General features: G+C 63.1%; 59 protein-coding genes and 2 pseudogenes (1 of these 61 only partly in view). 38 read left to right on the top strand and 23 right to left on the bottom strand.

Annotated elements, in window-relative coordinates:
- The 8 genes from CK230_RS29010 to CK230_RS32855 all read right to left on the bottom strand — a co-directional run.
- Nucleotides 1-49, bottom strand: the 5' portion of a protein-coding gene (locus CK230_RS29010) for a phage holin family protein (RefSeq protein WP_095820230.1). 344 nt of this gene lie to the left of the window's left edge; only the first 49 of its 393 coding nucleotides appear in the window; it begins with the start codon at nucleotides 47-49; its stop codon lies off the left edge, out of view.
- A complete protein-coding gene (locus CK230_RS29005; RefSeq protein WP_176480265.1) occupies nucleotides 46-660 on the bottom strand; it encodes a hypothetical protein in 615 nt (204 codons plus the stop codon). The genes CK230_RS29010 and CK230_RS29005 overlap by 4 nt, the downstream gene beginning before the upstream one ends.
- A 162-nt stretch (nucleotides 661-822) precedes the next feature.
- Nucleotides 823-1,152, bottom strand: coding sequence for a hypothetical protein (locus CK230_RS29000; protein WP_095820229.1), 330 nt, complete (start codon nucleotides 1,150-1,152; stop codon nucleotides 823-825).
- 1 nt (nucleotide 1,153) lies between these two features.
- Entirely contained in the window at nucleotides 1,154-1,513 is a 360-nt protein-coding gene (locus CK230_RS28995; RefSeq protein ID WP_095820255.1) for a hypothetical protein, read from the bottom strand.
- Nucleotides 1,513-2,733, bottom strand: a complete 1,221-nt coding sequence (locus CK230_RS28990) for a divalent metal cation transporter (protein WP_095820228.1) — start codon at nucleotides 2,731-2,733, stop codon at nucleotides 1,513-1,515. Before CK230_RS28990 ends, CK230_RS28995 begins: the two co-directional genes overlap by 1 nt.
- Complete coding sequence (locus CK230_RS28985) at nucleotides 2,730-3,164, bottom strand: hypothetical protein (RefSeq protein ID WP_095820227.1); 435 nt, start codon at nucleotides 3,162-3,164, stop codon at nucleotides 2,730-2,732. The genes CK230_RS28990 and CK230_RS28985 overlap by 4 nt, the downstream gene beginning before the upstream one ends.
- A 61-nt stretch (nucleotides 3,165-3,225) precedes the next feature.
- Nucleotides 3,226-4,398, bottom strand: coding sequence for an alpha/beta hydrolase (locus CK230_RS28980; RefSeq protein ID WP_095820226.1), 1,173 nt, complete (start codon nucleotides 4,396-4,398; stop codon nucleotides 3,226-3,228).
- On the bottom strand, nucleotides 4,395-4,706 hold the full coding sequence (locus CK230_RS32855; RefSeq protein WP_141246134.1) for a hypothetical protein: 312 nt from the start codon (nucleotides 4,704-4,706) through the stop codon (nucleotides 4,395-4,397). The genes CK230_RS28980 and CK230_RS32855 overlap by 4 nt, the downstream gene beginning before the upstream one ends.
- 238 nt (nucleotides 4,707-4,944) lie before the next feature.
- Here CK230_RS32855 and CK230_RS33345 point away from each other — a divergent pair, with 238 nt between their 5' ends.
- Entirely contained in the window at nucleotides 4,945-5,121 is a 177-nt protein-coding gene (locus tag CK230_RS33345) for a hypothetical protein (protein ID WP_176480264.1), read from the top strand.
- Nucleotides 5,122-5,134: 13 nt separating this feature from the next.
- On the opposite strand, the gene CK230_RS28970 is transcribed toward CK230_RS33345, so the two are convergent.
- The gene (locus CK230_RS28970) at nucleotides 5,135-5,464 is read right to left on the bottom strand and encodes a DUF768 domain-containing protein (protein WP_095820224.1); all 330 of its coding nucleotides are present in this window, start codon (nucleotides 5,462-5,464) and stop codon (nucleotides 5,135-5,137) included.
- A 206-nt stretch (nucleotides 5,465-5,670) separates the two neighbouring features.
- Here CK230_RS28970 and CK230_RS28965 point away from each other — a divergent pair, with 206 nt between their 5' ends.
- The 6 genes from CK230_RS28965 (at nucleotide 5,671) to pqqE (ending at nucleotide 10,036) form a co-directional block, all read left to right on the top strand.
- On the top strand, nucleotides 5,671-6,000 hold the full coding sequence (locus CK230_RS28965) for a low affinity iron permease family protein (protein ID WP_095820223.1): 330 nt from the start codon (nucleotides 5,671-5,673) through the stop codon (nucleotides 5,998-6,000).
- 144 nt (nucleotides 6,001-6,144) lie between these two features.
- Nucleotides 6,145-6,663: a ferritin-like domain-containing protein gene (locus CK230_RS28960; RefSeq protein WP_095820222.1), complete on the top strand. Its 519-nt coding sequence runs from the start codon at nucleotides 6,145-6,147 to the stop codon at nucleotides 6,661-6,663.
- A gap of 274 nt (nucleotides 6,664-6,937) precedes the next feature.
- Nucleotides 6,938-7,876 carry a pyrroloquinoline quinone biosynthesis protein PqqB gene (pqqB, locus tag CK230_RS28955; RefSeq protein WP_095820221.1) on the top strand — a complete coding sequence of 313 codons (939 nt, stop codon included), beginning with the start codon at nucleotides 6,938-6,940 and terminating at the stop codon, nucleotides 7,874-7,876.
- A complete protein-coding gene (gene pqqC / locus CK230_RS28950; protein ID WP_095820220.1) occupies nucleotides 7,873-8,631 on the top strand; it encodes a pyrroloquinoline-quinone synthase PqqC in 759 nt (252 codons plus the stop codon). Before pqqB ends, pqqC begins: the two co-directional genes overlap by 4 nt.
- Entirely contained in the window at nucleotides 8,628-8,924 is a 297-nt protein-coding gene (gene pqqD / locus CK230_RS28945; RefSeq protein WP_095820219.1) for a pyrroloquinoline quinone biosynthesis peptide chaperone PqqD, read from the top strand. The genes pqqC and pqqD overlap by 4 nt, the downstream gene beginning before the upstream one ends.
- Complete coding sequence (gene pqqE / locus CK230_RS28940) at nucleotides 8,921-10,036, top strand: pyrroloquinoline quinone biosynthesis protein PqqE (RefSeq protein ID WP_095820218.1); 1,116 nt, start codon at nucleotides 8,921-8,923, stop codon at nucleotides 10,034-10,036. Before pqqD ends, pqqE begins: the two co-directional genes overlap by 4 nt.
- Nucleotides 10,037-10,181: 145 nt before the next feature.
- Here the strand turns inward: pqqE and CK230_RS28935 are convergent, their stop codons facing one another.
- The 3 genes from CK230_RS28935 to CK230_RS28925 all read right to left on the bottom strand — a co-directional run bounded on the left by CK230_RS28935 (nucleotide 10,182) and on the right by CK230_RS28925 (nucleotide 12,302).
- Nucleotides 10,182-11,093, bottom strand: a complete 912-nt coding sequence (locus tag CK230_RS28935; RefSeq protein ID WP_095820217.1) for a hypothetical protein — start codon at nucleotides 11,091-11,093, stop codon at nucleotides 10,182-10,184.
- Nucleotides 11,094-11,490: 397 nt separating this feature from the next.
- A complete protein-coding gene (locus tag CK230_RS28930) occupies nucleotides 11,491-12,087 on the bottom strand; it encodes an isochorismatase family cysteine hydrolase (protein WP_095820216.1) in 597 nt (198 codons plus the stop codon).
- Nucleotides 12,087-12,302 (bottom strand): hypothetical protein, encoded by a 216-nt coding sequence (locus tag CK230_RS28925; protein ID WP_141246132.1) that lies wholly within the window; start codon nucleotides 12,300-12,302, stop codon nucleotides 12,087-12,089. Before CK230_RS28925 ends, CK230_RS28930 begins: the two co-directional genes overlap by 1 nt.
- Before the next feature lie 134 nt (nucleotides 12,303-12,436).
- On the opposite strand from CK230_RS28925, the gene CK230_RS33340 reads away from it, so the two are divergent.
- The 4 genes from CK230_RS33340 to CK230_RS28910 all read left to right on the top strand — a co-directional run bounded on the left by CK230_RS33340 (nucleotide 12,437) and on the right by CK230_RS28910 (nucleotide 14,342).
- Nucleotides 12,437-12,607: a hypothetical protein gene (locus CK230_RS33340; protein WP_176480263.1), complete on the top strand. Its 171-nt coding sequence runs from the start codon at nucleotides 12,437-12,439 to the stop codon at nucleotides 12,605-12,607.
- Between the two features lie 148 nt (nucleotides 12,608-12,755).
- Nucleotides 12,756-13,484, top strand: a complete 729-nt coding sequence (locus CK230_RS28920) for a DUF4142 domain-containing protein (RefSeq protein WP_095820214.1) — start codon at nucleotides 12,756-12,758, stop codon at nucleotides 13,482-13,484.
- Nucleotides 13,485-13,498: 14 nt separating this feature from the next.
- Nucleotides 13,499-14,098 (top strand): hypothetical protein, encoded by a 600-nt coding sequence (locus CK230_RS28915; protein ID WP_095820213.1) that lies wholly within the window; start codon nucleotides 13,499-13,501, stop codon nucleotides 14,096-14,098.
- A gap of 40 nt (nucleotides 14,099-14,138) precedes the next feature.
- Nucleotides 14,139-14,342 carry a hypothetical protein gene (locus CK230_RS28910; protein ID WP_141246131.1) on the top strand — a complete coding sequence of 68 codons (204 nt, stop codon included), beginning with the start codon at nucleotides 14,139-14,141 and terminating at the stop codon, nucleotides 14,340-14,342.
- Between the two features lie 13 nt (nucleotides 14,343-14,355).
- Here the strand turns inward: CK230_RS28910 and CK230_RS28905 are convergent, their stop codons facing one another.
- Together CK230_RS28905 and CK230_RS28900 are read right to left on the bottom strand one after the other, a co-directional pair.
- The gene (locus tag CK230_RS28905) at nucleotides 14,356-14,619 is read right to left on the bottom strand and encodes a hypothetical protein (RefSeq protein WP_095820211.1); all 264 of its coding nucleotides are present in this window, start codon (nucleotides 14,617-14,619) and stop codon (nucleotides 14,356-14,358) included.
- A 250-nt stretch (nucleotides 14,620-14,869) separates the two neighbouring features.
- Complete coding sequence (locus tag CK230_RS28900; RefSeq protein WP_095820210.1) at nucleotides 14,870-16,984, bottom strand: catalase; 2,115 nt, start codon at nucleotides 16,982-16,984, stop codon at nucleotides 14,870-14,872.
- A gap of 1,064 nt (nucleotides 16,985-18,048) precedes the next feature.
- Between CK230_RS28900 and CK230_RS28895 the strand changes: the two genes are divergently transcribed.
- Complete coding sequence (locus CK230_RS28895) at nucleotides 18,049-18,624, top strand: response regulator (protein ID WP_245430085.1); 576 nt, start codon at nucleotides 18,049-18,051, stop codon at nucleotides 18,622-18,624.
- Between the two features lie 35 nt (nucleotides 18,625-18,659).
- Nucleotides 18,660-18,977 carry a hypothetical protein gene (locus CK230_RS28890; protein WP_095820209.1) on the top strand — a complete coding sequence of 106 codons (318 nt, stop codon included), beginning with the start codon at nucleotides 18,660-18,662 and terminating at the stop codon, nucleotides 18,975-18,977.
- Between the two features lie 241 nt (nucleotides 18,978-19,218).
- Here the strand turns inward: CK230_RS28890 and CK230_RS28885 are convergent, their stop codons facing one another.
- Nucleotides 19,219-19,527, bottom strand: a complete 309-nt coding sequence (locus tag CK230_RS28885; RefSeq protein ID WP_245430084.1) for a hypothetical protein — start codon at nucleotides 19,525-19,527, stop codon at nucleotides 19,219-19,221.
- Between the two features lie 44 nt (nucleotides 19,528-19,571).
- Here CK230_RS28885 and CK230_RS28880 point away from each other — a divergent pair.
- From CK230_RS28880 to CK230_RS28870, 3 genes and pseudogenes are all read left to right on the top strand, one after another.
- Nucleotides 19,572-20,355 (top strand): annotated as a pseudogene (locus CK230_RS28880) (SDR family NAD(P)-dependent oxidoreductase).
- Nucleotides 20,356-20,443: 88 nt separating this feature from the next.
- Complete coding sequence (locus tag CK230_RS28875) at nucleotides 20,444-21,622, top strand: zinc-dependent alcohol dehydrogenase (protein WP_095820208.1); 1,179 nt, start codon at nucleotides 20,444-20,446, stop codon at nucleotides 21,620-21,622.
- 25 nt (nucleotides 21,623-21,647) lie between these two features.
- On the top strand, nucleotides 21,648-21,890 hold the full coding sequence (locus CK230_RS28870) for a hypothetical protein (RefSeq protein ID WP_095820207.1): 243 nt from the start codon (nucleotides 21,648-21,650) through the stop codon (nucleotides 21,888-21,890).
- A gap of 97 nt (nucleotides 21,891-21,987) precedes the next feature.
- On the opposite strand, the gene CK230_RS28865 is transcribed toward CK230_RS28870, so the two are convergent.
- Complete coding sequence (locus tag CK230_RS28865) at nucleotides 21,988-22,260, bottom strand: hypothetical protein (protein WP_095820206.1); 273 nt, start codon at nucleotides 22,258-22,260, stop codon at nucleotides 21,988-21,990.
- A gap of 189 nt (nucleotides 22,261-22,449) precedes the next feature.
- Between CK230_RS28865 and CK230_RS28860 the strand changes: the two genes are divergently transcribed.
- The 9 genes from CK230_RS28860 (at nucleotide 22,450) to CK230_RS28820 (ending at nucleotide 31,652) form a co-directional block, all read left to right on the top strand.
- Nucleotides 22,450-23,556 (top strand): SDR family NAD(P)-dependent oxidoreductase, encoded by a 1,107-nt coding sequence (locus CK230_RS28860; protein ID WP_095820205.1) that lies wholly within the window; start codon nucleotides 22,450-22,452, stop codon nucleotides 23,554-23,556.
- Nucleotides 23,553-24,626, top strand: a complete 1,074-nt coding sequence (locus tag CK230_RS28855) for an NAD-dependent epimerase/dehydratase family protein (protein ID WP_095820204.1) — start codon at nucleotides 23,553-23,555, stop codon at nucleotides 24,624-24,626. The genes CK230_RS28860 and CK230_RS28855 overlap by 4 nt, the downstream gene beginning before the upstream one ends.
- Complete coding sequence (locus CK230_RS28850; RefSeq protein WP_095820203.1) at nucleotides 24,623-25,915, top strand: TIGR04295 family B12-binding domain-containing radical SAM protein; 1,293 nt, start codon at nucleotides 24,623-24,625, stop codon at nucleotides 25,913-25,915. The genes CK230_RS28855 and CK230_RS28850 overlap by 4 nt, the downstream gene beginning before the upstream one ends.
- On the top strand, nucleotides 25,900-27,000 hold the full coding sequence (locus CK230_RS28845) for a glycosyltransferase family 4 protein (protein ID WP_095820202.1): 1,101 nt from the start codon (nucleotides 25,900-25,902) through the stop codon (nucleotides 26,998-27,000). The genes CK230_RS28850 and CK230_RS28845 overlap by 16 nt, the downstream gene beginning before the upstream one ends.
- A 2-nt stretch (nucleotides 27,001-27,002) precedes the next feature.
- A complete protein-coding gene (locus CK230_RS28840; protein WP_095820201.1) occupies nucleotides 27,003-28,130 on the top strand; it encodes a glycosyltransferase in 1,128 nt (375 codons plus the stop codon).
- Nucleotides 28,127-29,221: a glycosyltransferase gene (locus tag CK230_RS28835; RefSeq protein WP_095820200.1), complete on the top strand. Its 1,095-nt coding sequence runs from the start codon at nucleotides 28,127-28,129 to the stop codon at nucleotides 29,219-29,221. The genes CK230_RS28840 and CK230_RS28835 overlap by 4 nt, the downstream gene beginning before the upstream one ends.
- Nucleotides 29,218-30,327, top strand: coding sequence for a glycosyltransferase (locus tag CK230_RS28830; RefSeq protein WP_095820199.1), 1,110 nt, complete (start codon nucleotides 29,218-29,220; stop codon nucleotides 30,325-30,327). The genes CK230_RS28835 and CK230_RS28830 overlap by 4 nt, the downstream gene beginning before the upstream one ends.
- Nucleotides 30,328-30,350: 23 nt before the next feature.
- Nucleotides 30,351-31,385 carry a UDP-glucuronic acid decarboxylase family protein gene (locus CK230_RS28825; protein ID WP_095820252.1) on the top strand — a complete coding sequence of 345 codons (1,035 nt, stop codon included), beginning with the start codon at nucleotides 30,351-30,353 and terminating at the stop codon, nucleotides 31,383-31,385.
- A gap of 81 nt (nucleotides 31,386-31,466) precedes the next feature.
- A complete protein-coding gene (locus CK230_RS28820; protein ID WP_095820198.1) occupies nucleotides 31,467-31,652 on the top strand; it encodes a hypothetical protein in 186 nt (61 codons plus the stop codon).
- A gap of 18 nt (nucleotides 31,653-31,670) precedes the next feature.
- Here CK230_RS28820 and CK230_RS28815 read toward each other — a convergent pair whose 3' ends face one another.
- A complete protein-coding gene (locus CK230_RS28815) occupies nucleotides 31,671-33,407 on the bottom strand; it encodes a hypothetical protein (RefSeq protein WP_095820251.1) in 1,737 nt (578 codons plus the stop codon).
- Nucleotides 33,408-33,561: 154 nt separating this feature from the next.
- Between CK230_RS28815 and CK230_RS28810 the strand changes: the two genes are divergently transcribed.
- The 12 genes from CK230_RS28810 to CK230_RS33335 all read left to right on the top strand — a co-directional run bounded on the left by CK230_RS28810 (nucleotide 33,562) and on the right by CK230_RS33335 (nucleotide 42,733).
- Nucleotides 33,562-34,665: an inositol-3-phosphate synthase gene (locus tag CK230_RS28810; RefSeq protein WP_095820197.1), complete on the top strand. Its 1,104-nt coding sequence runs from the start codon at nucleotides 33,562-33,564 to the stop codon at nucleotides 34,663-34,665.
- The gene (locus CK230_RS28805; RefSeq protein WP_095820196.1) at nucleotides 34,662-35,258 is read left to right on the top strand and encodes a histidine phosphatase family protein; all 597 of its coding nucleotides are present in this window, start codon (nucleotides 34,662-34,664) and stop codon (nucleotides 35,256-35,258) included. The genes CK230_RS28810 and CK230_RS28805 overlap by 4 nt, the downstream gene beginning before the upstream one ends.
- 15 nt (nucleotides 35,259-35,273) lie before the next feature.
- Nucleotides 35,274-36,374: a glycosyltransferase gene (locus CK230_RS28800; protein WP_095820195.1), complete on the top strand. Its 1,101-nt coding sequence runs from the start codon at nucleotides 35,274-35,276 to the stop codon at nucleotides 36,372-36,374.
- On the top strand, nucleotides 36,374-37,177 hold the full coding sequence (locus tag CK230_RS28795) for a nucleotidyltransferase family protein (protein ID WP_095820194.1): 804 nt from the start codon (nucleotides 36,374-36,376) through the stop codon (nucleotides 37,175-37,177). The genes CK230_RS28800 and CK230_RS28795 overlap by 1 nt, the downstream gene beginning before the upstream one ends.
- Before the next feature lie 2 nt (nucleotides 37,178-37,179).
- On the top strand, nucleotides 37,180-37,941 hold the full coding sequence (locus CK230_RS28790; protein WP_095820193.1) for a TIGR04290 family methyltransferase: 762 nt from the start codon (nucleotides 37,180-37,182) through the stop codon (nucleotides 37,939-37,941).
- Nucleotides 37,934-38,869 carry a beta-xylosidase gene (locus tag CK230_RS28785; protein ID WP_095820192.1) on the top strand — a complete coding sequence of 312 codons (936 nt, stop codon included), beginning with the start codon at nucleotides 37,934-37,936 and terminating at the stop codon, nucleotides 38,867-38,869. The genes CK230_RS28790 and CK230_RS28785 overlap by 8 nt, the downstream gene beginning before the upstream one ends.
- Nucleotides 38,870-38,887: 18 nt before the next feature.
- Nucleotides 38,888-39,949, top strand: coding sequence for a glycosyltransferase (locus tag CK230_RS28780; protein ID WP_095820191.1), 1,062 nt, complete (start codon nucleotides 38,888-38,890; stop codon nucleotides 39,947-39,949).
- Nucleotides 39,949-40,941: a GNAT family N-acetyltransferase gene (locus CK230_RS28775; protein ID WP_095820190.1), complete on the top strand. Its 993-nt coding sequence runs from the start codon at nucleotides 39,949-39,951 to the stop codon at nucleotides 40,939-40,941. The genes CK230_RS28780 and CK230_RS28775 overlap by 1 nt, the downstream gene beginning before the upstream one ends.
- Before the next feature lie 50 nt (nucleotides 40,942-40,991).
- Complete coding sequence (locus CK230_RS28770) at nucleotides 40,992-41,852, top strand: class I SAM-dependent methyltransferase (protein WP_095820189.1); 861 nt, start codon at nucleotides 40,992-40,994, stop codon at nucleotides 41,850-41,852.
- Between the two features lie 60 nt (nucleotides 41,853-41,912).
- Nucleotides 41,913-42,131, top strand: a complete 219-nt coding sequence (locus CK230_RS28765; RefSeq protein WP_095820188.1) for a hypothetical protein — start codon at nucleotides 41,913-41,915, stop codon at nucleotides 42,129-42,131.
- Nucleotides 42,132-42,253: 122 nt separating this feature from the next.
- Entirely contained in the window at nucleotides 42,254-42,433 is a 180-nt protein-coding gene (locus tag CK230_RS28760) for a hypothetical protein (RefSeq protein ID WP_095820187.1), read from the top strand.
- 132 nt (nucleotides 42,434-42,565) lie between these two features.
- Complete coding sequence (locus CK230_RS33335; protein ID WP_176480262.1) at nucleotides 42,566-42,733, top strand: hypothetical protein; 168 nt, start codon at nucleotides 42,566-42,568, stop codon at nucleotides 42,731-42,733.
- A gap of 7 nt (nucleotides 42,734-42,740) precedes the next feature.
- Here CK230_RS33335 and CK230_RS28755 read toward each other — a convergent pair whose 3' ends face one another.
- A complete protein-coding gene (locus CK230_RS28755; RefSeq protein WP_095820186.1) occupies nucleotides 42,741-43,301 on the bottom strand; it encodes a sigma-70 family RNA polymerase sigma factor in 561 nt (186 codons plus the stop codon).
- Nucleotides 43,302-43,455: 154 nt separating this feature from the next.
- Nucleotides 43,456-45,381: an APC family permease gene (locus CK230_RS28750; RefSeq protein ID WP_095820185.1), complete on the bottom strand. Its 1,926-nt coding sequence runs from the start codon at nucleotides 45,379-45,381 to the stop codon at nucleotides 43,456-43,458.
- A 44-nt stretch (nucleotides 45,382-45,425) separates the two neighbouring features.
- Between CK230_RS28750 and CK230_RS32845 the strand changes: the two genes are divergently transcribed.
- Nucleotides 45,426-45,785 (top strand): hypothetical protein, encoded by a 360-nt coding sequence (locus CK230_RS32845; protein WP_141246130.1) that lies wholly within the window; start codon nucleotides 45,426-45,428, stop codon nucleotides 45,783-45,785.
- A 316-nt stretch (nucleotides 45,786-46,101) separates the two neighbouring features.
- On the opposite strand, the gene CK230_RS28745 is transcribed toward CK230_RS32845, so the two are convergent.
- The 4 genes and pseudogenes from CK230_RS28745 to CK230_RS28730 form a co-directional block, all read right to left on the bottom strand.
- A complete protein-coding gene (locus CK230_RS28745) occupies nucleotides 46,102-47,832 on the bottom strand; it encodes an SEL1-like repeat protein (protein ID WP_095820184.1) in 1,731 nt (576 codons plus the stop codon).
- A 21-nt stretch (nucleotides 47,833-47,853) separates the two neighbouring features.
- Complete coding sequence (locus tag CK230_RS28740) at nucleotides 47,854-49,209, bottom strand: HlyD family type I secretion periplasmic adaptor subunit (RefSeq protein ID WP_095820183.1); 1,356 nt, start codon at nucleotides 49,207-49,209, stop codon at nucleotides 47,854-47,856.
- Nucleotides 49,210-49,279: 70 nt separating this feature from the next.
- Nucleotides 49,280-51,571 (bottom strand): peptidase domain-containing ABC transporter, encoded by a 2,292-nt coding sequence (locus tag CK230_RS28735; protein WP_095820250.1) that lies wholly within the window; start codon nucleotides 51,569-51,571, stop codon nucleotides 49,280-49,282.
- Nucleotides 51,572-51,798: 227 nt separating this feature from the next.
- A pseudogene (locus tag CK230_RS28730) lies at nucleotides 51,799-54,159 on the bottom strand (hypothetical protein); the annotation flags it as partial.

The following is a 54,159-nucleotide window of genomic DNA, read 5'->3' as shown; positions in this document are numbered from 1 at the left end:
CCAGATCGGCAACCAATGTGCCGAGACTTGGATTGTCCTGAATGCTCATTTCTTCAGCTCCGCTGCCTTCCCCGGTATGCCGCCGTCGGAACCCCAGTTCGCTGGAAGGTTATCCCGGTCTGGGCCCGTTCCCATGCCGGTTTGGCTGGGATATCCAGGCGTGGCCGCGCCCTGCGTCGGGAGGCGCGTGCCGGGCGGCGAGGCCTTTATGAAACGGCCAAGCGCCAGTCCCGCCAGAACCGAACCGGCAAGAAGCGCTCCAGGATTCTGGCGGCCAAAGGACTGGACGTCTTCAAGCACCTGTCCGAACGGCTTCTCCTTCAACGAGGAGGACAGCTGTTCCAGCCCGCTCGCCGCCTCCTGCATGAATTTCGAGGCCGCGCCCTGGTCGCTCTCGGCCAGGTGATCGCTAGCGGCGCGCAGCGCGCCGCCGAAAGCGGACAGGCTCGATCCGATATCGCGCTGCGCCTGCTCGGCTTTTTCGGCGACGGCCTGCTGGGCTTCGGCTGCATACGCCCCCGCCCTGCGGGCGACCTCGTCGCGGGCATCGTGAAGCGCTTCACCCGCGCTTTGGGTTTCTTCCTGGATCCTGTCGGAAAGTTCGTCCTTTGCCTTGCCAAAATCGGCGGGCTCGCGGCCCTGATCGTTCTCGCGCTGCATGGTGCCTCCTAGTGAAAACCGAGGAAGGAAAGCACCGCTAGCACAACGACGATCAGACCGATGAGATAGATGACACTGTTCATGGCGCCGCCTCCTCCATGCCAATTCCAACTTCGCGCCGGCTGCTATGTTCCCCCGCTCGGCCAGCTTTTTAGCAAATTGTCATTTGTCTTCGGGCTGCGCCTTGAAAGCGGCAAGCTCCTCCTCGCGGCAGAGCAGCCTGGGGCGCGTCGGATCGGAAATATCGAGCTTGTCCCAGGGAATGCGATAAAGGCCTTCACGCTGCCGCAACGCGAAGAAGTCGAGCAAGGCGGTGCCGATGGTCGAAGCGGACAAGCGCTCGAACGCGGCGAAGATCCCGACATGGAATTCGGTGACGACAAGGTCGCTGCCATCCCGCTTGGCGATGATCTCCTCCATATAGCCGATGCTCCTGCCGTGCTCCCAGAACACGCGCCTGCCGGCAAGGTGATCGAGGTGCACAGTCGCCATCTCACGCTCCCGGGATTCGCCCGACAACATGTTCGCGCAGCCAGTCCTGCCAGGCGAAGATCCTGGTCCGGCGCACGTCGAGGTCGAATTCGATGTCGACGCCGATATCGCGCACCTTGTTCCACGCGATCCGGTGCGGCCGTGCCTGCTGTTTGCCGCTCAGCCTTGCCGCGAGTTTCGCGGTCCAGCGTGCGGGCGCCGGGCCAAGCCGTCGCGCCAGCGCAATCGAGCCGAGTTCAACGGCAGTGACCCTTGGCGGCTTGCCCGGCCTCAGCTCGGCGACAATGCTGTCTACCTTGCCGATCTTCACCTGCTCGCGATCGACGACCTGCTTGTCCAGTATGTCGCGCAGCAACTGCATCATGTGCCTCCGAATATCTCCAGCGGAATGCTCACCACCGCGAGCACGAAGCCCAGCGCGATGACGAAGATCACGGCCGCGTTCGAAACCACGCCGTTGCGGTGCTGGCCGACATAGCGTTCGTCATTCAGCAGGAAAAGGAACGGCACGACCGTCAGCGGCAGGCTGGCTGCGGTCAGCGCCATCGAGAAGATGGTGAGCTTCAATGGGTCGAGGCCGAGCGCTATCGGTACGGCAGCCAGGAAAAGCGTCAGCGTGTAGACCAGACTGAAGCCGGGGTCGTCGCGCGGCTTGAGGTCCTCTCCCCAGTTCCAGCCGAACCCCTGCGCGACGAGATAGGCCTGCTGCAGAGCCACTTCGAGGGCGGCGCCGAAGCAGGCGATGGCCAGAGAAGCAACGAAAAGGACGAAACCCCAGAAGCCGAATATCGGGATCAGCATCAGCGGAAGCTGGTTGTAGTCGTCCACCTCGTTAACGCCATGAGCGCCAAGCACGAGCGCGGCCACGATCAGAACACCGACGGAGATCGTGCCACCGAAACTCATACCGAGACCGGCGATTGCTCGATTGGTGCCAAGATAGCTCTTGTCCCACTGATCCTCGATCGCGCCCGAGGAATAGAACATGAAAAGGTAGGGCGAGATCGAGGCGCCGAGAATGCTGACGGCCATGAACCAGTATTTCGCCGTGTCGTGGTGCGGCAGGCTGGGCACGGCGCCGACAGCCACCTCTTTCCATTCGGGCCGCAGCATCACGGCCGCGACGACGAAGCAGAGGGTGACGAGGCCAAGCATCGACACCCCTTTCTCGATGAGGCCGAAGGTGCCTTTCCACAGCAGCAGCCACGCCAGGAAAGCGACCGGCAAGGCCCACCAACGGAAGCTGATCCCCGTGGCAAACTCGGCGGCAATGGCAACACCGCCGATCTCGGCGGAAAGCACCAGGAAGTTGACCAGCAGGACTGCAAGCAGCGGCCAGATGAACGCATTGAAGCCGAACCTCTCGCGGATGCCGTCAGCGATGGTGTGATGACTGACCGCAGCGAAACGGCCGGCCATCTCGACCAGGAAGATGATGCAGATCGTGCCGAGCACGATCGCCCAGATGAGCTGGAAGCCGAACAGCGCGCCGGCCTGTGCCGCCGTCGCCATCGACCCGACCTCCAGGAAGCCGCCGACGCTGGTCACCACACCGAGCGATATCTCCAGCAGCTTCTTCATCGGCCCGGCGAGAAATACTGCCGATAGGCAGTGGCGAGATCGCCTTGCGCGGCGCGAAGCTCCTGTTGCGCCTGGGCGGCCTCGGCGTGCTGTTCGGCCTCGACCGCGTTCTTGGCCTGCTTTGCCGCGTTCGACAGCCGGCTGAGAGCCTCTGCCAGTTCATCCCGCTTTGCCTCGTCGGACGGAGACGCCGATTCCACTTGCCGGCCGGCGTCGGCGAGTGTCTCGGCAAAGGATTGCAAGGCAGAGGATGCGTAGCGGGACGGCGCGGCGCCGGCGAGCCAGGCATCGCTCACCAGCACCGCCGCCTGGGCCGTCGAGGCTGCAAGCTTTGATTGCTGGTCGACGGTTTCAGACGAGGAGCAGGAGGCAACAGCCAGCGCCAGCAGAGGCAGGAAGACCCGGCTCGGCCGGGCAACGGTGCGCAACATCTTCCACTCGTTGCAATCGCTTGAAATCACGATGATAAAGCCGTACCCGCGGGAAAGTTCCTCAGTGTTCGGGATTTGCGCCACCGATTGCCTGCTGCAGGGCGCGCGCGAACACCGCGCGAAGACATAGTTCGGCTTTTCCACCCTGGCCGGGAATTGCAATTTCTTGTCGGTAAAAAAACGTGGCTGGTTCTCTGTTGGAAGCCAACCGAAACTCGGCCGTATTATTTTGTTCCGCGGGCCGCGGACGTAATCCTATCGTACGAGCCGGTTGCGTCGCCATGTCACCAATATTGGCAAGAGCCGCAACCTTGTCGATCATCGCTAGGATCGCCTTCGGATTGCTTTGATGCACCATATGTCCGGCATCCGGGACGATATCCAGAAGTGAATGGCTTACCTCGTCTCGCAGCCGCAGCGCCTCGGCCTTGGCATCGAACAGCTGATCACCGGCGCCGGCAATTATCCCGACAGGGACGGCGATGTCGGCATATCGGCGATTTGAGAACAGTGCCGACGCCAGCATCAGGAAGGATTCAGCGGAGATAGATCGCAGCTGCGAGGGGCGGCTCGCCAACCCTCTTGTCGCCGTCGAGAAAGGCATTGCGGTCGTTGCCGGATGAAAAATCTTCTTCATCGCCCAGTTCCAGTTCAGCCTGACCAGCGAAGGCAGCACAGCGTGGCGCAGCACCGTTCCGAGCAGCGGAACCGCCGGCACCGCGGAGACGGCAAGGGCCAGTCTCGGCGACGGGTAATGATAGCCGGCGACGACAACGACGCCGGCTACCGACCGGGGATGCCGGCGCGCCATCTCGAGCGCCACCGCTGCCCCCCAGGAATGGCAGACAACCATGTAGCGCTCGATGCCGAGTTTCGCGACCGCGGCATCGATGAGGTCGGCCTGGGCAGCTGCGGTCCAAGGTCTGCCTGCCGGGCGTGTGCTCATGCCGAAGCCGGGCCTATCGAAGGCAAGCACGCGATATCTGGCGGCGGCTTTTTCGAAGATGCCGCTTGTCGTGAAGTCTTCCGCCGAGGCGCCATTGCCGTGCAACAGCAGAAGCGGTTGCCCATTGCCCGCCTCCAGGAAATGCAGCTTCGTTCCGCCGAGATAGATGAAGCGCCCGCGCAGGCGTGCACCCAATGCCCGTCTCGCGAGGAGATTGTTATAGAGCGCCAAGCCAGTCGTTGTCGCCGCAAGCAACAGAAGCAGGTTCTTCCTGGACTTTGCCGTCATAGGTTGGAAATCAAGGCGGGGGTGGCGAAAGCAGGCGACTTTGCAGTGGTGCGCTGCTTGCTATCATGCCGACCTTTCTGAGGCAGATCGGTCTCTTCCTCGATTTGGTCGCGCAGGCTCTGCTCGGCCTTCTTCTTATCAGCCCCGGCCGACGGCTTTTCCCGGGCGAGCTCGCGATCCACAACCTTTCGCGAGCCTTCAACCGGATCTTCTTGCGGCGAATCCCTGTCCGCTCCTGTTTGCTGGCCGGTCCGATCCCTGCTTGGGGTTGATCGAGCGGGATCGTCATTTTGGCGGGGCTTCGTCATTGAGCACCTTCTCCGCATTCATCGGACGTCAGCTGACTTCCGGGCAGGTTGAGCCGGCCAAACCTCTGTGGCCGGGCTTTGTTCCGTGCGCGGCGGGATCGGCCTCGCCACTGCTCTACAGCCGGGCAGAAGCAACAGCTGCTCTTGCAACAAATGTGGTTGAGGCTGAATCGCTTCGGCTCTACGAGTGCGGCAAGCGTCCGGTTGCCTCCTGCGTCCGCCTCGCGACGGAGGAACCATGACGCGCCACTCTCCACTCAGTCTCTTGAAATTCGAAGCGCTCACGCAAGCAGCTTCGAAACTGTCGAAGGATCACGGCGGAACGCTGGAAAGCGTGGTGGCCTCGTTGTTCGAAGTGCTGCGCGAAGGAGAGACCTGCCCAAAGGCGGTGCTGGACGCGGTGATCGCGACCTGACCAAGGAGAACCGCTAGCTAGCCAGCGGCCTGCCGGAGCCCTCGGCATCATCCTGTTCGGGCTCGACAGCTTCGAGGGCATCGATGACAGGCGCCAGCGAATTCTCTTCATCGGGACTGGATTCCGCCCCTCTGTTTTCCTCGCCGGTTTTGTCGAGTGCACGTTGGATGGCGTCTTCAATGTTGCCGACCTCCTGCTCCCGCACCTCGCGACCGTAGCCGGCGGCATCCGCATCCTGCTCGAATTGCTGCGCCAGCATCGGAACGCTGATCTCTGTGTCGCTTGGCAAGTTGCCAACATTCTCTTCCAGCCAGCTTCGCAGGAATTCCTTTGTCGCGTTCATGGAGCACCTCCTCCTTGACGCGAGAAAACTGGACGATGACGCCGATGTTCCCGTAAATCCTAAACCGTGGGGAATGAACGGATCGCTGGACGGTGGGGAGTGAAAAATCCCGGCGTGGCTTTCCACGACAAACGGTCCCACCCCGAGCAAGGCTTCAATCCAGTAAATCCAGCGGGAACCCGCATTGCCTTTAGCCGTTCGCAGGCATGGCAACATTGCAGCTTCGAGAAGCGCTGACGAAAGTCGGCACACTGACGTCCCGACCAGCGGCCTTTCTGATTTTAGGCGGCTACACTGTTTCTTGGTTCGTCTTCGAGCGGGAGACACTTGACTGGCACGGCGCCGCGACGCTGATCACCTGGGCCATGACGCTGTTTATTCAGAGGGCCGAGCATCGCGATACCCAAGCGCTGCAGGCGAAGCTCGATGAGTTGATCAAGGCCAACGACAAGGCTCGCAACGAGATCGCCGGAATGGACGACAAAGAGCCGGAGGAAATCGAGCGAATGCGCGATGTCGGACGAGGCGGAAGTTGACGTCTCCTCAACCGGACTGCCTTCGGAGCCAAGTCGTTGTGAGCACGGCGCCAGCGATGTGACACTCTTGTCGGAACTTCGGGTCGTCGAGCGGATTAGGGAGAGTGCCGCAGGCACATCCCTACACCCAAGGAGGATCCAAAAATGCCGAAGAAAGCTTCGACCGCGACCTCGAACGGCTTGGAAAGCTTGTTCCTGGACGGTCTAAAAGACCTCTACTACGCGGAAAAGAAGATCCTGAAGGCTTTGCCAAAGCTGGCGAAAGCAGCACAGTCCGAAAAGATAGGCGCCGCTTTCGAAAAGCACCTCAAGGAAACTGAAGACCAGGTGGATCGCCTGGAGCAAGTCTTCGACATGCTCGGCAAGCCGGCCAGGGGCAAGACCTGCCCGGCCATTGACGGCATCATCGAGGAGGGCTCGGAAATCCTCGAAGAATACAAGGACGAGCCGGCGCTTGACGCAGGGCTGGTTGGCGCCGCCCAAGCGGTCGAGCATTATGAAATCGCGCGCTACGGCACGCTGATCGCATGGGCCGAACAGCTCGGTCTCAAGGATGCTCTTCCGCTGCTCCGGCAGACTTTGAAGGAAGAGTCGGCAACCGACGAGGCGCTCAACGCTCTTGGTGAGAACGACGCCAATCAACGTGCTTTGCAGGCGGCCTAAGTGGACCACTTGGTCCGAACGGCGGCCCTCGGTCCTTATGGTTGCAGAAGGAGAACTCAATGAAGAAGACCTGGAAAAAACCAACCATGTGTCAGGTGGCTGCGGGCTTCGAGATTTCGCGATACCTGCCTGCTGAAATGCCGAAAAAGTAGCCCGTGAATTGCATGCCCCCTCAACGGGGATGCAATTCTTTGCGATATCAGGAGACGCGGACGCAAATCGACCGCAGCCGCAAAAGTGTACGGGTCAGTTGGCCCGCTGGGCATGCATTGCCATGCGCGTGAAGATCATCGGATCTGCGGCGGGAGGCGGCTTTCCGCAATGGAACTGCAATTACCGCCTGAGCCGCGCGGCACGCACCTGCATGCCCGGCGTGCAGTCGCGAACCCAATCATCCGTTGCCGCGTCGGCTGACGGGACAGGCTGGGTTCTGTTCAACGCATCGCCCGACATCCGCCAGCAGATTGCGCAAACGCCCGATCTGCAGCCCGCGGCCGACGCACCGCGGCGTTCGACGTCCATCCGCGCTGTGGTGCTGACCAATGCCGACGTGGACCATGTCGCCGGCCTGCTCAGCCTGCGTGAGCGACAGCCTTTCGCGATCTATGCCACGGCGCAGGTGCTGGCGACGCTGAAGACTAATTCGATTTTCAATGTCCTCGATCCGGCAATCGTGCCACGGCGCCTGCTGGCGCCGACGCAAGAGATGGCGATCTGCGGCGCGGACGGCCACCCGACCGGCGTGGTCGTCGGCAGCTTTCCGGTGCCTGGCAAGGTCGCGCTCTATCTCGAGCAACGAGGCGATCCGGACGCCGATTTCAGCTCCGGCACGGGCGACACGATCGGCGTCCGCATCAGCGGGGCCGACGGTCTCGGCGCCGTCTTCTACGTTCCGGGCTGCGCGCGTATCGATGCCGCGCTGCGCGAGCGCCTCGCCGGAGCCGCCTGCCTTCTGTTCGACGGCACCTTCTACACGGACGACGAGATGATCACGGCCGGCGTCGGCCAGAAAACCGGTGCACGCATGGGGCATATCGCAATGTCGGGAGAAGCGGGTTCGATCGCCGCTCTGGCCGATGTGAAGATCGGTCGCCGTATCTTCATCCACGTCAACAACACCAATCCTGTTCTGGACGAGAGTTCCGCCGAGCATGCGGCGGTCAAGGCGGCTGACTGGGAAGTCGCCGCCGATGGCATGGAGATGGAATTTTGAGCGATTTCCACGACGCGGCCCGAAGCGGACTGTCAAAGAGCGAGCTCGAGGCCGTGCTGCGGCAGGTCGGCGACGAGCGCTACCACAACCGCCATCCTTTCCATCACAGAATGACCGCAGGCGCCCTGTCGAAGGCCGAGATGCAGGCCTGGGCGCTGAACCGCTATTGCTACCAGGCCGTGATTCCGCGCAAGGACGCTATGATTGTCGCACGTGCGGCGGATCCGGCGTTCCGCGCCGCCTGGCGCAAGCGCATCGAGGACCATGACGGCGAGGACGGTTGGACCGGCGGCATCGCGCGCTGGCTGCATCTGGCGACCTCCCTCGGGCTCGATGCCGAAGCCGTCAAGAGCGAAAGGCTGGCGCTGCCGGCGACCCGCTTCGCCGTCGACGCCTACCTTTCTTTCTGCACCAACCGCACGTTGCTGGAAGCGGTCGCGTCATCGCTGACCGAGATGTTCTCGCCGACCATCATCGGCGAGCGGGTGCCGGCAATGCTGGCGAAATACGATTACGTCACCGAGGATACGCTTGCCTATTTCAGCCGGCGGCCGGAGCAGGCGAAGCGTGATGCCGACTTCGCCCTCGCCTACGTGCTGGCCGATGCCGACACGCCTGAACGCCAGCAGCAGGCGATCGATGCGCTGGTGTTCAAATGCGACATACTCTGGGCCATGCTCGATGCGCTCCAGCATGCCTATGGCGCGCCGGGAAATATACCGCCCGGCGCCTTCCGCCCGGAGGCGGCCTTATGACGGCGCTGCGCGAAAGAGCCATCGTGTCGTTGCGGTCGGCGCCATCACTGCCCAGGCATGTACGCATCCAGTACGACCCCGTGCGACTGGCCTTCGCCGTGCTTTCGCCGGAGAAGGTGTTCTGGCCGAACGAGATCAGCCTCGACATACTACGCCGCTGCGACGGGCAATCCACCGTCGAGTGCATCATCGCCGATCTTGCGGCTGACTATGACGCGGACCCGCAGGACGTGGCGGACGACGTCGTCGCCTTCCTGCAGGAATGGTCGAACAAGCTTTTGGTCAAGCTATGAGTGCCCCCCTCCTGCCCCCGATCGGCATGCTGGCGGAATTGACGCATCGCTGCCCGCTGCAGTGCCCTTATTGCTCCAACCCGCTCGAACTGCTGAAGGCCAACCGAGAACTCGACACGCAGACCTGGCTCGATCTCTTCTCACAGGCCGCCGACCTCGGTGTCCTGCAGGTCCATCTGTCCGGCGGCGAGCCAACGCTGCGCCGCGACCTCGAGCAATTGATCGCCGAACTTTCGGCGCTCGGCGTCTACACCAACCTCATCACCGCCGGCGTCGGCGTTGCGGAGGGCCGCATCGAGGCCTTTGCCGAAGCCGGGCTCGACCACCTGCAACTAAGCTTCCAGGGCGCTCGTGCAGTGACCACCGACCGTATCGGCAACCACCGGGGCAGCCATGAGAAAAAGCTGGAGACGGCGCACCGCGCCCGCGCGGCCGGGCTGCCGCTCACCATCAACGCGCCGGTCCATCGGCATAACATCGAGGAAGTGCAGGAATTCATCGATCTCGCCCTCTCCCTGGGTGCGGAGCGGCTCGAGATCGCCAATGTCCAATATGCCGGCTGGGCGCTCGCCAATCGCGATTTGCTGATGCCCGACCGTGCCGCCGTCGACCGGCAGGCCGACATCGTCGCGGCTGCCCAGGAACAGCTAGCCGGCATCATGAACATCGATTTCGTCACACCCGATTATTTCGCCATCTATCCCAAACCGTGCATGGGCGGCTGGGCGCGCGATGCGTTCATGGTGGCACCCGACGGCACCGTGTTGCCATGCCATGCCGCCCATACGATTGCCTCGCTCCGCTTCGAGCGCTTCGGAGACCGCAGCCTCGCCGAAATCTGGGCCGATTCACCGGCATTCAACGCCTTCCGCGGCACCGAGTGGATGCGGGAGCCGTGTCGAAGCTGCGAGCGCCGCGAGGTCGATTGGGGCGGCTGCCGGTGTCAGGCATTGGCGATTGTCGGCGATGCCGCCGCAACAGATCCAGCCTGCATCAAGTCGGCAGCACACTCCCGTATGGCCACCTTGGTCGATGAAACGCAGCACAGCAATACCGCCGGAGACGATGCTTTCATGTATCGCCGGATAACAAATCCGGTTCCGGCTGACTAGAATTCAAACCGATCGGATTGGAGACCGCGGCTCTGTCAACAGAAGCGGTGGCTAACAATATCTCTCCGAGCCACCTGATACCGCCGCGCTGCCCCTACCGCATCCTGCCCCATCAAAGCCTGGGATCTAGACGTCGCAGTAAGTGTCAGTTGCTCCGCAAATAGCCCTCCTCGTCCTCGTCTCTTTGGCGGCCCCCAATCACTCCGGCGACTGCAGCAATGAACGCGCCGATTACCAGCGACAACGCACCAACCATTGCAGCGGTGGCGCTCGCCTTGCGGGCCTTGTCGGCGGCGGCCTTGGCTTTGTTATTGGCATCCTCGACCTGCGCCAGGACCTGGTCGACCCGCTTCTGTGCCTCAGCCTGAGGGAGGCCAGTGCGGGATGCCACGAGTTGGGCAAGATACGCCTTGTCATCCGCGCTCATTTCGCCGTTCGCAGCGCTGATTGTCAGTATGCGTGCGGCCTGTGCCGCAGCGTCCGCGTTGTTTTGGGGCGTTGCGGCCGCAGGCGCGGCTGCGTTGCCGGCCGGCCGGAAGAGCGCGTCCACGAAATAGCCGGCAAAATCATTGGCCGACGGAACTCGCGCCGCCGAGGCCTGCGAAGCCGCACCGGCGGCAGCGCCGCTCAGCAAGCCGGTCGTCGCCTGGGCGCCTGTCCCCGCAATTCCGGAGACCGCCGAGCCGAGGACCGTAGCCACCAGCAGGGTGGCCAGAGCCCAGGCCAGGAATCCATGCGCGGTGTCACGGAAATACACCTCGTCGGTGTGCACGTTGACCCACTTCGTGCGAAGCCGCCCGGCGACGTAGCCGCCCAGCGCAGAGGACAGCCACTGCACGATTACGAGCCAGACCGCGGTTGACACCGCAAACGTCGTCAGCGACGGGCTGCCCCATGGCGACATCATCGCCAAACCGAGCCCGGAACCGACAAGCATGAGGATGACGGTCAAAGTGGCTGCCGCGAAAGCGCCGGCCACGATTGCACCCCAATTGACGGCGGAGGATGAGGTCTCAAGGGTTGCGGGTTCGTCCGCCGTGGAAAAAGCATTGGTCATCGCCGGCTCCTAACGTGCAAAAAGCATCAAAAGGATGATGATCGGGATTGGAACGCCGAGCAGCCAAAGCAGAATACCTCGTCCCATTTCGTCCTCCTATAAGTAATGTTCGAATGCTTGGATTTAATTCCTGGATCTCGCTTTCGTTCCGCCTACTTCTTTCAATCAGCTGTTAAACTCAGGCCTGACGCGAACGCCATCAAGGCCCGCCAAACCTTGGACTGACGAAAGGCTCGCCCGCAAAAGGGGGTGAACGGGCGAGCCTTTCGTTCGGACGCCTGACGCCAAGACGGTGCATCCGGGACGCGGAATGCGCCGCCGCCGACCGAACTGGGATTGCGGCGAGATGTTCCGAACGAAAGGAGCCAGCTATTCCGGGGGGCGCCCGCCTTCCCTACTATCGCCAGCATTCGAGAATTGCCTCCACCGGCGCCACCTCGACGTGGTGGGAGTACCGCTTGGTGAAGAGCTTCAGGATGTTCTCATAGGCCTCATCGGACGCGCTGCAGATGGCGTCCTCCGCGAGGATGGTTCGATAGCCCAGATCGATGGAGCCGAGCAGGGTCGCCAAGACGCACATATCGGCCTCACCGCCGCTGACGATGACTTCCTCGACGCCTTCGGACTGAAGCACGCCGGCCAGTTCGCCGCTCAGCCACGGCGAATATATCGGCTTGTCGAACATACGCGCCGGCGGAACATGGACGGCAAGCTCGGGCAGAAGTTCGACCACCTCCTTGCCCGCCCTTGCGATCGTCATGTCCGCCCAGTGCTCATAGTATTGTCTCCATCGGCCATGACCCTCGCCCGGATTCCGCGCGGGGATGAACCTGGTGAAGATCGTGGCTTCGGGGCGCTTGCGGACCAGCCTCTGAACTTGTGGCAGGATCACGGGCAGCCATTCGACCGCCCAAGGCATGGGCGGCATGAACATCTGCTGCATGTCCACGCAAATGTGGACGGCTTTCGCCGAGATCGGTGAGAGCGCGGCCATCACACCGCGGCGCGTTCGATATTGCGAGAAGCAGTTCGCGTCTCGAATTCCTGTGTCGGGCTGGACTCTTTGATGCGGCAGGCCAGGGCACGCATTGCGCGTGCAAGCGGATACATCTTGATGCGTTCGAACTCCCTCGCTTGCGCCTCGGCCATGGCCGCGCACCGTTCGCGTTCCGCGATTTCAGGACAAAGATATTCGGCAGTGTATTCCATGTTGGATTTCTCCATCGAGTTGTCTGCCGCTAAACTCCGATTAAAGTCCTCCGTTCCATCAAGGTAAGCGCTTGCCGTGCTTTTCGAAAAGCGCTCGCGCTGGCCGGCCTCGATTTGACAAGACACAATAACAAATGATGTTTTTGGCCGCTCCGCGGCAAAAATTCTTGAACGTTTCGCCCACTACAAGGTTTGTTGCCATTACCGGCATCATCAAGAAGGGCGAGATCGTGGACGAGGATAAGCCGACCCCCGCTCTCCAATTTCGCCTGAGCCAGAGCCACGTGGTGGCCGACGCTGCCTGATTTGCCGTTCAGGCACCTTCGTGCCGAGCGGATTCAATCCAAATCCGCCCGGCCGGGCGATTTCTATCGGGCCAAGGAAACGAAGTCCTTGGGGAACAAAGGGCCGGAATGGTGGTTCGGTGCCACCAAGACAAAGGAGCCTTGCCCCATGAGCATGCGGATATTCCTTATCCCATCGGCGACCGCCGCGCTGATGCTTGCCCTTCCTGCCTTCGCGGCCGAGGACGCGCAGACCTTCGTCAACAAGGCTGCAATCGGCGGGATGTTTGAAGTGGATTCGAGCAAGATCGCGCAGGACAATGCGAAGGATCAGCAGATCAAGGATTTCGCCAAGCGGATGATCGCCGATCACGGCGCCGCGAACGCCAAATTGCAGAAGATCGCCGGCGAGCAGAAGCTGCAGGTGCCGACGCAATCCGATGCCGAGCATAAGAGCGATCTGGAACGGCTGCAGAGCACGACAGCCTCGGTGGACCAGCCTTACGTCGAGATGCAGCGCAAGGCGCATGCGGACGCGGTTGGCCTGTTCGAGGCTTACGCCAAGGATGGGGACAATCCGGCCCTCAAATCCTTCGCGACGGAGACGCTGCCGACACTGAAGATGCATCAGGACATGATCGAGAAGATCGCCGCCGCCAGCGCGAGCATGCCGGCGGTCAAATCGGCATCGACGCCCAAGCCACCCGCTCCGGTCCCCGGCGCGAACAGCTTCACGGAAGCGCAGGCGAAAGAGCGCATCCAGGATGCCGGCTATGCGGACGTCTCCGCGCTCGCCAAGGACGAACAGGGGATCTGGCGCGGCCAAGCGACCAAGGACGGCAAGGGCACCTCCGTTGCGCTCGACTTTCAGGGCAACGTCTTTGCCGGCCAACAATAGACAGGAGAACCGACATGCAAACGATCACCGCCCTTTTCGACGACTATGACGACGCCGCTGACGCCGTGGGCGCACTGGAGTCCATCGGCGTTCCGTCATCCGATATCAGCATCATGGCCAACAATGCCCGCGGCTGGTACCGAAACACGCAATCCCCCGCCGCCGAGGATGCCGCCAGCGGCGCCGGCATCGGCGCGGTCGTGGGCGGGGCCGGCGGCCTGGCGACAGGCCTGGGCGCCATGGCGATACCGGGCGTCGGGCCGGTGGTCGCGGCCGGCTGGCTGGCGGCGACAGCCGCGGGCGCCGTCGCCGGGGCGATTGTCGGCGGGGCGGCCGGCGGCATTATCGGCAGCCTGACCGACGCCGGCGTGCCGGAGCAAGACGCACATGTCTATGCCGAAGGCGTCCGCCGCGGCGGGACGCTGGTGACGGCTCGTGTCGAGGACGACCTCGCCGCGGAAGCCCGTGAAGTTCTCCGCAGCTCCGCGTCGGTCAACATCGCCGACCGCCGCAGCGAATACCAAGCGGACGGGTGGGCAGAATTCGATCCGGCTGCCGGCGATTATTCGGCTGACGATGTCGATCGCGAGGCCGCGCGACGGCGGCAAGCATGAGCGTCGTCGGCGCCAGCGGTGCAACGGCAAGGCGAGACGGGTGCTTTTGCCGCTGCTACTGCTGCTGGTGGTCATGGCGCTTTGCTACTGGGCTTTCATTGGAGTCGACAGTGGCTCATCTTCGGCGCCATGGAAACGCACACCCGAACAAAACCAGGGCGGCAATGCACCGCAGGATACCTCGCCAGCAGCCGGCATCACGAAGAACCCTCAGGATGCCAGCAAGATGCCGGGCGTTCAATAACTGGCGATTTCCTCTACTCGCGCGGGACGAATTCGTTGAAGCGGCTGGTGATGCCCTCTGCGGTCATGTCCTGGTGGACGAACGCCAAGTTGTTGTCGTCCAGAACTTTGAAGAACTCTTCCCATTCGATCGGCCTCAGATCTTCGTCGCTAGCGCCGAAATCGACCCGCAGCGTCGCAGCCTTTCCCGGCGCCGCGACGACGGCAAGCCTGCCCTGGCGCGCCTCGATCCATGCTCGGATCACTTCGTGATTTGAGGTCGTCATAGCCTCGCTCATTGCGGCCTCCTGTTTGACGGTTCCCCTCTCTCGAAAGGAACCCCGAAGATATCCCGCTTGTTCCCGGGGGCTCCAGCGCGCGGAATATCCCCAGATGAAGAAAGGCCCGCTGCCTGCATGCGGCAACGGGCCTTGATGGGTCTTGATGGGACCCCGGATCGCTGGAGGGAGGGCGATCTTCTCTCGAACAGGTAGGCGTTCAAAATGTTCCGTCAAAAGTCCTTTGTTTCTCGCTGGTCGGATGAACACGTCAGAGTTTGACGGCACCTTCCCTCGCCCACAGCCGCAGCTTGCGGCAAGCCTCGACGAACGAGCGCGCGGAACCGCCGACTGTGAGCTCGATGAGCCCCTCGTCTGCATCGGCCGCCACGCCGGCGCTTGCCAACAGAGGTCCGGCATCCGCGACGAAGCCGATGAACTTCAGGTGCGCAAAGGCGTCGGACACGAAGTCCTTTGCCGCAGCATCCCTGGACAGCATCTCGGCGCCTTCCTCGGAAACGAGCAGCACGACCGCATCGAAAAGAACCGACGGTCCGCCGTCGATCATGTGGTTGGCTTCGATCCAGCTGCCATCGCCAGCTTCGACGCCGCCCAGCCGGCGCGCCACGATTTCCACCTTGGCGCCTTCCGCTTGCGCCGCATCCCGTATCGCTTGCAGAAGGCCGGAATCGATGCCGTCGCTGACGAGTACGCCGATCTTGCGACCCTTGAAGCTGTCCGGCCCGTTGTTGATGATGCTGAGCGCGGGCGACGGCTCGAGGTCATCGCGTGTCGGCACAGCCGCGTCGGCAGGCGCCGGCATTGTCTTGATGCCGAGCTTGTCGGCAACTGTGGTCGCCAGCGTCTCGTCGATGTTAAGCAGATGGGAGATCATCCGCTCGCGGATGACCGGCGTCTCGACCTTGCTCAGTTCGAATGTCAAAGCCATCGCGATGTGACGCTGCTCGGGCTCGGTCTGGCTGATGAAGAATTGGCGGGCCTGGCTGTAGTGATCGGCGAAGCTCTCCGCCCTTAACCGGACCTTCTGCCCCTCCTCCGCATCGGCAAAGGAGCGGAAGCCCCGCTCGGGCGACTCACGCGGGCCGTCGCCCCAGGAGTTCGGCTGATAGTTGGCGCGGCCGGCCGGGTTGCGCATCGCCATGTGACCGTCCTGCTGGAAATGATGGAAGGGACATTTCGGCGCGTTGATGGGAAGATGGGTGAAGTTGGGGCTGCCCAGGCGTTTGAGCTGCGTGTCGAGATAGGAGAAGTTGCGTCCCTGCAGCAGAGGATCGTTGGAGAAATCGATGCCCGGCGGTACGTTCTGCGTCATGAAGGCAACCTGCTCGGTTTCGGCGAAGAAGTTCTGCGGCATGCGATCGAGAACAAGGCGGCCGACCGGCAACGGCTCGATGACCTCCTCGGGAATGATCTTGGTAGGATCGAGGATATCGAAGTCGAAACTGTCGGCGAAATCCTGGTCGAAGAGCTGCACGCACAGCTCCCACTCCGGAAAATCGCCGGACTGGACGGCGTTCCAGAGGTCGCGGCGGTGGAAATCGGGATCGGCGCCGTTGATCTTCACGGCCTCGTTCCAGACCACCGACTGCATGCCCAGCTTCGGCTTCCAGATGAATTTGACGAAGGTCGATTCATCCTTGGCGTTGACGAGACGGAACGTGTGTACGCCGAAGCCCTGCATGAACCGGAACGACCGGGGAATGGCGCGGTCGGACATGATCCACATGATCATGTGCATCGATTCCGGCGTGAGCGAGATAAAATCCCAGAAATTGTCGTGCGCGGATTGGGCCTGCGGAAAAGCCCGGTCTGGCTCCTCCTTCACAGCATGGACCATATCCGGAAACCTGATCGCATCCTGGATGAAGAAGACCGGGATGTTGTTGCCGACCAGATCCCAATTGCCCTCCTCGGTGTAGAGCTTCACAGCGAAGCCGCGAACATCCCGCGCCAGGTCGAAAGACCCTTTGCTGCCGGCGACGGTCGAGAAACGAACGAAGGCGGGTGTCTTTTCGCCGGGCCGCTGGAAGATATCGGCCTTGGTGTACTTGGCGAGTGACTCGTAAGTCTCGAAGAAGCCATGGGCGCCGTAGCCGCGCGCGTGGACCACGCGCTCGGGGATGCGCTCATGATCGAAATGGAAGATCTTTTCGCGGAAATGAAAATCCTCGATCAGCGTGGGACCGCGTTCGCCGACCTTCAACGTGTTGTGGTCATCCGCAATCGGCGTGCCAAGCGCCGTCGTCTGCACCTCGACATCGCCTTCGGCCACCTGATGCAGTTCGCCGCCATTACCGCGGACAAGTTCCTGATCATGAATCTCAGCCACGGCTGTAGCGTCGGCCGGGGAAGCTTTCTTCGGCATTGTCGGTGTCCCTTGTGTTCGCTGAAATGATGTTGCCGAACGAGCAATCGGGGCGAATGTTCCAGCCGGTACAGCGGGGCATGCCCGGCGTGAGCTATCTTGGAACGGCGTCCGAGCCTTTCCCCGCTCGGGATGCCTTTGACTACCGGGTGTTACTCGCGCGGATGCACGAACACGCATCTCCCCCAGTGCCGGAACGAGAGTTTTCCGCCGCCACCAGCGCGGCAACAACTCGGCCATCAGGCTTTGAATTAGGCCCTTCATCCGATCGTCCCACAGAAGGTTTCGAAGACGAACAAATGCAGACCACGATTGTTCCGGATCGGCGAGATCAGAATGTTGTCCGTTAAAAGTCAATTCGGACGGGCTTTGCACGCACGCAGCGCGATCGCAGCGTCCAGCCTTCGCGCCAGTTCCAACATTCGAGACGGCGCTTCCTGGTGTGCCAACGTACCGAGCGCCAGGGCCATCTCGCGCTCCGCACTTGTGATGTCGGAGGGCAATTCCTCTGGGCTGGGCACTTCATGAACTTTCCGTGCCACCGGCTTGTCCTAACATAAGTTAACGACGACACATTAACCCATTGGCGAAAGCAAGGTTCCCGCCGAGGACGCTTCGCTCGACCAAAGGCTCGCTCCGGAGGCCGGCCTTTCTGCTTTCACGTGTTGCGGTCGCGCCGCCAGACTCACATCCCGCGATCCGGAACGTAAAGACAAAAGGAGTGCTGAGACCATGAATCGCCACCAGGTTTGCACTCGTGAAATATCCCTCGCGCGATCGCTTGATGCGGTCGTCATCGTCATGCTTCCCGGCCGACACCCGCCTCGTGCCGAACCGCAGGCCGGGGAAATGGGTCCATGTAGTCACCTGCCGTATCGATATATCGGACGTGCGCCGCGAGCGGCCAGAACGGTTCACCCGTCACTGCGTTCTAGATCTGGCTTCCTACCGACCTCATTGTCGCGCGCGCCGGTGTCGGCGCAGCACGCCAGGGCCGAGGTCGCATCACGTCGGAATGCGAGTTGAAGGAGCTTCGCGTGCGAAACCTCAGGAGACTTCACCTCTTGATCGCGGAAGACGAGTGGCTGCTGGCCAGCGATCTAGCCAAGTTCTTTTCCGACATGGGCGCCATCATCCTCGGGCCGGTCGCGACCGTAGAGCAGGCCGGACGACATGCGCAGACAGCCGAGGCGGCTATCCTGGACGTTGATCTCCAGGGGAGACACGTTTTCCCGATTGCGGACGAGTTGATGAGCCGCAACGTGCCGTTCGTATTCTTCAGCGGCTATGACGAGATCGCTGTTCCCGAGCATCTGCGTTTCGTAAGCAGCAAGTCCTCAAGCCGGACCGCCCTCGCCGACGCGCTGTTCTCGCCAGAACCGCTGCTTGAGCCAATGACCTCCACTGTTGCGCAGCCGGCAACCGTGGCGGACGACGTGGTCTCGCTGTTGCCCAAACTCCGGCTCGCCGCGCGCCTGCTGCTGGACGATGCCAGAGCTTCCGATCGCCTCGTCGAACTGACCTTGGAACGTGCACTTGAGGACATCGACAACAGACCTACCGGCTCATCCACTGCCGATTGGCTCAATGGTATCATGCGCGGCATCGCGCGCGCCCGCGGAGGCTCGTTGCTGCACTGACATAACGCGCCCTTCGAGGGTAAAGGAGACGGCAAATGCCATCGAAGTTGCGATCTCCGACCGAGCAGCGTGGCGACATCCAAGCAGGCGCCTCGCAGGATAAGACGCCCGGCTTTGATCCAGCAGCCGCCCCTCTGGAAACCGATGCAGAAGCCGCCGCTGCGCCAAGTCCCGCAGCTCAAGGCGCGGGGCATAAACCCAATTTCACGAATCAGGCGAGCTTTGCCAACGCGATGCGACCGCCGGAGAACGCTCCCGATCTCCAGCCGCGCAGAAACGGCCCGGTCCTGGTCATTGTCGCGCTGATTGTCTTGGCCGCGGTCGCATTTCTCTTCGCCGCGCTCTTCCGCTAGCCGCGAACGAACATCGCTCCTCGTTCCAGGTTCGATAGGGCAAGGAGGTTGTTGCGATGCCGAGCTTGAGAAGTTGTTTCGCCATCTGTGGCGCTGGAAAGCCCAGCCTACAACGCACCCCTCTCCAGTGGATGCCGTTGTGCGGGTGCTGCGCGAGGCCGAAAAGCAGCACGGATCCCGGCGTTCGGAATGAAAGCATCCCGACGGCTCGTGTCTCCGGGCGATCGAGCGATTGCCGGAGTTACTCCTCGTCAAAGATATGCTCGTGGATGATGCCGAGGATCTGCAGCTTCACCGTTTCCCGCGCTTCGGGCTTCACGAAGGGCATCAACAGATCGACCGTCTCCTCCACGCGCTGCGGCAGGTCGGCGCTCGGATCGCTCAGATAGCTTCCATGGGCATAGAGGTTTTCGGTCAGCTTCTTATTCAGGTCGGAAAAGAGTCCCATGGCCATTGCTCCTTTGCCGATCCAACAGCCGAGCGCCCGCGCGGTTCCCCAGGCAACCGCATTGCAATCGGCCGCACCGAATCCTCGCTGCGCGAGGAACATTCGGTCCAACCGGATGTTCGGCCGAACCACGCAGGAGGATCGAAATGGAAAACGGCAAAATGGCGGTCGTCACCGGCGCCTCGAGCGGCATCGGCAAGGAGCTCGCGAAACTCTGCGCCAAGGACGGCTACGATCTGGTTATCGTAGCCGATGAGCCGGCCATCGAGGAGGCCGCGGAGGCGCTCCGATCGCATGGCGTCTCGGTCGACGCGGCGGAGGCCAACCTTGCAAGCGAGGACGGCGCCGACAAATTGATCGCCGAGATCGGCGACCGCGACATCGATCTTCTGCTCCTCAATGCAGGGCGCGGCCTGGGCCGGGGTTTGTCGACCAGGATTGGGCCGAGGCGCGCCGCGTCATCGACACCAACATCACAGGAACAGTCTATTTGGCCCATCGGCTCGGCCGCAAGATGGTCGAGCGTGGTCGCGGCCGGATCCTGTTCACCGGCTCGATCGCCGGCTTCATGCCCGGCACGTTCCAGGCGGTCTACAACGGAACCAAGGCCTTCATCGATTCCTTCGCCATCGCGCTGCGCCACGAGTTGAAGGACAGCGGCGTGAGCGTGACCGTGCTGATGCCGGGGGCCACCCAGACCGCTTCTTCCAGCGCGCCGACATGATGGATACCGAAATCCGCGTGCAGGAGAAGGACAACCCCGCCGATGTGGCCAGGGACGGCTACGACGCCATGATGGCCGGCGAGGAGCAAGTGGTCAGCGGCTGGAAGAACAAGATGCAGGTCGCCGCCGCTCATGTCACACCAGCCGGCACGCTGGCCGAACAGCACCGCGACATGGCCGAACCGGGTTCGGCGAAGAATGGCTGAAAAGGCGGGCTCTGATCCGGGAACATTGCCGCCCGGCGCCAGTTCGGCCCGTTAGCTCCCAAGCATCGACAACCCAAGGAACAACCCCATGAAAGCCCTCACATGGCACGGCAAAGGCGATATTCGTTGCGACCAGGTCGCCGATCCGGCGATCGAGAACGACCGTGACATCATCATCAAGGTCACCTGCTGCGCCATATGCGGCTCCGACCTGCATCTGATGGATGGCTACATGCCGACGATGAAATCGGGCGACGTGCTGGGCCACGAGACGATGGGCGAAGTGGTGGAAGTCGGCCGCGCTCACACGAAGTTCAGGAAGGGTGATCGCGTCGTCGTCCCCTTCAACATCTCCTGCGGCGAGTGCTGGTTTTGCGAGAACGGCCTGTTCTCGCTCTGCGACCGGTCGAACCCAAACGCCGAGCAGGCCGCCAAGGTCATGGGCCAGTCGCCCGCGGGCCTGTTCGGCTATTCGCATCTGGTCGGCGGCTATTGGGGAGGACAGGCCGAGTACCTGCGCGTCCCCTTTGCCGATGTCGGTCCCATCAAGGTGCCCGACGGTATGGACGACGAGCAGGTGCTGTTCCTCTCCGATATCTTTCCCACCGGCTACATGGCGGCCGAGAACGCCGGCATCCAGGAAGGCGACACTGTCGCCATCTGGGGATGCGGACCGGTCGGTCAGTTCGCCATCCAGAGCGCCTGGATGCTCGGCGCTGGCCGCGTCATCGCCATCGACAAGGTGCCGGAACGGCTCGCCATGGCGCGCGACTACGGCAAGGCGGAGACGCTCGATTTCAGCAACTCCGATATTTACGATGCCCTCATGGCCATGACCGCCGGTCGCGGCCCTGACAGCTGCATCGACTGCGTCGGCACCGAGGCCGATGCCACGGCCACGTCCGATTCCATGCTCGATAAGGCCAAGGCCACCGTCTATCTCGGCACCGACCGGCCGCATGTGCTGCGCGAGGCGATCTATTGCTGCCGCAAGGGCGGCACCATCTCGGTGCCCGGCGTCTATATCGGACTGGTGGATCACATTCCGTTCGGCGCGGCGATGAACAAGGGGCTGACATTCCGCATGGGCCAGACCCACACCCACCGCTATCTTGAGCCGCTGCTGCAGAAGGTGCTAAGCGGCGAGATCGACCCGTCCTTCGTCATCACCCACCGCGCCGGTCTGGAGGAAGGACCTGAGCTCTACAAGACATTTCGCGACAAGCAGGACGGCTGCATCAAGGTGGTGATGCGCCCACACGGCTGAATCGCGTCAAACATAGAGGTTCGCAATGGCTCGACCGAAAGACACCTCCTCCAAGCCCGCAGTGAAGTCGCCCGACCCCGAAGGGCTCCCGCGTCCGCATCGCGATGCGCAGGACAGCGATGCGGGCGCAGCGCCGACGGCTCCGAAGACCGCCGGCGCCCCGGAGCCCTCGGCCTCGCCGCTCGACAGCCGTGTCGCAAACCGCAATGCCGGCCGCCGGCGCGAGGCCGGGCCGACGCCCAGGCCAACGGATAAGCCTCTCGATTGAGCGGCACGAACAAATGCGGCAGCCTGACCGCCTGCCGCGGCGCCGTTGAAGGGGCCTCCTCTCTGCAACGGCGCCATGACACCAGCTTCTCGAGCAGCTAGTCCTTCTGGTTGCGCTCGACGAATTTGTTGAAGCGGCTCGTTCCGCCTTTGCCGGCTTCATCCTGATGCAGGAAGGCGAGATCGTTCTCGTCGAAAATGCGGAAGAATTCGTCCCACTCGATCGGTTCCAGCGTATCTTCGGGCTCGCCGAAATCGATGCGCAGAATGCCGCCCTTGCCTTTCGTGCGAACGACGGCCGGCCGGCCATCCCGTTCTTCCACCCATTTCCGGATCTCGTCGTGATTGGTGGTCGTCTTGGCCTCGGACATGGATTTCCCTTTCTCGCAGAGGGGATTGGTGAGCGGTCCTAACAGCAGCCAACAGGCAATGTTCCAGCGGGTTGCACAGCCCACGTGCGAGCTGCGTGACCTCGGGCGGCGGGAACTTTGTTGAAGCAGGGAACAAACCTTTTACCGCGCAGTTCGGGGCGCCGAAGCAAAATCCGCAAGGGAGTCATCGTGAAACGCGTATTGGTTACGGGAGGTTGCGGCTTCATCGGCCGCCACGTCGCCCAGGAGCTCACTAACCATGGCTATCAGGTGCGCCTGCTCGACGCGCTCGTCGATCAGGTGCACGGCGCCGAAGCCATCAATCTTCCGACCGGAGCCGAGCTGATCAAGGGCGACGTGCGCAATCGCGACGCGGTCGCCGAGGCGGTTTCGAATATGGACGCGGTCATCCACCTGGCGGCCGAGGTCGGCGTCGGCCAGTCAATGTACGAGATCGCCCGCTATGTCGGCACCAACGACCTCGGCACGGCGGTGCTGCTCGACGCACTCATCAAGCATCCGGTCGAACGGATCGTCGTCGCGTCCTCCATGAGCATCTATGGCGAAGGCCTCTACCGTACCGCGGAAGGCGAGCGGATCGACAATGCGCGCCGCAAGCCCACCGACATCAAGGACGGCCTTTGGGATCTCAGATCGGCGTCGGGCGAAACCCTGTCGCCGGTTCCGACCGACGAGGAGAAGCGGCCGGATCTCGCCTCGATCTACGCGCTGACCAAATACGCGCAGGAGCGCGCCGTGCTGATCTTCGGCCAGGCCTATGGCATCGACGCCGTGGCGTTGCGCCTCTTCAACGTCTTCGGCGCCGGACAGGCACTTTCCAATCCCTATACCGGCGTTCTCGCCAACTTCGCCTCGCGCCTCGCCAACGGCAAGCGGCCGACGATCTTCGAGGACGGCGAGCAGAAGCGCGACTTCGTGCATGTGCGCGATGTCGCCACCGCGTTCCGGCTGGCGCTTAAGCAACGCCAGGCCGCCGGGCATGCCATCAATATCGGCAGTGGCCACGCTTATTCGATCAGCGAAGTGGCCCGTGTTCTTGCCAAGGCGATGGGCGTCCCCAAGCGCCCGCCTGAAATCCTGGGCAAGGCGCGCTCCGGCGACATCCGCAACTGCTTCGCCGACATTGCCAAGGCGCGCGAGCTGCTCGGCTTCGAGCCCAGGCATCGTCTGGAAAATTCGCTCGGCGAATTCGCCGCCTGGGTTCGCAACAGCGTCGTCGTCGATCGGGGCGCCGACATGCGGCGCGAGCTGGAAGAGCGGGGATTGGTCTCATGACCCAGACGCACCGTCACGCTCGCAGGGCGCCCGTGGCCGTTATCGGCGGCAGCGGTTTCATCGGCTCCAATCTCGCCGACAGCCTGCTGTCTGACGGGGAAACAGTCCTGGTCGTCGACAATCTCAGCCGGCCAGGCGTCGAGCAGAATCTCGACTGGCTGGCGCAGAAGCACGGCGACCGGCTCATCGCCGAAATCGTCGACATACGCGATCTGAGCGCGTTGGCCACAGCGTTGGCGCCGGCCAAAGCGATTTTCCATCTGGCCGCTCAGACAGCGGTGACGACTAGCCTGACCGATCCTGCTGAAGACTTCGACATCAACCTCAAGGGCACGTTCAACGTGCTGGAAGCGGCCCGCGGCACTGGAGCTCCCCTGGTCTTCGCCAGCACCAACAAGGTCTATGGCAGCCTGCCCCAGATCACGGTGCGGCAAGCCGACGATCGCTATGAACCGTTCGACGAGGAGGTGCGTACGAGCGGTGTCGATGAGAAGGTCGGCCTTGATTTCTGCACGCCCTACGGCTGCTCGAAGGGCGCGGCCGATCAGTATGTGCTCGACTATTCCAAATCCTACGGACTGCCGACAGCGGTGCTTCGTATGAGCTGCATCTACGGGCCGCGCCAGTTCGGCACCGAGGACCAGGGCTGGGTCGCGCATTTTCTCCTCAGCGCGCTGTCCGGCCAGCCGATTACCATTTACGGCGATGGCAGGCAGGTCCGCGACATCCTGCATGTGTCCGATGCCGTGGCCGCCTATCGCGGCGTGCTGGCCGGGATCGAGGACTTCAAGGGCCAGGCGTTCAATCTGGGCGGCGGCCCGGGCAACGCGGTCAGCCTGCGCGTGCTGCTGGCGGAGATCGCCGACATGACCGGCAGCGACATCCCGATCCGCCACGACCGCGGGCGCGTCGGCGATCAGCCCTTCTTCGTCGCTGATACGCGCAAGCTGCAAGCCGCGATCGGCTGGCAGGCGCAGGTCCCATGGCGCGAAGGCGTCTGCGATCTCGCCAGCTGGTTGCTGCGGCATCGGCTCCAATCGCGTCCCGAAGCCACGAGGTACGTCGCATGAAGGTAGCCCTGGTCAATCCTTATTGGACATACGAGCACAGCATCTATTTCGGCTGCCGTCAGCCGCATCTGCCGCTGGAGCTCGGCTATTCGAAGGCAATGCTGGAAGCCGATGGCCACGATGTGCTTATGCTCGATGGACAACTTCAGAGCCTCGATAACGCGGCGCTGGCCGAGCGTGTGGCGGCATTCGCGCCGGATATGACGGTCGTAACCACCGCGCCAACCTATCTGTTCTGGCGCTGCGCGCCGCCGGAATTGCGCGTTCCTGGAGAATTCCTCAATCATCTCGCCGGGCGCGGCGGACGCACGGTGGCGGTCGGACCGCATGGGTCGGCGACGCCAGCCCCCACCTTGCGCAAGCTCGGCGTCGATGTAGTCGTGCGCGGCGAATGCGAGGAGGTCGTGGCAGCGCTTGCACGGGAAGGCGACTGGAGCAAGGTCGCGCATACGGCTCGCCTCCAGGGCGGGCGTCTGGCCTGCAATGGCGGCGTTCATGCCAGTTCGTTCATCGATCATCCGGCGCTCACTTGGCCGTCCGATTGGATCGCGGCGCATGGCCACCACCACCACAGGTTCGATGCCGTCCAGAAGGGCGCTGGCGCCGAGGTGGAGGCCTCCCGCGGCTGCCCCTACAATTGCAGCTTTTGCGCCAAGATCGATTTTCGCGATGCCTATCGACGCCGAAATCACGATGCCATCGTCGCCGAGATCGACAGGCTGATCGCACAAGGGGTCGGCTACATCTATTTCATCGACGAGATCTTCCTGCCGCAGAAGGCGCTGCTGGAAGCGCTGGTCGATCGCGACGTCCAGTTCGGCGTCCAGACCCGCATCGACCTGTGGAAGCCGGAATTGCTGGAACTGCTCGGCGCGGCCGGCTGCGTGTCGATCGAGGCCGGTCTTGAAAGCCTGACGGTGGAAGGCCGTGCGATGCTGGCCAAGCGCTGCCGACTCGATACAGAGGGTCTGGCCGCGCTTCTCATCGACGCCCGCCGCAACGTGCCTTTCGTCCAGGCCAATCTGATCGGCGTCGTCGAGGACGATCCGGCGCTGGTGGATTATTGGCGCAAGCACCTCATCGATCACGGCGTCTGGGCGAACGAGCCCGTGCCGCTCTACCCCTATCCGAGCTCTCCCAGCTACCGCGAACTCTGGGGCGAACCCGACGACCTCGCCTGGGAGCGTGCGCATGAGCACTACCTCGCCTCCTTCCGCTCCTTCAGCGACATCCAGGACCAGCGCCCGCATGCGCTGGCTGAGTTGGAGTCCTCATGCTGCAATCACTGATCCATCGTCCGCGGCGCATCCTGATGACGACCGACGCCGTCGGCGGGGTGTGGCGCTATTGCCTCGACCTGACGCGCGAGCTGGCGGCCGGCGGCGACAGCATCGTGCTTGCCGGGCTGGGACCCGAACCTTCTCCGGAGCAGGCGCGAGAGGCGCGGTCTTTCGCCACGCTGGTTTGGCTGAAATGCCCGCCGGACTGGATGACGCGCGACGAAGACGATCTCCGCCGTTTGCCCGGCGAGTTGCAGACCCTTGCCGAGACTTATGCGATCGATCTCGTCCATCTCAATGCGCCGACGCAAGCGGCCGGGCTTGATCTGGCATGTCCTATCGTCGCGGTCTCGCATTCATGCGTGGCGACATGGCTGCACGCGGTGCGTGGGCAGGCGCCGGCGGACGATTGGTCCTGGCAGCGAGATCGCAACAGGGCCGGATTAGATCGTGCCGACATCGCTGTCGCTCCGAGCCGAAGCCATGCCGAGATGCTCCAAGCCTGCTACGGCGCGATCGCTGGCTTGAGCGTTGTCCACAATGGCGCCCTGCCAGGCCCGAGATCCGGGCGGCGCGAGCCTTTCGTCTTCGCCGCCGCACGCTGGTGGGACGAGGGCAAGAACGCTGCATCGCTCGACGCCGCCGCCGCGCTCTGCGACTGGCCCGTTCAGGTCGTCGGCCCGCTCGCCGGGCCTGACGGACAGCGCGCGCGTTTCGACAACTGCGTCCCGCTTGGTTCAATCGACCACCGCGAGGTTCGCCGTCTGATGAGGCGAGCCGGCATCTTCGTTTCAACTTCCATCTACGAGCCTTTCGGGCTGGCCGCCCTGGAGGCCGCGCTTTCGGCCACGCCGCTGGTGCTCGCCGATATCGCGACCTACCGCGAGATCTGGGATGGCGCGGCCATGTTCTTCAATCCGCGCCATCCACATGCGCTGGCCGGCTGCATCGAGAACCTGTCTCGCGACGAAAGCTTGCGGCGGAAGCTCGGCAGGCGCGCTGCGCGGCAGGCACGCCAATTCTCGCTGGGCAAGCAGGTGAGGATGATGCGGGACATCTACAACCGGGCGGCGCTGACCGCAGCGGGGCGTTGACCATGCGTTTTCTGTTCTACACCCATTCGGCGGTTTCCGACTGGAACCATGGCAACGCGCATTTCCAGCGCGGCATCATGCGCGAGCTTGTCGCGCGCGGCCATGGGGTGGCCGCGCTGGAGCCCGCCGATGGCTGGAGCCGATCGAACCTGCTCGCCGAGCAAGGCCCCTTCGCCGTCGAGCGCTTTCGCAAGGATTTTCCGGAACTAATGGTGGCCGCCTACGATCCCGGCTTTGAGCACGAAGCGTGGCTCGCCGGCGCGGATGTCGTGATCGTCCACGAATGGACGGACAAAGAACTTGTCGCGCGTATCGGACGGGCGCGAGCCTACTGCAACTTCACACTCCTGTTCCATGACACCCATCACCGCGCCGTATCGGCGACCGAGGCGATCGCGGCGCTTCAGCTGGAGCATTATGACGGAGTGCTAGTCTTCGGCGAAGTGCTGCGGGAGAGTTATCTCCGCGCCGGCTGGGGCAGACGGGTCTTCACCTGGCATGAGGCGGCGGACGAACGGCTGTTCAAGCCGTTGCCCGAGATCGACCGTGAGTCTGATCTCGTCTGGATCGGCAATTGGGGCGACGACGAGCGCAGTGCCGAGATCGCCGAATTCCTGATCGAGCCGGCAAGCGCGCTTGGACTGTCGGGAACCGTGCACGGCGTGCGCTATCCGCCGGATGCAATCACCGCGCTCGCGGATACCGGCCTGCGCTATGAGGGCTGGATCGCCAATGCCGATGTGCCGAAGGCCTTCGCCCGGCATCGCGCCACCATGCACATCCCGCGCACGCCTTACCGGGAGAGTCTGCCCGGCATTCCGACTATTCGCATGTTCGAGGCGCTCGCCTGCGGCATCCCGCTGGTCTCGGCACCTTGGTCGGATATCGAAGGGCTGTTCCGCGCCGGAACGGATTTCCTCTTCGCCCGCGACGGCGCCGAGATGAGTGGTCACCTCCGCGATGTGCTGAACGATCGCGAGCTTGCGGAAGCGCTGGCCGCATCGGGCCTGGAGACCATCCGTGCGCGGCACACATGCCGACACCGCGCCGACGAATTGCTCGCCATCCTCGCCGCATGCGGCAATCGCGACGCCAGTGAAATCAAACCTGCAACGGAGGCCGCCGCATGAAAATAGCCTTTTACGGATCAAGCCTCCTGTCGTCCTACTGGAACGGCGCCGCCACTTATTATCGAGGCCTGCTCAAAGCGCTGTCGCAGCGCGGCTATGACATCGTCTTCTATGAACCCGACGTCTATGACCGGCAGAAGCATCGCGACATCGAGGCGCCGGACTGGTGCAGCGTCGTCGTCTACGAGCCGACAGCGAATGCGCTAATGCAGGTCGCCTCGCGTGCCGCGCAGGCAGACGTTGTGGTCAAGGCGAGCGGCGTCGGCTTCGAAGACGATGCGCTACTGCAGGCGGTTCTCGACAATGCCCGCCCAGACGCGCTGACCGTCTTCTGGGATGTCGATGCGCCGGCGACCCTAAGCGAATTGCGCAACGATGCCGACCATCCGTTGCATGAGGCGCTGAAGAGGATCGGCATCGTGCTGACTTATGGCGGCGGCGACCCGGTCGTCTGGGATTATTGTGCGCTCGGCGCGGCCGAATGCGTGGCGATTTACAATGCGCTCGATCCTGAGACGCATCATCCCGTCGCCGCAAACCCGCGCTTCGCCTGCGACCTGGCCTTCCTCGGCAACCGGCTGCCCGACCGCGAGGCGCGCGTCGACGCCTTCTTCCTCGACCCGGCCCGTAAGCTCGGCGGCCAGCGCTTCCTGCTTGGCGGCTCCGGCTGGGACGACAAGCCGCTGCCGGCGAACGTTTCATGGCTGGGGCATGTCGGCACCAGCAATCACAACACCTTCAACGTCACGCCGAAGGCCGTGCTCAACATCAGCCGCGACAGCATGGCGGCCAACGGGTTTTCGCCCGCCACACGCGTCTTTGAAGCGGCTGGGGCCGGCGCGTGCCTGCTGACCGACGCCTGGCTCGGCATCGAGTTGTTCCTGACCCCTGGCGAAGAGATCCTGGTCGCGCGTGACGGCGCCGATGTCGCCGAAATCATGCGGACGCTGACGCCGCAACTGGCGCACGCGATCGGCGCGGCAGCGCTGCGGCGCGTTCTGGCCGAGCATACCTACACGCTGAGGGCTCGGCTGGTGGACGACATCTTCAAGGCGCATTTCGAGCGCCGCGCAATGGAGGCTGCGGAATGACGAAACCGCTCGACATCGTTTTCCTCGGACTTTCCCTGTCTTCGTCCTGGGGCAACGGCCATGCGACGACTTTCCGGGGACTGCTGCGTGCGCTCAACGAGCTCGGCCATCGCGTCACCTTCCTCGAACGCGACGTCCCCTGGTACGCGCATCACCGGGACCTGCGCGACCCCGATTTCTGCGACTTGCGCTACTACGAGACAGTCTCGGAGCTGCGCCGCAACCACCGGCAGGAGCTGCAGCGCGCCGACGCCGTGGTGATAGGCTCCTTCGTGCCGGAAGGCAGAGCGATCATCGACGACCTTGCTTCGCTGTGCACGGGGCAGTTCTGCTTCTACGACATCGACACCCCGGTGACGCTGGCGCGGGTTGCCGAGGACGATTGCGACTATCTTGCCCGCCGGCAGATTCCCTATTTTGACGACTATTTCTCCTTCACCGGCGGGCCGACCCTGGCGCGGCTGGAGTCCGAGTTCGGCGCCCGCCGGGCGAAGGCGCTCTATTGCTCCGTCGATCCAACGCGACATCGTCGCACCAGACACGCCGTCGAATGGGACCTTGGCTATCTTGGCACCTATAGTGCGGACCGGCAGCCCTCATTGGAAGCGCTGCTTCTGGAGCCTGCGCGGCGCCTGCCTGACCGCCCCTTCGTCGTGGCCGGCTCGCAATATCCGCCCGACGTCGCCTGGCCGGACAATGTGGGGCGGATCGAGCACCTGCCACCTTCCGAACATGCCGCCTTCTACAGCCGCCAGCGATACACATTGAACCTTACGCGGGCATCGATGATCGCGGCCGGATGGTCGCCCAGCGTGCGGCTTTTCGAGGCCGCTGCCTGCGGCACTCCGATCATAAGCGACCGCTGGCCTGGGCTTGACGATTTCTTCCCAGGACCGGCGATCGAGACGGCGTCCGATGCTGGAGATGTAGAAAAGATCCTCAGCGCCAAGTCCGAGCGGGCAAGGCTCAACATGGCCAGACTGGCGCGCGAGGCGGTGCTTTCAGGACATACCGCCATGGCAAGGGCACGTGAATTCGTTTCGGCGTTGACGCCGTCTGTCGGGACGCGTCCGGCGGTCGATCTGGACGTCGAAAGTGCAGCATGAGCGGCAGACAGGAGACCATCGAGATGCGGCGATCAAGAAGGGCTGAACAAACACGGACGGCGCTTGTTGCTGGCGGTGCCGGTTTCCTCGGCTCGCATTTGTGCGAGGCGCTGCTGCATGACGGCTATCGCGTGATCTGCGTCGACAATTTCCTCACCGGCAGAATGGAGAATGTCAGTTCGCTGGTCGGCCAGGCGCGCTTTCGACTGATCGAGCAGGATGTTTGCACCCCGCTGGAACTCGGTGAACCTGTCGATCGCGTTTTTAACCTGGCCTGCGCGGCATCGCCGCCTCGCTATCAAGCTGACCCGATCCATACGACCCGCACCTGTGTCATCGGGACCCTCAACCTTTTGGAGCTCGCCGCCACCAACGGCGCCCGCTTCCTGCAGGCATCGACAAGCGAGGTCTATGGCGATCCGGAACAGCATCCGCAGCGCGAGGACTATGTCGGTCACGTCAACTGCACCGGACCGCGAGCCTGTTACGACGAGGGCAAGCGCGCCGCTGAAACGCTATGCTTCGACTATCTGCGCGCCGAGATGGCCGATATTCGCGTCGCCCGAATCTTCAACACCTATGGACCCAGGATGGACCCCGCCGATGGCCGCATTGTCTCCAATCTGGTCATGCAGGCGATCGAGAAACGGCCGCTGACCATATTCGGCGACGGCCGGCAGACCCGCTCCTTCTGCTATGTCACAGATCTGGTCGAGGGATTGCGACGCCTGATGGATGTCGATCCCAACCCCCGCCAACCGGTCAATCTTGGCAATCCGGGGGAGTTCTCGATCCTCGAACTGGCAAGACTGGTACGCGAGCTGACCGGCACCAGATCGCCCGTGAAGTTCCTGCCTCTGCCTGAGGACGATCCGCGCCGGCGGCGCCCCGACATAGGCCGCGCAAAGGCGCTTCTCGGCTGGTCGCCTGAGGTGCCTCTCAGGCAAGGCCTGCTGCAGACGATCGTCTACTTTTCAGTGATGGACGATCTCGCGATCGAGCCCGTCGCTGCAATCGACAGAGCGGGTCGGGGAAAGCTGCAGAACCTGCAGCTCTGAAGCAGCGGCATCTTTTCACCGGGGCGGAACAACCAATCTATATTGCGGTTGGGGAATGACAACCGCGATGGAGGAAGAGCTGTGCAGCCGAAGCGATCAGTCAACGACATCGACCAGATGGCGGCGGCGGAAACCGCCGCGTTCCTGCGAAGAGCTTCCATCACTTATCTCGAGTGCTGCGTCAGCCTGATGATGACGCATCTGCAACGGGAGGAAGTGGCGAGTATCCTGGAGCAAGAAGCCGACATGCTGCGCAGGCTGGACTGACGCCTGCGGGCTTGGCCTTCAACAGCCCAGAAGCCGGACAAGTCCAGCTTTGTAACGTTCGACCATGCGCGTCGCGCGCATCCGCTCTTGCTCCTCGGGCGATTGCCCAGCAATCGTCCAGAGGCCAAGCTGAAACGCGAGATAACAGGGCTCCAAATAGTCGACCAAAGCCCGGTCGATCCATGTCGCCTGCTCGATGCAGCCCACCAGCTTCGAAAGCTCGGCGGCGCAAAGGTCATACTCGACCAGCGCGCCGGCAATGTCCCATTCTATGCCCTGGCAGCCGATAAGATCGTGCGAGCGACAATGATCGACCGCGTCCGTCTTGCGCAAAGTTCCATCCGGGTGGACCAGAAACTCCCAAGAATGCAGCCGTCCGTCGATCTCGACTCGGCGCGTTGGACACGATGATGGCTGTCGGGCAAACCATGTTTGCAAGGCGTGCCCCGACGTCTCCCCCAGCGCTTCCTCGCAGTTTTGCACCGCCATGCGTGCGAGTTGGTCCAGCGACGCGCCGATCTCGTCGGTCCGCAGCCTGGCGGCGCGCCAGCCGAGGTAATGCCCAAGCCATTCGATCAGCAAATCCCTTGCCCGCCCTCCCTGGTCCAGCCTGTCGGCATCGAGCCAGCGCTCGACCAGGAAGCCGTGGCAGAGGCCGGCAGGCCGAGCGCCAAAGCCCGCTTCGTGGAGTGCCTTGGCCGTACGCAGCTTGCGCTGTCCTGTCTCGCCAAGGCCCGCGAACTTGACCAGCCAGCGCTCGCCTCCGGACGAAGCCATGAATTTGCGCCGCTCGAACGCCGGGAATGCAGGCGGCCAGGCGCCTGTCGGCGCAGAGAGACACTCGCGCCATGCCCCGCCGGAAATCTCATGAAGCTCAACATCGGCCTTGCCAAGCAGATGTCTTATCCAGTCCCGCAGCCGGGGGGCGACCGCGCCGTCGAAGGCATCTTCGAACTCCGCGACATGGCCTTGGCACTGTGACAAGGCGGCAGCGACGGTCTCGGAAGGAGCTTGCGCGCCCGGTCCGCCGCGGTGGCTCGGGAAGAGATGAATGCGCTCCTGGTCGATCCCGTGCCGGCGAAGCCATGCAATGACAGCGTGAAAGGAGCTGCCGGAGAGGCCCGGGCCTTCATCGACGATAGCAAATTTGGCTTGCGGCCTGTCGCCCCAAGATCCGAGGAGTTCGGGCGCAGCACTTATGTGCCGGGAAAACGGATGGCCGATCGGTCGCACGCTGATAGGCGGCGGCGCATGCAGGGCGGCGGCGACCATCGCCGCGAGACCGAGTCCGATGCTGCGGATGCCGATGACACAGGTGTTTGCGCCCAGGCCGGACCGCAGGGCGGCAAGCAGATAGGTTTCCGGGTAGAGGGCGTAAAGCGCATAGCCTTCAGCTGGGCCGGTGGTTATCGTGCCGCCGCAGTCGATGGCGGCAAGCTTAGCAAGCAGCGACGCATCGAGCGCTCCGCTTCGGGCAAATCCTTGTTGCCAGGACCGCAGCACTTCCCGCGACAACTCGATGAGAATTGCCGACCCCAGCTTCTGCCTCGACGAACTGCTGTCGACGCCTGCGATGTCGAATTCCTCATCGGCAAGGCCCTGCAGAAGTTCAGAGGCGGTGACGAAAAGATCCACCACAGCGGCGTGACGTTCGAGGCCGGCAGTCAGATCGCCGATCGCTCGAGCCGCGGCCAAGACAGCCTCCCGGAGCTGTTCTGCGCTATGCGTTCGCTTGTGGTCGCCGAAGACGATCATACGCTCCTGCCTTGCTGTCTGGCCGCCAACGCGAAGCGGCGCCTGTTTGATCCGCAATCAGGCTCACCAATTTTTCGCAGCGCGAAGGAACATTCGAGGCCGCTCCCGGTTCGGCGGCGAGGAACTTACCTCCAACCGAAGAGGCAGTGGTTTCGTGACATCGAAGAAAGTTCGTATCGGCATCGTCGGCGTAGGCAACTGCGCATCATCCCTTGTGCAAGGTCTCTCCTACTACCGCCACGCCAATGGCAACGAGCCGATCCCCGGACTGATGCATGCCAATCTCGGCGGCTACCATGTCGACGATATCGAGGTGGTCTGCGCCTTCGATGTTGCGGAAAACAAGGTTGGGCGCGATGTAGCGGAAGCGATCTACACCGCGCCCAACAACACCTTCCGTTTCGCTGATGTCGCGCCGACCGGCGTTCGTGTGGAGCGCGGTCCGACTCTCGACGGCATCGGCAAATATCTCCGCGACACGATCGAAGAGTCCGATGAACAGGTCGCAGACGTAACCGCACGGCTCAAGGAAAGCGGGACCGAGGTGCTCATATGCTATCTTCCGGTCGGCTCCGAAGAGGCCGCGCATTTCTATGCAGAATGCGCACTCGATGCCGGCTGCGCCTTCGTCAATTGCATCCCTGTGTTCATCGCTTCGAGGCCGGAATGGCGCCGGCGCTTCGAGGAACGCGGCCTTCCCCTGGTCGGCGACGACATCAAGAGCCAGGTCGGTGCAACCATCGTGCACCGGCTGCTCGCCAATCTCTTCCGCGAGCGCGGCGTGCGCATCGACCGCACCTATCAGCTCAACTTCGGCGGCAACACCGACTTCCTCAACATGCTCGAGCGCGAGCGGCTGGAATCGAAGAAGATTTCGAAGACGCAGTCCGTCACCAGCCAGATCGACGTCCCGCTCGAGGCCGGCAACATCCATGTCGGACCCAGTGACCATGTCCCGTGGCTGACCGACCGCAAATGGGCCTATATCCGGGTCGAGGGCACCACCTTCGGCGGCGTGCCGCTCAATGCCGAGCTGAAGCTGGAGGTTTGGGATTCGCCCAATTCGGCCGGTGTCGTCATCGACGCCGTCCGCTGCGCAAAGCTGGCGCTCGACCGCGGCATTGCCGGCGCGCTCACAGGCCCCAGCAGCTACTTCATGAAGTCGCCGCCGGAGCAGTTCACCGACGCAGAAGCGCGCCTGCGCACGCTCGGCTTCATCGCCGGTAATGAGGAGCCGATGCTGGACGCCGCCGAATGACCACGACGTTTTTTCTCATCCGCCATGCGGCGCATGATCATGTCGGATCGTATCTGGCCGGGCGGCTCGAGGGCGTTCGCCTCGGCGAAGCCGGCCAGGCGCAGGCGTTGCATCTCGCGAGGCGGATGGCGCGAAAGCCGCTCGCCGCGATCTTCAGCAGTCCGCGCGAGCGCACGCTGGAGACCGCCAAGCCGATCGCCATCGCTTGCGAGATCGAAAAGATCGCGATCTGCAAGGAACTCGACGAGATCGACTTCGGCGAGTGGTCCGGAAAGACCTTCGAAGAACTGAATGGCGACGCAAGCTGGCGGCTTTGGAACGACCAGCGCCAGAGCGCCCGGACGCCGAGCGGCGAGACCATGCTGGACGTGCAGCACAGAATGATCGGCCTGATGAACGCGCTGCGCGAGAATGGACAGGATCAGTGCATCGCGCTTGTCAGCCATGCCGATGTGATCAAGGCGGCTGTCTGCGCGATCCTCGGCCTGCCGCTCGGCGACTGCTTCCGCTTCGATATCGCGCCGGCCTCCATAACAACGGTCGTCCACGGCGACTGGGGTTCCAAGCTGATCCGTTTGAATGAAATCGCCTGACGGGAGCGGTAACCGATGCGCATGGTTATTTTCGGCCTCACCGTCACATCCTCGTGGGGCAATGGGCATGCCACGCTCTGGCGTGGACTGATCGGCGCGCTGGCACCGCTTGGCTGGTCGATCAGCTTCTTCGAGCGCGATACGCCCTACTATGCCGGCGCCAGGGACATCGACCGGCTCAATGGCGGGAACATCGTTCTCTACCCGGACTGGGAGGACATCCGCCAGAAAGCTGAGGCCGCGGTACGCGAAGCCAACGTCGTCATCGTCACCTCCTATTGTCCGGATGCCGTGGAGGCCTCTCGGCTCGCCAACAACAGCTGTCGCGGCCTGAAAGTGTTCTACGACCTCGATACACCGGTGACGCTGGCGAACATCGAGCGAGGTGATTACCCGTTCTATCTCGAGCCGGACAGCTTGCGCCATTTCGATCTGGTCCTGAGTTATACAGGAGGGCCGGCGATCGACACACTGAAGAGCATTCTCGGCGCGCGCCATGTCCTGCCGCTTTACGGCCATGTCGATCCTGACCGGCACCGGCCGGCGCAGCCAAGGTCCGAGTTCGCCGCCGACCTGTCTTATCTCGGGACCTATGCCGAGGATCGACAGGCGGCCGTGGAAAGGCTGCTCGTCGTTCCGGCGGCCCGATTACCGCAGCGCCGTTTCGTCATCGGCGGGGCGCAGTACCCGCAGGACTTCCCTTGGAGCAGCAACATCTATTTCGTCAGGCACCTGCCGCCCGCCGACCACCCGGCCTTCTTCTCGTCCTCGCGCCTGACGCTCAACGTCACCCGCGAGGCGATGGCGCGACAGGGCTGGTGCCCATCTGGCCGTCTGTTCGAGGCGGCCGCCTGCGGCACTGCGATCATTTCCGACGACTGGGCCGGCCTCGACAGCTTCTTCACGCCCGGCAGCGAGATTCTGTTGGCGCATGGCACCGGCGACGTCGTTGCCGCGCTTGGCCTGTCGGACAATGAGATCGAAACGCTCGGCCGCCGCGCCCGGGAGCGCGTGCTAGACGAGCATACGTCCGCGCATCGCGCCGCCGAACTCGACCGCATTCTGAACGACGCTTTTTCGTCCATGGCGAGTGGTACAATGGAGGAAGTCGTCTGATGTTGGGCATCGTGCCTGCCGCGGGCCGCGGCAGCCGCATTCAACCGCTTGGTTTTTCCAAGGAGCTGCTGCCGGTCGGCAGCCGGCTCGACGGCCAGACCGAGCGCCCATGCGCGGTGAGCGAATATCTAGTGCGGCGGATGGTCCGCAACGGTGTCGACCGCATCTGCTTCATCATCGGTTCGGGCAAGTCGGACATCCTCGAATATTACGCCGGCGGCTATGACAATGCCGCAGCAATCTTCGTGGCCCAGCCTTCTCCGGTTGGACTCTGTGATGCGATCTTCCGCGCAGCACCGCTTGTGACGCCGGAAGAAACGGTCCTGGTCGGCCTGCCGGATACGATCTGGTTCCCTGAAGATGGCTTCTGCCGCCTGTCCGACGATCGGCTGTCCTTCCTGATGTTTCCGGTCGATCGCCCGGAACTGTTCGACGCCGTCGTCCTCGATGGGGACGGGCGGGTCGAGCAGATCCAAGTCAAGCAAGCTGACGCCTCAACAAACTGGGTCTGGGGCGCCTTCAAGATGCCGGGCAGTATCTTCCATCAACTGGCGGCGCTGTGGCGCCAGCGCGACGGCTTCGACGAGTATTTCGGCACTCTGGTCAACGCTTATCTCGCCGGCGGAGGTGAAGCTTACGGCGTCAAGGCCGGGACCGCCTATGTCGATGTCGGTACTTTCAACGGCTATCGCACGGCGCTCAGGCTGCTCGAATGCAACGATGCCGTCGACGATGGGACCCTGCCGATATTCGCATCGCAGGACCGCTCGCCAGTGCCAACTGTTCCAGGCGAAGGAGCTTAGCCATGCTGCATTCCAGCACGGAAATACGTCGGCGCATCGACGCATTGGGGCCGTGGTTTCACAATATGGAGCTAGCGGGTGTGGAGACCGCCCCCGATCATTTCCTCGGCAACTACCCGCTGATCAAATGGCGCAAATTCGCAGATGCAATCCCGACTGACCTTTCGGGCAAGTCGGTGCTTGATATCGGCTGCAACGCCGGCTTTTACTCGATCGAAATGAAGAAACGCGGCGCCGATCGCGTGCTCGGAATCGACTTCGACCAAGCCTATCTCGCCCAGGCGCGCTTCGCCGCTGAGATCGCTGACTGCGACATCGAGTTCAGGGAACTGTCGGTTTACGACGTCGCATCGATCGGCGAGCGCTTTGACATCGTGCTGTTCATGGGCGTGCTTTACCACCTGCGCCACCCGCTGCTGGCGCTCGACCTGATCCGCGCGCACGTCGCAAGCGACCTGATGATCTTCCAGTCGATGCAGCGGGGCAGCGGCAAGGTCCTGCCGCTTGAGCAGAACTACCATTTCTGGACACGCGACCTCTTCGATCAGCCCGAATTTCCGAAACTGCACTTCATCGAGCACTGCTACGCCGATGACCCCACCAACTGGTGGATTCCCAACCGTGCCTGCACCGAAGCGATGCTGCGCAGCGCCGGTTTCGACATCCTGCTCCACCCGGAAGACGAGGTCTATTTCTGCCGCGCGTCCGGCGAACCGACCGGCAGCGCCGCCGTCTATCCTTCGACGGGAGAGACCAATGATTGAAGCCGCCATGATCTGGAACGAGCCCAACAACAAATCGCACTGGGACCCGGACCTCGATCCGGACTGGAGCCGTTTTGCCACAATGGCGACTCTGGCGGCCGATGCGATCGGCCGGGAAAATCCTGCCATCACAAGGGTGCTGGGCGGCATTTCGCCGATCGATGCCGGCTTCATGACTCGGATGAAGGAATTCGGTGTCCTTGACCATGTCGACGCGGTCGCGGTGCATGGCTTCCCGCTGGACTGGAACCTCTGGCAAATCCACGAGTGGCCTCACAAGCTCGGAGAGATCGCGACGGTCGCGGACATTCCGGTGTGGGTCAGCGAAGTCGGTGTCTCGACCTTCGGCGCCGAGGAAGTGCAAGTGTGGGGCTTGCGCCGGACGGCGGAGCTTTTGCTCGGACTTGCGCCGCGCGTCCAGTGGTACAGCCTCTATGACCTGCCGCGTTCGTGGGAGGCGACGACGCGCCATCGGGAAGCGGAAGGTTCGTCCTATTACAGGCACTTCTACATGGGCCTGCTTCGCGAGGACGGCACGCCCAAGCCGGCACTCGAGGAGTTTGTGCGCCACACTCCGCAAATGGGCCTGGTGCAGTGGTTCCATTATGAGGACCATCGGCTGGACGACGCTGTTGCCTGGATGGAACGTCTGGGCGTCACACATCTACGCACCGGCCTGTCCTGGGCCGACAGTTTTCGGCCGAATGCGCTGGACTGGTTCGATCGTCAGATGGAGGCGCTGGCCGACTTCAACGTCACCGTCACCTTCTGCTTCACCCCGGAGCATCGGGGCCTGCAGCCGCATCACACCAGCCCGCCCCAAGTCCCTGAGGAATTCGCCGAGTTCTGCGCGGCGATGATCCGGCGCTACGCTCCCGCGATCGGCGACGACATGGCAGCAACGCAACGTGTGTCGGCGGCGTGGTGAGGGCGGGCGCGATCAGCGATGACACTGACTGTCCTCAACGTCGCCTATCCCCTCGCGCCCGTCGGGCCGGATGCGGTCGGCGGAGCCGAGCAGGTGCTGTCGGCGCTGGATCGGGCGCTGGTTGAAGAAGGCCACCGTTCGGTTGTTGTCGCCTGCCACGGCTCAAGCACGGCCGGCGTCCTGGTAGAGACGCAAGCCGAAACAGGCGTGCTCGACGGGGCGGCGAAGGACCGAGCTCATGAAACGCATCGCGATGCGATCGCGGCCGCCCGCGCTCGCTGGCCCATCGATGTCGTTCATCTCCACGGGATCGATTTTGATGCCTATCTGCCTGACGACGGTCCCACCCTGGTGACACTGCATCTGCCGCTCGGCTGGTACCCGCCTGAGGTGCTGGCGCCGTCACGTGAGGACTTGTGGCTGCACGCGGTCTCGCAGGCGCAGCACAGGACGGCGCCGGCAGGGTCGAGGCTTGCGAAGCCTATTCCAAACGGTGTTGATATCGAGGCGCTGAACCAGCCCCGGTGGCGGCGCAATTTCGCGCTGGTGCTCAGCCGCATCTGCCCCGAAAAGGGCATCCATCTCGCGATAGAGGCAGCCAAGCGGGCTGGCGTGCCCCTGGCGATCGCCGGCCAGGTCTATCCCTACGAGACCCATCTGCGCTATTTCGCCGACGAGGTCCGCCCTCGGCTCGATCGGCAGCGGCGCTTTCTTGGACCATTGGGCTTTCTGGCCAAGCGGCGGCTGCTCAACACCGCCCGCTGCCTTGTCATTCCCAGCCTTGCCGCCGAAACAAGCTCACTTGTCGCGATGGAGGCGCTCGCCTGCGGCACGCCGGTCGTCGCGTTCCCGAATGGCGCCCTTCCCGATGTCGTCCAGCACGGCAGGACCGGTTTCCTGGTCAATGACGTCGAGGAGATGGCAAAGGCCATTATCGCTTCCGGAGCCCTGGACCACGAGGCATGCCGGGCCGAGGCGCGCCGCCGCTTCTCGCTTGAGCGCATGATCACATCCTACATGGATGCTTACGAAGCGCTGGCGAAGCTTGGCACCCGTCGCGCCTTGCTGGGAACCGGCTGATGGGCGGTCTACGCACCGAGATCATTCGTGACGCGAGAGCATTCGAGGACCTGGAGCCGCATTGGTGGCGGCTCTGGCGGCGGAGCATATCGGCCACGCCGTTCCAGTCTCCTGCCTGGCTCATTCCGTGGTGGCGGACATTCGCGCCCGGCGACCTTGCGGCCATTGCAGTATGGAGTGGCGACGCCCTCGCCGGCCTGGCGCCGCTCTATGTCGAAAGGCATGATCGCGACCAGCGCCTGCTCCCCATCGGCATTTCCCTGAGCGACTACCTCGACATCTTGTGCGCGCCGGAACTGGAGGTAGAGGCTGGCACCGCCATTGCCGACGCGGTGCTCACGCTCACATGGTCGCAATGGATCCTGCCCGACCTCCCGGCCAACGCCTTATCGATGAGCCTCGAACTGCCGAATGCCGAAGAACGCCGAGCGATGGCGCACGCCGCCTGTCCCGTGCTGCCGCTCGACGGCGATCGAACCCTGGCCCGCTCGGTTCCCGCGAGACGAAGACGCCAGTTGCGCCGCGCCGAGCGAGCTGCCCGGCGAAGGGGAGCCGTTGTCGTCAGCCTCGGCGAGTCCGATCCGCAGATATTTCTCGAGAGGCTGATCCGGCTGCATCGGGCGCGCTGGGCCGGTCATGGCGGGGGCGTGCTGTCCGACATGGCGGTGGAATTTCATCGCAGGGCGCTGCCGCGGCTTGCCGATAACGGCCTGGCGCGCTGCCTGACGATCGAGATCGGCAATGCCGTCGTCGGTGCCTATTATGGATTCCATCACCGCGACCGGGCCTATGCTTATCTCGGCGGTTTCGATCCGGCCTATGCCGAGGAAAGCCCCGGCGCGATCCTGATCGGCCATGCCGTCGCCGGGGCCGCCAGCGAGGGCGCGAGGGAGTTCGATTTCCTGCGCGGACGCGAAAGTTACAAATATGGCTGGGGCGCAAAAGACCGCTGGACAGCGCAGAAAGTCTGGACTCGGAGCGCGCCGCCGTGACCGCCCTGAGGCAAACCGGTGCGATTGCCAGGCGCCTGCTGGAGGATTGCATGTTGGACGGCCTTTCCGTCGACAACGCGCTGGCGAGATTGGCTGTCCATATCGATAATACGACCAGCGCGGCGCAGTTGGCGAATATCGCCCTGAAGATGCGCCCGAGCCATGTGCCCCGGCAGTACTGGTTGGAAGAGATCGCCACAATGCTTTGTAACAAGGCCGACGCCTTTGACGCCGTCCGCAGGGCTGCTGCCTGCGTGTCGCATGATCGCCCGGACGGCGAGCCGGCTGCCGTAATCGTCGCGCGGCTGGCCGGTGGATTCGATCGGGCGGCGGCCATCTCCCCGGCGGCCAGCGTGCAACTGTCGTCGTTGGGCGACGAGGACAGGCTCTCGGCCACAACCGGCGAGATTGCCTTGTGGCTGGAACGGCAAGGCATGCTCGGCGCCCGCAAACACATGTTGGACATCGGCTGCGGCATAGGGCGCCTCGAACATGCGCTTGGCGCCATGGCGGGATCTATCGTCGGCATCGATATCTCGCCCGGGATGATCGCCATCGCGCGCCGGCGATGCGCCGGCGTCGCCAATGTGGAATTTCGCGTCACCTCGGGCCTGGATCTCGGTGACTTTGCCGAGGCAAGCTTCGACGACGTGCTTGCTCTCGACAGTTTTCCTTACCTGGTGCTTGCCGGTGTTGCCGAGCGGCATTTCGGCGAGATCGCGCGCGTGCTGCGGCCGGGAGGGATGGCAGCGATCCTCAATTATTCCTATCGGGCGTCGCCGGATATCGCTTCCCGCGATATCAACGGTCTTGCCAGTGCCTATGGCATGGATGTCCTGGTCAACGGCGAAATGCCTTTCCGCAGTTGGGACGGCACGGTCTTCCTTATCCGCCGTGGCGGCGGAACATAACACGCCGGCAGCAGTTCGGTCGCCGAACAGTTTCACGCAGGCAGACCAGGGAGACGAACAATGGCGACCGGCGGCAAGAAGCATATGGGCCGGGGCAGCCAGGGCAAGGGCTCCGGAACCGGAGCGAAGACGACGCTCGACAAGGACATGGTCGGCGAGAACGAGGTCCTGTCCAATCGGGACAAGAAGCAGCATACGGAGCAACGCGGTTTGGACGGCAACCGGATCAAATCCGATCAGTACCAGGACCACGCGGCGAACCGTCTTCCGAGGGAATAAGTGCAGGCCCGAGGATCGCCTTTGCCACGAAATCCGAAGACAGTATCCGGGACCACCGCAGCTTGCGGCGGCGCCTTGCAAAGGCCGGTGGGGTATGGGGTCTCTATTGTTGAGAGAATGCGATGTCTCGCAGGAGCCAGCGCGATCTTTGCGTCCAGGCGATCCAGAGCCTGGACCAGGAGATCGCATCCCTGTTAACCGCGATCGAGCGGGAGAAGGTCCCTGACCGGCTGACGAGGCTTGCACTCGAACTGCAGAACGCACTGATCGAAAAGCGCAATATGATGGCCGAGCCCGGCTGAAGTTCTCCAGCGAAGGATGCGTGCCGTCCTCCGAGACCGGGTCGAAGGCATTGGCAGTGACTGCGCTGTGCCAGCATGACCAGTGGAACATTAACATAAGTGAATCGTTGTAGCCGGTTAGGAGTCATCCCGATGGCGCAGGATGGCAGAACCCCGGAAGTGGACGAACTCGTTCGGCGGCTGGTCGCAACGACGGGCACCACCGAAACGCAAGCGCTTGAACTTGTTGCCCTGCTCGGCCTGAATTGGGCTTCGTTGATGAGAAAGGCGAAAGTCCTGCAAGCAACTCAGCGCCGGTAGGCTGGCTTTAGCGTCTTGCGCCTTCGGTGTCCCAATGGTCGTCCGAAAGTTGACGTCGTCGCTCGATCAATGCTTGCGGCGAGCTTTCCCCGAGGAACTCCAGAACACCGGCACGGGCACGATTGAGACGGCTTTTGACGGTGCCGACAGCGCAACCGCATATCTCAGCGGTTTCTTCGTAGCTTACGCCCAGCACGCCGATCAGCACCAGAACCTCACGCTGATGGGACGGCAGTTTCTGGATGGCTCGATGCACTTCCTTGCTTTGGACGGACCAATCCTGCGACGGCTCCGAGATTGGCCGGCTGGAGGCGCAGTCAAGCAGCCCGGGTGCCTCCCTGGCCGCGGCTTTGATGCGCGTGTAATGCGTGTTGCGCATGATCGTGAAGAGCCAGGACTTCAGGCGCGTGCCCGGCTCGAACTTGTCCAGGTTGGCAAGTCCCTTGGTCAATGTCTCCTGCACCAGATCGTCGGCGTCATCGGGCACCCGACAGAACGTTCGCGCAAAGGCCCGCAAGGCAGGAATAAGATCGACGACGGAGATTTCACCGGCGTCAGGGTTCGACAAATTTTGCTCTCTGGGTGACAATTTTCCAGGCCCAGCAACAGGAATGGATGAGATACAGACTAGGGAGAATGCCTGAGGAAAAGGAACGTTCCTGTTTTCCATCGCTCGGCCGAAACTTTTGGCCAAGGGGCTCCATCGATGGAAGCGGCAACATTCAATGGGTCGCTTCGATCCTCGGCTCCTCGATATACCAAGGCATGGAAATGATCACGATGTCCGATCCGCCGAACTCGAGCAGTTTGGCGTGCAGCCGGCGAGCACGATGGGTATGCAGGATGTACTGCCACCAATTGGGCGGCACCACCTCCGGGAGCAGCACCGCGATGGTGCGGCCACCGAATTCGTCTCGCAGCACCCTGGTCTCCTTCAGCAATGGCTCGTACATCAGCCGGTAATCGGCATTGAGGAGAACCAGGCGGGGCGGGCGCAGGCCAGCCGCCCTCGCCGGCGCTTCCACATCCTTCGACCACCTCCCGCGAATTGCGCGCTCTTCGTCGCTCTCTTCACCCGACAGGCGCGCCACATGGACGGCAATGACATCTTTCGACAACTGAAAGGCAAAGCTGAGCGCCTTGTCGGTCATGCTGTTCCACTGCTGGGTCACGACGAGAACGACAGGCGGTTGAGTGTTGCCGAGATTGAGCTTTCCAGGCTCGCGCAAACCGGCCTCGAGATGGTCGTAATAGCGCCGCACCAGCCGCAGGAGGACGATCACCAGAGGAATGACGATTACCGTTATCCAGGCCCCTTCCCTGAATTTGGCGATGACGATTACGACGAGCGCCAAGGCGGTGATGGCGCCGCCGAGCGCGTTGATCGCCAGATGCATACGATGGCCAGCGCGCTTCGGGCCCATCTCCGTCCGCAGCGCCCTCACCCAATGCAGCACCATGCCGGTCTGCGACAGCGTGAAGGTCAGAAAGGCGCCGATTGCAAAGAGCGGGATCAAATGGTCGGTGATGCCGCCAAACACCACCAGCAGCAGCCCCGTGGTGAAGCTCAGGTAGAGTATGCCGACAGAGAAAACCAGCCGGCGGCCAACCATTGCGAAGGGCTTGGGAAGATAGCCGTCTTCAGCCACAATGCGGCAAAGGCGGGGAAAGTCGACGAAGCTGGTGTTGGCTGAAAGCGCGAGCACGCAGAGCAGGCTCCCGATGGCGACGTAATAGAAAATACCGTCGCCGACCACGGCATGCGCAAGCTGCGAAAGAACGCTCTGATAGCCGTCCTTCTCCTGGTCCATCGCGCCGAGGCGATAGCGTGCCGACAGGAAGGCGATTCCGCCAAGCAGAAGCCCCAGGATCAGGCAGATCGCCGCCAGTGTGCGCCGGCCGTGTTTCACGGCCGGGTCCTTGAAGGCGATCATGCCGTTGCTGACCGCCTCGACACCGGTCATCGCCGTGCAGCCGCTGGCGAAGGCGTGCATCAAGAGCAGCAGGCCCACGCTCTCGGTCGGCTGCGGCAATGGCGGCGGCGGAATTACCGGCGACGGCTGGCCGCCCGCCAGGGCCGCCTTCCAGACGCCGATCGCAAGGATCGCCAGAAAGCTCGCCACGAAGAGATAGGTGGGCAAGGCGAACAGCCGGCCGGCATCAAGCGTGCCGCGCAGATTGACGACGGTCACCAGGAGCAGGATGCCGAGGCAAAGCCAAAGCGTGTAGGCGTGCAGCGAGGGCAGCGCGGAAACCAGCGCGCCGACGCCTGCGGAGATGCCGACAGCGACGTTGAGCACGTAATCAACCATCAGCGCAGAGGCGGCGAGCAGGCTGGCATTACGGCCAAGGTTTTCGCGCGAAACAATGTAGGCGCCGCCATTGCTGGGATAGGCCGCAATGGTCTGGCGGTAAGAGAAATAGAGGACGGCGAGCAGCCCGACGATGGCGCCCATGATGGGTCCAATATAGGACAGCCCTGCGGCGCCGAGCGGGATCAGGATCGTCAGCGCAGCTTCAGGGCCGTAAGCGGACGAGCCCATCCCGTCGAGACCCATCGCCGGCACGCCTTCGAAAACTCCGATCTTGCGCTGCGACTGTTCCTGATTGGCCAGCCGGCGGCCGAGAATCCATCCAAGTATCGACATGTCGCGATCCCGAGAAACGTCTCCCGAAGAGCGCGGAGAGAAGAATGTTCCTCGACGATTCGAGCGCGCGGCTGGAGGCGTTTGGCACTTCGACGGAGAAACCGGTATCTGCTCGCCCCAACGACTCCCCTCGCGACCGAAACAGTGCAAGTCGCCTTGACGCGCAAACGATTCGTGAACCGAAGCGATCCAGAGAAATATTTCGTTGGTTTTTTGTTGGCTTTGTTGCCTGGGATTGGCAGTCAACAGCCTGGAAACAAGCCGGAATTTCTTGCGCTTGGATTCCGCTTCTGGGGCACCATCACCTCTGTTCACCAGACGTGATCGAGGTTGCGCAGGAAAGCTTATCGCCTATCAATCGGGTGGTGAGGGTGGGAATTCTATTTGTACCATATCCACACTGAACGTTTTCTGTGTAACAAACCGCGTAACAATGAGCAGCAAACAATCAACAATTTCAATGCTATAGGCATGAAATCGAAAGACGCTCTCTCCGCCATCAAATTTCCTAATAAGACAATGCTGTCAGCTACTTACATCATCCATTGGAGTACTTCCAGGTTGAAGGTCGAGGGGGTGGTTATGAATCCTCGGTCAATCTATTGTGGATACATTTGAAACTGTCGGGCCGGCAGCTCGTTGCCAGATCGGCCGGCGAAATCTGCGACATTTGAACACAGATCGCGCTTCTTGATCGGGCTGAAAACGCGATGGAAGCTTTCAGGCTAACTCGATTTCAGCCAACTCGTCAGCAGCCTCGTGGACACCTTGGGAAGCTGCCCGTTCGTACCAAACCCGGGCAGCGGCGGGATCGCGCTCACCGGCGATACCCTTGGAGAGATATCGGCCCAGCATCAGTTGCGCGTGCCCATGTCCACCCTCGGCTGCGGCCACGAACCATTTCTGTGCCGCCTTAGGATCGAAAGACAGACCTTGGCCAGACTCGTACAGCGCGCCGAGGGCAAACATCGCCCCAACATGACCGGCGAGAGCTGCGCGCTCGAACAACCGCGCCGCCACGGCAGGTTCCGGTAGGCCACCTCGTCCGTTGAGCAGCATTTCTCCAAGGGCAGCCTGCGCGTCCGGAAAGCCGGCTTGGGCCGCCCGCTTATACCATAGGCGAGCCTGCTTCGGATCCGGCGCCACGCCGCGCCCGTCTTGGAGGGCTCGCGCGTACATATACTGTGCTTCGGGGACCCCTTCGGCGGCGCGCCTCAGCCATTGCGCCGCCTGTGTCTCGTCCTGGCTGACGCCAACGCCGTTGGCAAAACAGAGCCCTAGATTGAACGCGGCAACCAGATCGCCTGCAGATGCAGCCTCTTCAAACCAACGAGCAACGCTTGCACGGTCAACCGGTTCGCCCGTTCCTTCGAGAACGAGATTTGCGAGGTCGGTCCGTGCTTCAAGATTTCCGCCTTCGGCGGCTGCTCGCAGCCAGCGCGCACCCTCCTCCGAATCCTGCGCTACGCCGTTTCCAGTAAGATACAGGGACGCCAAAGCGCGGGACGCGGCTTGATGACCGGCCTCCGCAGCCTTCCGATACCATGCTGCAGCCTCTACGAAGTCCTGCCTTCCGCCTTGCACGTAACGTTCGCCCAGAAGATACGCTGCCTCGGTGTTGCCGGTGAGCGCGGCACGGCGCATCCACGCTTCGCCGGCATCCGGGTCGGGTTTGACGAGTCCGCCTTCGATCAGCGCCAGCCCCAGTCGGAACTGAGCTGCGGCCAAGCCTCCTTCCGCGGCTTCCTGATAAAGCCGAGTGGCTTCGGGCAGATTGCGTTCCACGCCTATCCCCTGCTCGTTGAGCACGGCCAGGAGATAGATCGCCGTCGGCAAGCCGGCGCTGGCGGCCTGCCGAACGGCACTCACGATCATTCCTCGCTTGGCGGGATCACCAAGCCGCGCGAGCGAAAGGGCTAGCCCGAGAGCTCCTTCGGCAGAGCCGCCGGCAGCCGATTTCTCGTACCAGTGAAGTGCGGCATCTGCGTTGCGCATATGCTCTGGACCGCTGGTAAGGATATAGCCAAGGATGGCTTGCCCGGCTGCGGACCCTGCAGCAGCTGCCTTCTCCGCGACAGCACGCGCTGCGGCAAAGTCCGGCTCGCCGGTGGAATCGCGTTGGAACAGGCGTTGTGATTGAACGCCCGGTTCATCTTCCGCCGATGCAAGCCCACTCACGTAAAGAGCAGCCAGAAGCGACTGCGCCTCGACGTTTCCATGCTCGGCTGCCCGCTTGAGCCAGCGCGCACCCTCCGACCGACTGGCAGGCACACCTGTTCCTTCGAGGTAGCTCCGAGCAACTCGATACTCCGCCTCGACGATGCCCGCGCGAGCCGCGACGCTCATCAGCGCAAAGGCCTCGGCGGCCCTTCCGTTGTCGGCAAGTTTGATCGCCCGGCGGAAGGCGACTGCCGGGGACGCTATGCTTGCCAGCCGATCAAGTATCGCCATCCGTCGAGAACCTGCTGACCATCACGGCTCCCGCATCGCCTCCTGGCTGACAGGGAGCATCGCGCCAAGAATGTATTTTAGCACCGTTCTCTGGCCGACCTTGACATCGGCTGTGACCGGCATACCGGGCGTAACCGCAAAACCGGCTGGCACGCCATGTAGGGCAACCTGATCGAGGGAAATCCGCGTCCGGTAGAACGGCTCGGAGGGAAGCATGGCGAGGGAATTGTTCGGATCCCGTGCCTGCTCCTGCGCCGAAAACGAATCCGGGCTGAGCGCCCGCACCGTCCCATGGGCGAGACCGTATTGCGAATAAGGGAAGGTGTCGAACTTGATGACGACCGGATCGCCGACATGCACGAAACCGCTGCTTCGCCCGACGATGTTCGTCTCGATCTCGAGCGGCGCGTCGGCCGGCACCAGCGTGAAGAAACGCTCGCCGGATTGCAGGACCGAACCGACCGAAACTTTCGCCACCGATTGAACGATGGCATCCGACTCGCTCTTCAGCTCGACCAGCTGTTTACGGAGCTTCGCCTTGTTGAGCAGTTCGCGGGCATCGGACATCCGCGCGCTTGCCTCCGAAAGGCTCTGAGAGACTTCGGCCCGCCAGCCCTGAATGAAGCTGTCACGATCCGCTGCCACTGCGGCCTGCTGGCGCTTTGCAGCTTCCGCAGTCTGCTCGGCGTTGCTGAGCGCCCTCGACATCTCCGCGCTATTGTCTTGGGCCAGCAGCGTGTTGAGACGACTTCCCACCTGCCTCGCTTCGAGTTGCTTGCGCATCTGCTCGATCGAAGCCGCGACGGCCAATCGCTGGCGATAGCCGTCGGCGTCCGATTGCGAACGCGAGATTACCGAGGTCAGCTCATCGTGCTGGCGGTCAAAATTCTCGACCTTTGCGTCATAGACAGCCTTGCGGCGTTCGAATATCGATGCCTGCAGGGTCCAGCTCGGATCCAGGCCATCGTAGCTGAAGACCTGGCCCGCCGCTTCCGCCTTCAATCGGGCGACCTCCGCCTCGAGCGTCGACACTTGCGTGGCGAGCGCAGCAAGGTCCGCCGATGCGAAGGTGGCATCCAGGCGGGCAAGTATCTGCCCAGCCTTGACGCGCTGTCCCTCGCGCACCTCAATGGAACGGACAATCGCCGTCTCCAGCGGCTGCACAACGATGTTGGGCGATTGTGAAACCACGAGCCCGCGCGTCGTTACCACTTGGTCGACCGGTATCAGCCAGGCGAGCACGATCAGCGCAATGACGAGGCTGAAGATAATCCATACGATGCCGCGTGCTACCAGCGGGATCGGCGCGTTGGCGACAGCAGTCGACGGCCATTGAAACTCCAATATTGCCGGAGTCGTCGGGTCGGGGCTCTTCATGCGCCAACGGGAAGATGGAGCTATGAGAGAGGTGCTGCTCATGGGCCGGACCGCACTTGAGAAGACATGTTCATATCAGCCTAGGCGGCACGACGGTCGGGCGAGCGCCTCGTCCATCGAGATGCCGGTTTTGCTGCGACCACAACTGGCGATACACAGAGCATCGCTCGAGCAACGTCGCATGCGGCGCGACATCGAGCACCTTGCCCTGGTCCATGACAAGAATCTGGTCGCACTCGGTCAGCGAGGCAAGACGATGCGAGACGATGATCATCGTGCGGCCGCTGGCGATACGCATCAGGTTGGCATTGACCACGGCTTCGCTTTCCGGATCGAGCGCGCTGGTCGCCTCGTCGAGGATGAGGATTGTCGGGTCATGAATGAGAGCTCGCGCAATCGCCAGGCGCTGCTTTTGACCGCCGGACAGGTTGGGCGAGCCCTCCTCTATGTAAGTATCGTAGCCGTTGGGCATCCGCTCGATGAATTCCTCGGCGCCGGCAAGATGCGCGGCGCGCATCGCATCCGAGAGCGTAAGGCCGTTCCTTCCAGCGATGATGTTGTCACGAATCGAGCCGCGGAACAGGAAGTTGTCCTGCAGCACCACGCCAAGGCCCCTGCGGAGATGACGCAGGTTGATCTCCTTGAGGTCGACCCCGTCGAGTTTGAGGAAGCCCGTATAGTCCCGGTTAATGCCTTGCAGGAGGCGCGCGATGGTCGACTTTCCCGACCCGCTGCGTCCCACGATCCCGAACATGGTGCCGGCCGGAATGTCGAAGCTCACACGGTCGAGTGCGGGCGTCTTGGTGCCGGTGTAGCTGAAGCTCAGGTCGCTGAACGTGATCTGGCCGCGCAGCTTTGGCCTCAGGCCCGCAGCGGTCGAACTCGTTTCCGACGGCCGGTTGAGCACTGAGGCAACCTCGCCGATCGCCGCTCCGACCTCCTCATAATCCTCCACCAATCTCGCCAGCCCGACCAGGGGCTGCGCGACGCGCTGGGAGATCATCATGAATGCGAACAGGCCGCCCACCATGTAGCCGGAGCTGTCGTTCATCGCCAGATAGGCGCCGATGAGCATGGTGCCGAGCACCATCACCCGCTCGATCGGCGTGACCAGTGTTTGCGGCCAATTGGCAAGCCGCCCAAACGCCAGGCGCGCCTTGCCCGCTTCCGCCACGCGGTCGTCCCAGAGCGCCTTACGTTGCGGCTCCAGGCCAAGCGCCTTGACGGTCTTGATCCCTACGACGGTTTCACCGATCGCAGCCGACTTCCAGGTCTCGGCCTCGACCACTTGCTTGTATCTACCGCGCAGGGGCTTGAGGAAGGCAAGGATGATCAGCATGATCACGACTGCGCAGGCGACTACGATCCAAGCAAGCGCGCTGTTGACATAGAACATCACCGGCACCAGCACGCAAAGCGTGATCAAGTCCAAAAGCGTGCTCAGCAGCTTTCCCGTCATGAATTCGCGGATGCGATAGATCTGAGCGAGATGGTACATCGTCTCGCCGGCCGGATGTCGCTCGAAATAGTCGAGTGGCAGCCGCAGGAGCCGGCCAAAAACATGCAGCTGCAACTTGGTATCCAAGCGCGCGCCGACGACATTGATGATCAAGCGCCGCGCGTGGCCAAGCAGCGTCTCATATGCGAACACGACACCGATGATCGCCGACAGCAGCACCAGCGTCGATATGCTGTTGAACTGCAGCACCTTATTGACAACCGTCATGACGATGAGCGGCGGCAGGATGGTCAGGACGCTGAGCGTGACGGACGCGATGCCAATGTCGCGCAGCGGCCGGCCTTCGAGCCGCACAAGCTCCGCCAGCCATTTGAGCGTGAATGGCGCGTCTGCCGGAACGTAGGAGCGAGCCGCGCGCAACAGCACGGCTTCGCCGGTCCACACCTGCGACAGCCGCAACTCATCGATTGCGACGGGACCTTCCGCTTCAGGCGCATCGACGCTTTTGAGGAAGACCACGTTCCGTTCGGCGCTGGCTCCGGCGAGAATTACGGCACCGCCATCGCCGAGCAGAAGTACGACGGGCCCGGCCTCGTGAAAACGCAACAGATGGGACCAGCGTATGCGCACGGCACGCGACCACATGCCTGCGTTTGCAGCCCATTCGGATAGGTCCGCCGCAGTCACGCCGGCGCCTTTGAAATCGTTCGGATCGAGCTCCACACCGTGATAACGGGCGGCTCGCAGCATTGCCTTCAGCCGAGGGTTCAGATGGTCGATCTCGGCCGGGCCGCCCGGGACGAAATGTGCTGCCCTGCTCGCGGTCGCCTCGGCGACGCCGGCATCGGCTTCGGCAGGCACCGGAACAGCCTTGATCCCGGGATTCGAAGGCACGCTCACCATCGAGTTTTCTTCCACCACGCAAACGAATGCCGGGGCATCCTCAATCGGGACGCTTAGTCCAAGGCACCCGCAACCTCCTTATACCCTGAGCGGGCCGTCCTTGCGACTCTCGCAACCCCACTTACTTCCACATGGTGAACGCGCGGGCCGTCCTTTGAAGGAGCCCGCGCGTTCCATGTTCCGTCTTGAGCCGGCGGCTGTCCTGAGCCGCCGGTCGACATTTCCTTTTACCCTTGCGGCTTCAGCAGATCCTTCAGGATCGACTTGGCCGTGTGATCGCTGTCGGTATGGCCCACGCCGGACTTGGTCGTATCCAGGTTCGGGTCGGTGCTTGCGCCGCCACCCTTGCCTTGGCCAAACCCGCTGACCTTGCCGAGGGCGCCCAGAAGATCGGTCGCAACCGAACCTCCAGCCATTCCGACGAGGGAACGGAGCGAGGTATAATCGCCCTTGCCGCCGCCATTGCCGCCGGAACCGGACGACAGGAACTGCGTGGTGTCCTTGAGGCCAAGCGTGCTGGCCGTGACATTGGCATTGTTGCCGCCGCCATTTCCCTTGCCCTGGCCACCTGCAGAGTTGCCCTGTCCCTGATGGCCGCTGTTGTCGCCATTGTTGTGGTCGCCGGAATTGCCGGGCGGTGGCTGTTGCCCATTGCCGTGTCCGTTATTGCCCTGCTGACCACCATGATCGCCGGTTCCACCGCCCGGGCCCGTCGGTCCGGTAGGCCCGGTCGGACCGGCCGAACCGGTGGCTCCGGTAGCGCCTGTAGCACCCGTCGAGCCGGTTGCACCGGTCGAGCCGGTGGCACCCGTGGCGCCTGTCGCTCCGGTATCGCCAGTCGCTCCGGTTGCACCCGTGGCTCCAGTCGCACCTGTGGGGCCGGTTGCTCCGGTGGCACCGGTTGCCCCGGTATCACCAGTCGCGCCCGTGGCACCAGTTGCTCCGGTAGCGCCGGTCGCACCCGTTGCGCCAGTTGCACCCGTTGCCCCGGTATCACCCGTCGCACCGGTTGCACCTGTCGAGCCCGTGGCGCCTGTCGAACCAGTTGCGCCGGTCGAACCGGTTGCTCCAGTTGAGCCAGTCGCACCTGTCGAGCCGGTTGCGCCGGTCGAACCCGTGGCACCGGTTGCTCCGGTAGCACCGGTCGAGCCTGTGGCACCTGTCGAGCCTGTGGAACCGGTTGCTCCAGTTGCACCCGTCGAGCCCGTGGCCCCGGTCGATCCGGTTGCGCCGGTCGAGCCGGTTGCGCCGGTCGAACCCGTGGCACCGGTAGCTCCGGTAGCACCAGTCGAGCCAGTCGCACCTGTCGAGCCTGTGGAACCGGTTGCTCCAGTTGCACCCGTCGAGCCTGTGGCACCAGTGGATCCAGTTGCACCCGTCGAGCCCGTGGCACCTGTCGAGCCGGTTGCGCCGGTCGAACCCGTGGCACCGGTTGCTCCGGTAGCACCTGTCGAGCCGGTTGCGCCGGTCGAGCCCGTGGCACCGGTTGCTCCGGTAGCACCTGTCGAGCCGGTTGCTCCTGTCGAGCCCGTAGCACCCGTCGAGCCGGTTGCGCCTGTCGCGCCGGTGGCACCCGTCGAACCCGTAGCACCCGTCGAACCAGTTGCGCCGGTCGAACCCGTGGCACCGGTTGCTCCGGTAGCACCAGTCGAGCCTGTGGCACCTGTCGAGCCGGTTGCGCCGGTCGCACCTGTGGCGCCGGTTGCTCCGGTAGCACCCGTCGAGCCGGTGGCACCTGTCGAGCCGGTTGCGCCGGTCGAACCAGTTGCTCCGGTCGATCCGGTAGCACCCGTCGAGCCAGTCGCACCCGTCGAGCCCGTGGCACCTGTCGAGCCAGTCGCACCGGTCGAGCCCGTTGCGCCGGTTGCTCCGGTAGCACCAGTCGAACCGGTCGCACCCGTCGACCCAGTCGCGCCGGTCGAGCCTGTGGCACCTGTCGAGCCCGTGGCGCCCGTCGAACCAGTTGCTCCGGTCGAGCCGGTTGCTCCAGTCGAACCAGTCGCACCCGTCGAGCCCGTGGCGCCGGTCGACCCAGTAGCACCTGTCGATCCGGTTGCGCCGGTCGAACCCGTGGCGCCCGTTGCTCCGGTAGCGCCCGTCGAGCCTGTGGCACCCGTCGAGCCGGTTGCGCCGGTAGCACCAGTGGCGCCCGTGTCACCAGTTGCGCCGGTTGCACCTGTCGAGCCCGTGGCGCCGGTCGAGCCGGTAGCACCTGTCGAGCCGGTTGCGCCGGTCGAACCCGTGGCACCGGTTGCTCCAGTGGCACCCGTCGAGCCGGTTGCTCCGGTAGCACCAGTGGCGCCCGTGTCACCAGTCGAACCAGTCGCACCTGTCGAGCCCGTGGCGCCGTTCGAGCCGGTTGCGCCGGTCGAACCCGTGGCGCCAGTTGCTCCGGTAGCACCAGTCGAGCCTGTGGCACCCGTCGAGCCGGTAGCTCCAGTCGCACCAGTGGCCCCCGTATCACCTGTTGCGCCAGTTGCACCCGTGGCGCCCGTCGCACCGGTCGAACCGGTGGCACCGGTCGAGCCCGTGGCACCGGTTGCTCCAGTTGCACCAGTGTCGCCAGTTGCGCCCGTCGAGCCTGTGGC

Origin of the sequence: Mesorhizobium sp. WSM3859 (assembly GCF_002295065.1) — a bacterium.
Lineage (GTDB): Bacteria > Pseudomonadota > Alphaproteobacteria > Rhizobiales > Rhizobiaceae > Mesorhizobium.
This window is presented reverse-complemented; position numbering and strand designations above follow the sequence as displayed.

What these genes read in the sequence shown, in the direction of transcription:
- CK230_RS28775 (WP_095820190.1), top strand. Translation starts at nt 39,949, where the DNA reads ATGGGCGGTCTACGCACCGAGATCATTCGTGACGCGAGAGCATTCGAG.
- CK230_RS28765 (WP_095820188.1), top strand. Translation starts at nt 41,913, where the DNA reads ATGGCGACCGGCGGCAAGAAGCATATGGGCCGGGGCAGCCAGGGCAAG.
- CK230_RS32845 (WP_141246130.1), top strand. Translation starts at nt 45,426, where the DNA reads ATGTTCCTCGACGATTCGAGCGCGCGGCTGGAGGCGTTTGGCACTTCG.
- CK230_RS28805 (WP_095820196.1), top strand. Translation starts at nt 34,662, where the DNA reads ATGACCACGACGTTTTTTCTCATCCGCCATGCGGCGCATGATCATGTC.
- CK230_RS28760 (WP_095820187.1), top strand. Translation starts at nt 42,254, where the DNA reads ATGTCTCGCAGGAGCCAGCGCGATCTTTGCGTCCAGGCGATCCAGAGC.
- CK230_RS28855 (WP_095820204.1), top strand. Translation starts at nt 23,553, where the DNA reads ATGACCCAGACGCACCGTCACGCTCGCAGGGCGCCCGTGGCCGTTATC.
- CK230_RS28845 (WP_095820202.1), top strand. Translation starts at nt 25,900, where the DNA reads ATGCTGCAATCACTGATCCATCGTCCGCGGCGCATCCTGATGACGACC.
- CK230_RS28850 (WP_095820203.1), top strand. Translation starts at nt 24,623, where the DNA reads ATGAAGGTAGCCCTGGTCAATCCTTATTGGACATACGAGCACAGCATC.
- CK230_RS28905 (WP_095820211.1), bottom strand. Translation starts at nt 14,619, where the DNA reads ATGAGCGAGGCTATGACGACCTCAAATCACGAAGTGATCCGAGCATGG.
- CK230_RS28925 (WP_141246132.1), bottom strand. Translation starts at nt 12,302, where the DNA reads ATGGAATACACTGCCGAATATCTTTGTCCTGAAATCGCGGAACGCGAA.
- CK230_RS28930 (WP_095820216.1), bottom strand. Translation starts at nt 12,087, where the DNA reads ATGGCCGCGCTCTCACCGATCTCGGCGAAAGCCGTCCACATTTGCGTG.
- CK230_RS28830 (WP_095820199.1), top strand. Translation starts at nt 29,218, where the DNA reads ATGACGAAACCGCTCGACATCGTTTTCCTCGGACTTTCCCTGTCTTCG.
- CK230_RS32855 (WP_141246134.1), bottom strand. Translation starts at nt 4,706, where the DNA reads ATGACGAAGCCCCGCCAAAATGACGATCCCGCTCGATCAACCCCAAGC.
- CK230_RS28995 (WP_095820255.1), bottom strand. Translation starts at nt 1,513, where the DNA reads ATGCAGTTGCTGCGCGACATACTGGACAAGCAGGTCGTCGATCGCGAG.
- CK230_RS28875 (WP_095820208.1), top strand. Translation starts at nt 20,444, where the DNA reads ATGAAAGCCCTCACATGGCACGGCAAAGGCGATATTCGTTGCGACCAG.
- CK230_RS33340 (WP_176480263.1), top strand. Translation starts at nt 12,437, where the DNA reads ATGATGTTTTTGGCCGCTCCGCGGCAAAAATTCTTGAACGTTTCGCCC.
- CK230_RS28840 (WP_095820201.1), top strand. Translation starts at nt 27,003, where the DNA reads ATGCGTTTTCTGTTCTACACCCATTCGGCGGTTTCCGACTGGAACCAT.
- CK230_RS28960 (WP_095820222.1), top strand. Translation starts at nt 6,145, where the DNA reads ATGCCGAAGAAAGCTTCGACCGCGACCTCGAACGGCTTGGAAAGCTTG.
- CK230_RS28935 (WP_095820217.1), bottom strand. Translation starts at nt 11,093, where the DNA reads ATGACCAATGCTTTTTCCACGGCGGACGAACCCGCAACCCTTGAGACC.
- CK230_RS29005 (WP_176480265.1), bottom strand. Translation starts at nt 660, where the DNA reads ATGCAGCGCGAGAACGATCAGGGCCGCGAGCCCGCCGATTTTGGCAAG.
- CK230_RS28735 (WP_095820250.1), bottom strand. Translation starts at nt 51,571, where the DNA reads ATGGTGAGCGTGCCTTCGAATCCCGGGATCAAGGCTGTTCCGGTGCCT.
- CK230_RS28915 (WP_095820213.1), top strand. Translation starts at nt 13,499, where the DNA reads ATGCAAACGATCACCGCCCTTTTCGACGACTATGACGACGCCGCTGAC.
- CK230_RS28890 (WP_095820209.1), top strand. Translation starts at nt 18,660, where the DNA reads ATGCCATCGAAGTTGCGATCTCCGACCGAGCAGCGTGGCGACATCCAA.
- CK230_RS28865 (WP_095820206.1), bottom strand. Translation starts at nt 22,260, where the DNA reads ATGTCCGAGGCCAAGACGACCACCAATCACGACGAGATCCGGAAATGG.
- CK230_RS28965 (WP_095820223.1), top strand. Translation starts at nt 5,671, where the DNA reads ATGGCAACATTGCAGCTTCGAGAAGCGCTGACGAAAGTCGGCACACTG.
- CK230_RS28985 (WP_095820227.1), bottom strand. Translation starts at nt 3,164, where the DNA reads ATGTTGCGCACCGTTGCCCGGCCGAGCCGGGTCTTCCTGCCTCTGCTG.
- pqqD (WP_095820219.1), top strand. Translation starts at nt 8,628, where the DNA reads ATGACGGCGCTGCGCGAAAGAGCCATCGTGTCGTTGCGGTCGGCGCCA.
- CK230_RS28745 (WP_095820184.1), bottom strand. Translation starts at nt 47,832, where the DNA reads ATGGCGATACTTGATCGGCTGGCAAGCATAGCGTCCCCGGCAGTCGCC.
- CK230_RS28790 (WP_095820193.1), top strand. Translation starts at nt 37,180, where the DNA reads ATGCTGCATTCCAGCACGGAAATACGTCGGCGCATCGACGCATTGGGG.
- CK230_RS28825 (WP_095820252.1), top strand. Translation starts at nt 30,351, where the DNA reads ATGCGGCGATCAAGAAGGGCTGAACAAACACGGACGGCGCTTGTTGCT.
- CK230_RS33345 (WP_176480264.1), top strand. Translation starts at nt 4,945, where the DNA reads ATGACGCGCCACTCTCCACTCAGTCTCTTGAAATTCGAAGCGCTCACG.
- CK230_RS28795 (WP_095820194.1), top strand. Translation starts at nt 36,374, where the DNA reads ATGTTGGGCATCGTGCCTGCCGCGGGCCGCGGCAGCCGCATTCAACCG.
- CK230_RS28990 (WP_095820228.1), bottom strand. Translation starts at nt 2,733, where the DNA reads ATGAAGAAGCTGCTGGAGATATCGCTCGGTGTGGTGACCAGCGTCGGC.
- CK230_RS28920 (WP_095820214.1), top strand. Translation starts at nt 12,756, where the DNA reads ATGAGCATGCGGATATTCCTTATCCCATCGGCGACCGCCGCGCTGATG.
- CK230_RS28885 (WP_245430084.1), bottom strand. Translation starts at nt 19,527, where the DNA reads ATGTTCCTCGCGCAGCGAGGATTCGGTGCGGCCGATTGCAATGCGGTT.
- CK230_RS28780 (WP_095820191.1), top strand. Translation starts at nt 38,888, where the DNA reads ATGACACTGACTGTCCTCAACGTCGCCTATCCCCTCGCGCCCGTCGGG.
- CK230_RS28770 (WP_095820189.1), top strand. Translation starts at nt 40,992, where the DNA reads ATGTTGGACGGCCTTTCCGTCGACAACGCGCTGGCGAGATTGGCTGTC.
- CK230_RS28980 (WP_095820226.1), bottom strand. Translation starts at nt 4,398, where the DNA reads ATGACGGCAAAGTCCAGGAAGAACCTGCTTCTGTTGCTTGCGGCGACA.
- CK230_RS28870 (WP_095820207.1), top strand. Translation starts at nt 21,648, where the DNA reads ATGGCTCGACCGAAAGACACCTCCTCCAAGCCCGCAGTGAAGTCGCCC.
- CK230_RS28815 (WP_095820251.1), bottom strand. Translation starts at nt 33,407, where the DNA reads ATGATCGTCTTCGGCGACCACAAGCGAACGCATAGCGCAGAACAGCTC.
- CK230_RS28835 (WP_095820200.1), top strand. Translation starts at nt 28,127, where the DNA reads ATGAAAATAGCCTTTTACGGATCAAGCCTCCTGTCGTCCTACTGGAAC.
- CK230_RS28970 (WP_095820224.1), bottom strand. Translation starts at nt 5,464, where the DNA reads ATGAACGCGACAAAGGAATTCCTGCGAAGCTGGCTGGAAGAGAATGTT.
- CK230_RS28740 (WP_095820183.1), bottom strand. Translation starts at nt 49,209, where the DNA reads ATGAAGAGCCCCGACCCGACGACTCCGGCAATATTGGAGTTTCAATGG.
- CK230_RS28785 (WP_095820192.1), top strand. Translation starts at nt 37,934, where the DNA reads ATGATTGAAGCCGCCATGATCTGGAACGAGCCCAACAACAAATCGCAC.
- CK230_RS28800 (WP_095820195.1), top strand. Translation starts at nt 35,274, where the DNA reads ATGCGCATGGTTATTTTCGGCCTCACCGTCACATCCTCGTGGGGCAAT.
- CK230_RS28900 (WP_095820210.1), bottom strand. Translation starts at nt 16,984, where the DNA reads ATGCCGAAGAAAGCTTCCCCGGCCGACGCTACAGCCGTGGCTGAGATT.
- CK230_RS29000 (WP_095820229.1), bottom strand. Translation starts at nt 1,152, where the DNA reads ATGGCGACTGTGCACCTCGATCACCTTGCCGGCAGGCGCGTGTTCTGG.
- CK230_RS33335 (WP_176480262.1), top strand. Translation starts at nt 42,566, where the DNA reads ATGGCGCAGGATGGCAGAACCCCGGAAGTGGACGAACTCGTTCGGCGG.
- CK230_RS28750 (WP_095820185.1), bottom strand. Translation starts at nt 45,381, where the DNA reads ATGTCGATACTTGGATGGATTCTCGGCCGCCGGCTGGCCAATCAGGAA.
- pqqB (WP_095820221.1), top strand. Translation starts at nt 6,938, where the DNA reads ATGCGCGTGAAGATCATCGGATCTGCGGCGGGAGGCGGCTTTCCGCAA.
- pqqE (WP_095820218.1), top strand. Translation starts at nt 8,921, where the DNA reads ATGAGTGCCCCCCTCCTGCCCCCGATCGGCATGCTGGCGGAATTGACG.